Raw genomic sequence first — 56341 nt, forward strand, 5'->3', positions numbered from 1 at the left:
CTGCACGACCCACCAATGTAAAAAAGCGCCCTAAAGGCGCTTTTTTGCTATCTGCGATAGACAAAGCCGACACGGGCCTTCATCTTGCTATCCGGCACAGACCATCAATTCACCAGCGCCGCAATCAGCTTCTCCAGCGCGGGCGTCGCCTGCTGTTGGTCATAGACGATATACAAATCTGCGGGTATGCGTTCTTCCAGCGGGCGAAACACCACCCCCGGCCACGTCATTTGCGCATAGCTATCAGCGATGAGCGTAATACCTATCCCCATACTGACCATCGCCAGAACCGTTTGCGGCTCCATCACTTCACGGATAATCATCGGTGAGAATCCGGCGCTCTGGCACACGCGCTGCAAAAACGTCCAGTCGGTATGTATTGAAGGCATGGTGACAAAATATTCGTTACGCAACGCCGCAAGCGGGATCGCCTTACGCGCGGCAAGCGGATGCTCTTCCGGCATGGCCACCAGAAAAGAGGATTCGTGCAATCGCAGGCTGGTAAATCCAGGAGAAGGCGCTGTCGCCATTCGCCAGACGCCGGCGTCCAGCTCGCGTCGTTCCAGCATCGCCATCTGCATGGCGGGCATGTTCTCGCGGAAAAGCACCTCTACGTTAGGGTTCTCTTTCAAAAAACGCCGCATCACCGGACGCATTTTTCCCCACATAGCCGTACCTATCACGCCCAACTCTACCCGTCCCGCCTCACCCCGCCCAATCTGTTCCACGCGCGCCAACGCCTGATTCGCGCTGGAAAGCAGACGACGGGACTCCTCCATCAGGATTTTTCCTGCGTGGGTCAACGCTACGCTGCGGGAGTGGCGAACAAACAGCAGCGTGCCAAGCTGCTGCTCCAGGTCTTTAATGTGAATGCTGAGCGGAGGTTGCGACATGTTCAGACGGGCCGCCGCACGACCAAAATGCAGCTCTTCGGCAACAGCCAGAAAATAGCGCAATAACTTCAGATCGATACGATGCGTGCGTTCCATGGGTCATGCGCTCCTGAGGCATAAAGATAATGCGCAAAGTTACCACACTGCATCAGAAAAAATGAAACGGCGGAACATGTGCCCGCCGCGGAAGAGGATTAATGCGTCAGCGCTTTTTTCATTAACTTCTCAGGTTCATGTTTATATTTGAAGAACGCGGCAAAAATAACCGCCAGCAGCAATGAATAGGCCGCGAACACCAGCCAGATGGTCTGCCACTCTTTTACGCCATCAACAGAGAAGTAATCCACGGCCATGCCGCTGAGAACCGAACCTACCCATGCGCCAACACCGTTCACCATGGTCATAAACAACCCCTGCGCGCTGGCGCGAATATGCGCCCCCGCCTCTTGCTCTACGAACACCGATCCTGAAATATTAAAAAAGTCGAATGCGCAGCCGTAAACGATCATCGACATCAGCAGAAGAACAAAACCGAACGGAGACGGATCGCCAAAGGCAAAAAAGCCAAAGCGCAGCGTCCACGCCAGCATACTCATCAGCATGACCGTTTTAATGCCAAAGCGTTTCAGAAAGAATGGAATGGTGAGAATAAAGGCGACTTCCGCCATCTGCGAAACCGAAAGCAAAATAGAGGGATAGCGTACGACAAAGCTGTCGGCAAACGCCGGGTTGCGGGCGAAATCATGCAGAAAGGGGTTACCGAAGACGTTGGTTATTTGCAGTACCGCCCCGAGCATCATCGCGAAGAAAAAGAAAATGGCCATCCGCGGATTTTTAAACAATACGAATGCATCCAGTCCCAGCCTCGTGGCCAATGTGGCGCCAGGTTTCTTCTCGGTCACAGCAATTTTCGGTAGCGTAAGCGCATAAATCGCCAGTAATAACGACGCGGCAGAGGCGATATACAGCTGCGCGCTGCTCAGCTCCAGCCCCATCAGGCTCACCGTCCACATGGCGACAATAAAACCAAGAGTGCCAAATACGCGAACAGGAGGAAACGCGGTCGCCGGATCCTGGCCGGACTGTGCCAGACATGAATAGGAGATGCTATTAGACAACGAGATAGTCGGCATATAGGCCATCGCGTTAATCAGCATTACCCAGAACATCGTCTCCGGATCGGTGACGGTCGTTGCATAAAGAAGCACGCCCGCGCAGACCAGGTGGCAGAGCATATAGGCCCGTTCTGCACGTAGCCATTTATCGGCAACGATCCCCATAATGGCGGGCATGATAATGGCCGCCAGCCCTTTGGAACTATAGACAATGCCGACATTTGCCCCGGTGAAATGCAGTGTGTTTATCATGTAAGAACCCAGGGTGACCAGCCAGCTACCCCAGATAAAATATTGCAAAAACGACATGAGTTTTAAGCGAGAGGCGATACCCATTTTTCCGTTCCTTGCCATTAAAGTAAGACCCCGCAAGCGGGGTCAATATTTATTATTTTTTCAGGCCAGTTTGCGTAAGAAGCCGCAGATCAGGTTAATAAAGTTCTGCCGGGAGAGTTCGGCCGCCGCCAGGGTTTGCGCGTGAGATAGTTTCACATCGCCGAGGCCCTCAGCCAGATTGGTAATGGCTGAGACGGCCACCACTTTCAGCTCGCAATGGCGGGCAGCGATGACTTCCGGCACGACGGACATCCCCACCACATCGCCGCCGATAATCTGCATCATGCGAATCTCCGCCGCCGTTTCAAAATTCGGCCCGGGGTAAGAGACAAATACACCTTCAGTCAGCGGAAACCCCTCCTCCTCCGCTACGCGCTGCAGAACGGCGCGGTAATCCGCGTCATAGGCGTTGGCCAGGGAGAAGAAGCGTTCGCCGAAGCGCTCATCATTCAGGCCCACCATTGGCGTACCCGGCATCGTGTTAATATGATCGCTGAGCGCCACCAGACTTCCCGGCCCCACTTCCGGACGTAAAGAACCGGCCGCGTTAGTACAAAACAGCAGTTCACACCCCAGCAGCTTTAGCGTCCGGATGGCATCAGTCATCACCGTCATGCCCCGACCTTCATAGAAGTGCCCACGCCCTTTCATGCAGGCAACGGGTACGCCGGCCAGATTTCCAAGCACCAGTTCGCCGGCATGGCCGTGCACGGTACTCACCGGAAAGCCGGGCAGCTTCTCGTAAGATATCGCCACCGCATCTTCAATTTGTTCCGCCAGCGCCCCGAGACCCGACCCCAGGATAAAGGCCACCCGCGGCGTAAAATCCGGCTTATATCCGCGAATAATATCGGCGCTATACCAGGGATTCTGTGAGAAAAGCGTGTCGCTCATAAGCTGTCCTTAAAAACTGAAAGATCGATAAAGTGATTGGCTACCATGCTGTTATAACGATGCTACGCAATCGATTACCAATACAGTTTTCCCGGACGTTTGATATTAAAAAGCTATTGATTTCATTTCTGATACAAGGGGTCGTTTTCGCGTAAGGCGGTCAGCTGGCCAGCCTGCTGCCGCACCACCTCCCACAGCGCCTCTGCGGCTGTCGATAGCGAGCGGTTTTTACGCCGCGCCAGCATCAGCTGGCGTTCCACCACCGGGGTGAGCCGCTTCACCTGCAGATGACTTCCCTGAGGGAGCGGCAGCGCTAACGCAGGTAGGATGCTGATGCCTATCCCCGACTCAACCATCGGGAATAGCGTGGCCGGATGACCGATTTCCTGCACGATATTTGCGGTAACGGCGAATCCCGCGAGCGCGGCGTCAATCAGCGGCCGGCTACCCGAAGCATAATCCTGCAAAACCAGCCGCTGGTCATGCAGCGCATGCCAGCTCACCGCATCCCTTTTAGCGAAAGGGTGATCGCAACGGCAAAGCAGCAGGAAAGGTTCAGCGAGAACCGCCTCACACTGCAAATCGGTCGCGGCGCCAGGGTCGATAACAATGCCAAAATCAACTTCTCCCTGACGGATGCTCTCCAGCACCCACTGCTGGGGGCGATCGTGCAGAACGAAATCTATCTCCGGATAGCGATGGTTGCTATAGGCGATGCACTGCGGGATCAGATGGGCGGAAATGGTCTGGCTGGCCGCCACCCGCACGGTTCCCATAAGCTGCTGCCCGACGCGCCCGGCCTCACGCAACGTGCCGTTTAACTCATCCAGCAGGCGCTCAAGCCGGGCCGCCAGCTGCTGTCCGGCTTCCGTGAGCACCACTTCGCGCGTCGTTCGGTCAAGCAGGCGTACGCCGGTCTGATGTTCCAGCTCTTTCACGCTGTGGCTTACCGCTGACTGACTCAGGCCAATACTCTCCCCTGCCCGGCTAAAGCTTTTGACGCGAGCAACGGTCACAAAAACCTTCAACTGACGTAGCGAATAATTCATCTCTTTTTTTCATGAATAGATGCAATAAATCGATTTTATTTCTCAAACTAAAGAAAGCACAATAGCGACATCGATTTTCAGGAGCGTTTATGAAATTTTTCCGCATTCTTGATCCATTCACCCTGACATTAGTCACCGTCGTCCTGCTGGCCTCCTTTTTTCCTGCGCGCGGCGGATTTGTCCCCTTCTTTGAACATTTAACCACCGCCGCCATCGCGCTGCTTTTCTTTATGCACGGCGCCAAGCTCTCCCGTGAGGCGATCGTTGCCGGGGGCAGCCACTGGCGTTTACATCTCTGGGTCATGTGCAGCACGTTTATCGTTTTTCCCGTACTTGGCGTGCTATTCGCCTGGTGGGCGCCCGTTAACGTCGATCCGGCGCTCTATACCGGGTTTATTTATCTCTGCATTCTTCCCGCCACCGTCCAGTCAGCCATTGCGTTTACCTCTCTGGCGGGCGGCAACGTGGCGGCTGCGGTATGCTCGGCTTCGGCCTCAAGCCTGCTGGGGATCTTCATTTCGCCGCTGCTGGTCGGCCTGTTGATGAACCTGCACGGTGCGGGGGGGAGTCTGGAGCAGGTTGGCAAAATCATGCTGCAGCTGCTGCTGCCGTTTGTGCTGGGACATCTCTCTCGTCCGTGGATTGGCAACTGGGTGGCAAAACATAAAAAGTGGATCTCGAAAACCGACCAGACCTCCATCCTGCTGGTGGTCTATTCGGCGTTCAGCGAGGCGGTTGTTAACGGTATCTGGCACAAAGTCGGCGTCGGTTCGCTGCTGTTTATCGTTATTGTCAGCATGGTGCTGCTGGCGATTGTGATTGCGATTAACGTCTTTGTGGCGCGCAGGTGCGGGTTTAATAAAGCGGATGAAATTACGATTGTCTTTTGCGGGTCGAAAAAGAGCCTGGCGAACGGCATTCCGATGGCCAACATTCTCTTCCCGACCTCTATCCTGGGGATAATGGTTCTGCCGCTGATGATCTTCCATCAGATTCAGCTTATGGTCTGTGCGGTGCTGGCGCGGCGCTATAAGCGCCAGGCCGAAGCGTTACAGGCGCAGGAGAAAAGCCGCGCCTCCGAAGCCTAACGCGGGCGCTTAAGGGGCTCGACCAGGCTGGTCAGCCCCTCCGTTTTAATCAATAGCGTTAATGCCATCAGCTCGCCAAGATGCCCGGCGGGAAATTGATCCTTACGGGCAAACCACAGCAAATACTCTTCCGGCACATCGATTAAGCGCCGCCCTTTGTATTTACCAAACGGCATTTCCGTGTTGGCAATCTCAATAAGCTGATCTTTATCCACGCGACTCTCCGAGCAAACGCAGCATTTCGTCTTCATCGATCACCGCAATTCCCAGCTCCTGCGCTTTGGCAAGCTTAGAGCCCGCCGCCTCCCCGGCGATGACCAGGTCGGTCTTCTTCGACACGCTGCCCGCCACCTTCGCCCCCAGCGCAACCAGCCGGGCTTTCGCATCGTCACGGGAGAGCTGACTCAGGCTACCGGTCAGAACCACCGTTTTGCCGGCAAAGGGGCTATCAATCTCTTCCGCATTGACCACGACCGGCGCCGGCCAGCGGACGCCTTCTTTACGCAGCTGAGCAATCACTTCGCGGTTGCTCTCTTCGGCAAAGAAATTACGCACGTGCGTGGCAACCACAATCCCGACATCGGGCACTTTTTGCAGATCGTCAATTGAAGCCTGCTCCAGCGCCTCAATGGTGCCAAAATGGGCCGCTAAACCGGCTGCCGTCGCCTCACCGACTTCGCGGATCCCCAGCGCATAAAGGAAACGGGCAAAGGTGGTCTCTTTGGACTTCTCCAGGGCATCCACCACGTTCTGCGCTGATTTGGGCCCCATGCGATCGAGCCCGGTGAGTTTACCCGGCGTCAGTTGGAAGAGATCGGCCGGCGTATGCACGTACTCTTTTTCAACCAGCTGATCGATGATTTTATCGCCCATACCGTCAACGTCCAGGGCGCGACGGGAGACAAAATGCTTGAGCGCTTCTTTACGCTGGGCGCCGCAGATCAGGCCGCCGGTACAGCGCGTCACCACTTCGCCTTCCACGCGTTCAACGTCGGAATGACATACCGGACAATGGGTGGGGAACACGATCTCACGCGTCTCCTCCGGGCGTTCTGAGAGCACGACGTTTACGACCTGAGGGATAACATCGCCGGCGCGGCGAATGACCACCTTATCGCCGATACGCAGTCCCAGACGCTCGATTTCATCAGCATTATGCAGCGTCGCGTTGCTGACCAGGACCCCGGCGACGTGTACCGGCTCCAGACGCGCAACCGGCGTGATGGCGCCAGTGCGCCCGACCTGAAACTCAACGTCGCGCACGAAAGTCATCTGCTCCTGCGCCGGAAACTTAAACGCCACCGCCCAGCGCGGCGCGCGGGCTACGAAGCCAAGCTGTTCCTGCAGCGCCAGCGAATCGACCTTGATGACCACGCCGTCGATATCAAACCCCAGCTTCGGCCGATCCTCTTCAACCTGGCGATAGTAAGTAAGCACTTCCTCTGGCGTATGGCAGAGCTTTACACGCTCGCTGACCGGCAGCCCCCAGGACTTAAACTGCTGCAAGCGCGCCGAGTGGCTGGCAGGCAGCTCGCCGCCTTCCAGCACGCCCACGCCGTAGCAAAAGAAAGTGAGTGGACGCTTCGCGGTAATCCGCGGATCGAGCTGGCGTAAAGACCCCGCCGCCGCGTTACGCGGGTTAGCAAAGACTTTACCTCCGGTTCGCCGCGCCTCTTCATTAATTTTTTCAAACCCTGCCTGCGGCAGGAACACCTCTCCGCGCACCTCAAGCCGCTGCGGAATATTGTCACCGCGTAGCTTCAGGGGAATCGCGCGAATGGTACGCACGTTGGAGGTAATATCTTCGCCGGTCGTTCCATCGCCGCGGGTCGCAGCCTGCACCAGCAGGCCGTTTTCATACAGGATACTGACCGCCAGGCCATCCAGCTTGAGCTCACAGCAGTAAGTCAGGTTATCGGTATTTTTCAGGCGATCCTGTACCCGCTTGTTGAACGCGAGGAAGCTCTCCTCATCAAAAACGTTGTCCAGCGACAGCATCGGGACTTCATGGCGAATCTGGCTAAAAGAGGCTAACGGTGCGGCACCGACGCGCTGGGTGGGCGAGTCCGGGGTGATCAGCTCAGGGTACTGAGCTTCCAGCTCGCGCAGTTCGCGCATTAACCGATCGTATTCCGCATCAGGGATTTCCGGCGTATCCATGACGTGGTAGAGATATTCATGATGGCGAAGCGTGGTTCGCAGTTCAGTCAGTTTTTGTTCGTTCGATTCCATATCACACCATCAATGATAAAAAACCCCCGACGGGCGGGGGTTCAGGATAAGTAGATGAAACGCAAGAAGATGAATCAGGCGTTAGCCTCTTTCACTTCACGAATTCGGTCTTGATATTCACGCAATTTTTGCGGCGTCATCATACGACGCTGGTCATCCAGCACTACGCCACCGACTTCATCGGCAATGTACTGCGCGGACTGCAGCATCAGCTTAAAGTTTTGCAGTTCATCGCCAAAGGACGGAACCTGCATAAAGATAGTCACCCCGGGCGTCATCATATCCGCCATGCTGTCAGGATTGAAGGTGCCAGGCTTAACCATATTGGCCAGACTGAAGAGCACCTGACCGCTGCCGTCCGGGCTGAGGTGGCGATGGAAGATATTCATATCGCCAAATTTGAAGCCCGCCTGCTGGATGCTATTGATGAGTAGCTCGCCGTTGAGCTGCGAACCGTGATGCGCAGCGACGTTCATCACGATGACCGTCTCCTTACGCTCTTTAGGCTGCGGCGCGGCCTGCTGCGGCTCAGGGGCCTGAGGTTCCGGCGCCGGCTGCGGCTCTGGAGCGGCGGCAGGTTGTTGAACCGGCTGCTGCACATGCTGAACGGGCTGCTGCGCATGCTGAACGGGTTGCTGCACATGCGGAACGGGCTGCGGCTGTACCGGCTGCTGAGGCGGCACGGCGCGCTGCGGCTGCTGGACCGGGGCCTGGGCGTGAACGGGCTGATGTTGCGGCGGCTGCGGTGCACGAACAGGCTCTTCCGGGCGCACAGGTGGCTGTTGCGCCTGACGCTCATAAGGAGGCTGATACTGGTGCTGCGGCTGACGAGGTGCTTCATGCTCCCCATGAACGCCATTCGGCGCATGACTGGTCCGATGAACCCGGACTTCACCAACGCCTTCAACATCGTCATCAAAGTCGTCGCCTTCCGACGCTTCATCGTCGCGAGACTTCATACGTTTCAGTGGGCGATCGCGAAACATCGAGGAGCGTTCTTTACGGCTGGTCCAGAAACCGTGCACCAGTAAAGCGATTATGGCGATCGCGCCAACAATGATTAATATCAGACGCAAATCCTGCATCATTATATTCTCTGTTGTTCTAACACCTTGCCACCACGGCAAACATTTACTCACTAAGAGTATTTGCCGATTACATCAAGTGCAAGTGCGTCGGGGGCTTTCACTACATAAAGATGAACTAAATCGTGCTTTTTGCTGTTTTTTCGAACATTTCCTAACTGGTTATTGTCTGCTAACCCGATAAAATAGCCCGGCATTCAGCCTGGATGTCAAAAAAGGAGCATTACCTGACTATGGTTTCATCATCCGTAACGACCCCGCGTAGTGGCGTCTACTATTTTTCGCAGGGTTGGAAGCTGATCGGGCTGCCGGGGATCCGTCGATACGTATTCCTCCCTTTACTCGTCAACATTATTCTGATGGGCGGCGCATTCTGGTGGCTGTTCACGCGTCTGGACAGCTGGATCCCTTCGTTGATGAGCCATGTTCCTGAATGGCTGCAATGGCTTAACTATCTGCTATGGCCCATGGTGGTCATTTCTATTCTGCTTGTCTTCGGCTACTTCTTCTCGACAATCGCCAACTGGATTGCCGCGCCCTTTAGCGGCCTGCTGGCCGAGCAGCTTGAAGCGCGCCTGACGGGCGCGACGCCGCCGGATGTCGGGGTTTTCGGCATCCTGAAAGATGTTCCGCGCATCATGAAGCGCGAGTGGCAGAAGTTTGCCTGGTACCTGCCGCGGGCCATCGTCCTTTTGCTTCTCTACTTTATCCCCGGTATCGGCCAGACCGTCGCCCCCGTGCTGTGGTTCCTGTTCAGCGCCTGGATGCTGGCGATTCAGTACTGCGATTACCCTTTTGATAACCATAAGGTGCCGTTTAAAACGATGCGTCAGGCGCTGCGCACGCGCAAAGTGACCAATATGCAGTTTGGCGCCCTGACCAGCCTGTTTACCATGATCCCGGTGCTAAACCTGGTCATCCTGCCCGTCGCGATTTGCGGCGCGACGGCGATGTGGGTCGATTGCTACCGTGACAAACACGCCATGTGGAAGTAGCGCTATCGCTTTCGGAGCGGCTTATGCCGCTCCTTATTACTTCTGGCTTGCCATTATTTCTCTTCTGAATATAGATATGCTAAATCCTTACTTCCGCATATTCTTTAAGCGGGTATGCTGAAGCCGTACTCCCAAATTTCATACAGTTAAGGACGGGCCATGAGTAAGATTTTTGAAGATAACTCCCTGACTATCGGCCATACGCCGCTGGTACGACTGAACCGCATCGGTAACGGACGCATCCTGGCAAAGGTAGAATCTCGTAACCCGAGCTTTAGCGTAAAATGCCGTATCGGTGCCAATATGATTTGGGATGCCGAAAAACGCGGCGTGCTGAAGCCCGGCGTTGAGCTGGTGGAACCGACCAGCGGTAATACCGGTATCGCGCTGGCGTACGTGGCTGCGGCGCGCGGTTATAAACTGACGCTGACGATGCCGGAGACCATGAGCATCGAACGCCGCAAGCTGCTGAAGGCCCTGGGCGCTAACCTGGTGCTGACCGAAGGCGCCAAGGGGATGAAAGGCGCCATCCAGAAAGCCGAAGAAATTGTCGCCAGCGACCCGGAAAAATTCCTCCTGCTCCAGCAGTTCAGCAACCCGGCCAACCCGGAAATTCATGAAAAAACCACCGGCCCGGAAATCTGGGAAGATACCGATGGTCAAATCGACGTCTTCATCTCCGGCGTCGGTACTGGCGGTACGCTGACCGGCGTGAGCCGCTATATCAAAGGCACCAAAGGTAAAAAAGATCTGATTACCGTTGCCGTTGAACCTACCGACTCCCCGGTTATCGCCCAGGCGCTGGCAGGCGAAGAGCTGAAGCCAGGCCCGCACAAAATCCAGGGTATTGGCGCAGGCTTTATCCCAGGCAACCTGGATTTGAAGCTGGTGGATAAAGTAGTGGCTATTACCAATGAAGAAGCCATTTCCACCGCCCGTCGCCTGATGGAAGAGGAAGGCATTCTGGCCGGCATCTCTTCCGGCGCTGCCGTTGCCGCTGCGCTGAAGCTGCAGGAGGATGAAGCCTTTACCAACAAGAATATTGTGGTTATCCTACCCTCTTCAGGTGAGCGCTATTTAAGCACCGCATTGTTTGCCGATCTCTTCACCGAGAAAGAACTGCAACAGTAATGCCAGCTTGTTAATATCGTGTAAAAAAGCACCTTTTCAGGTGCTTTTTTGTGGCGCACATCAAACTTTTACCCCTCCTGGCATTGATTCACTTCGTTGGGTCTGGTATTTAACCAGCACATTTATTTCGATGCGCGAAATTATTCCGATTTGGATTTCCATAAGCTGAATCGATTTTATGATTTGGTTCAAGTCTTCCTTTAGCGGCATAATGTTTAATGACGTGGTAGACGTTAACGGCCTGAAGGTTTCCACAGCGATTTTCCGCTGATGGTGCCGGAGCCGGATACGTGATGCCGGCGCTAACGATACAGGCTAAAGTTTGGCCGTTAGGCTAAACTTTAGGTCCACAACACTAAACCTATAAGTTGGGGAAATATAATGTTCCAGCAAGAAGTTACTATTACCGCTCCGAACGGTCTGCACACCCGCCCTGCTGCTCAGTTTGTTAAAGAAGCAAAAGGCTTCACTTCTGAGATCACTGTAACCTCCAACGGCAAAAGCGCCAGCGCCAAAAGCCTGTTCAAACTGCAGACTCTGGGCCTGACCCAGGGTACCGTTGTCACTCTCTCTGCCGAAGGCGAAGACGAGCAAAAAGCAGTTGAGCATCTGGTAAAACTGATGGCTGAACTCGAGTAAGTTCACGGGTTCTTTTTAATATCAGTCACAAGTAAGGTAGGGTTATGATTTCAGGCATTTTAGCATCCCCGGGTATCGCTTTCGGCAAGGCACTTCTGCTGAAAGAAGATGAAATTGTCATCGACCGGAAGAAAATTTCTGCCGATAAGGTTGATCAGGAAGTTGAACGTTTTCTGAATGGCCGCACCAAGGCCTCCGCCCAGCTGGAGGTCATCAAAACCAAAGCTGGTGAAACCTTCGGTGAAGAAAAAGAAGCCATCTTCGAAGGGCACATCATGCTGCTGGAAGATGAGGAGCTTGAGCAGGAAATCATAGCCCTGATTAAAGATAAGCATATGACTGCCGATGCGGCAGCCAATGAAGTTATCGAAGGTCAGGCTACTGCCCTGGAAGAACTGGATGACGAATACCTGAAAGAGCGTGCCGCTGACGTACGCGACATCGGTAAGCGCCTGCTGCGCAACATCCTCGGTCTGGCCATCATCGATCTGAGCGCGATTCAGGATGAAGTTATCCTGGTAGCCGCTGACCTCACCCCGTCTGAAACCGCACAGCTGAACCTGAACAAGGTGCTGGGTTTCATCACCGACGCGGGCGGCCGTACTTCCCACACCTCCATCATGGCGCGTTCCCTTGAACTGCCGGCCATCGTGGGCACCGGTAGCGTGACTACCCAGGTGAAAAACGGCGATTATCTGGTTCTCGACGCGGTGAATAATCAGGTTCTGGTTAACCCGAGCGATCAACAAATCGAAGAACTGCGCAACCTGCAGGCTCAGGTCGCTGAAGAGAAAGCGGAACTGGCTAAGCTGAAAGACCTGCCGGCCATTACGCTGGACGGCCATCAGGTTGAAGTCTGCGCCAACATCGGTACCGTACGCGACGTTGAAGGTGCCGAACGTAACGGCGCGGAAGGCGTTGGTTTGTATCGTACAGAATTCCTGTTCATGGACCGCGACTCGCTGCCGACTGAAGAAGAACAGTTCGCAGCATACAAAGCCGTTGCCGAAGCGTGCGGCTCGCAGGCGGTTATCGTTCGCACCATGGACATCGGCGGCGACAAAGAGCTGCCGTACATGAACTTCCCGAAAGAAGAGAACCCGTTCCTCGGCTGGCGCGCAGTGCGCATCGCCATGGATCGCAAAGAGATTCTGCGCGACCAGGTTCGTGCCATCCTGCGCGCTTCCGCTTTCGGTAAACTGCGCATCATGTTCCCGATGATCATCTCTGTTGAAGAAGTGCGTGCACTGAAGAAAGAGATCGAAATCTACAAACAGGAACTGCGCGACGAAGGTAAAGCTTTTGATGAGGCAATTGAGATTGGCGTGATGGTGGAAACCCCAGCCGCTGCGACAATTGCGCGTCACTTAGCCAAAGAAGTTGATTTCTTTAGTATCGGTACCAATGATTTAACGCAGTATACTCTGGCAGTTGACCGTGGTAATGATATGATTTCACATCTTTACCAGCCAATGTCCCCGTCCGTGCTGACGCTGATTAAGCAAGTTATTGATGCTTCTCATGCTGAAGGCAAATGGACTGGCATGTGCGGTGAGCTTGCGGGCGATGAACGTGCTACACTTCTGTTGCTGGGTATGGGTCTGGACGAGTTCTCTATGAGCGCCATTTCCATCCCGCGCATCAAGAAGATTATCCGTAACACGAACTTCGAAGATGCGAAAGTATTAGCAGAGCAGGCTCTTGCTCAACCGACAACGGACGAGTTAATGACGCTGGTTAACAAGTTCATTGAAGAAAAAACAATCTGCTAATTCACGAGATGCGCGGCCCAAATTACTGCTTAGGAGAAGATCATGGGTTTGTTCGATAAATTGAAATCTCTGGTTTCTGATGATAAAAAAGACACCGGAACTATTGAGATTGTTGCCCCGCTCTCTGGCGAGATCGTCAACATTGAAGACGTGCCGGATGTAGTTTTTGCGGAAAAAATTGTGGGTGATGGCATTGCTATCAAACCTACTGGCAACAAAATGGTTGCGCCGGTAGATGGTACCATCGGTAAAATTTTTGAAACCAACCATGCTTTTTCAATCGAATCTGATAGCGGCATTGAACTGTTCGTTCACTTCGGTATTGATACCGTTGAGCTGAAAGGCGAAGGCTTCAAACGTATCGCCGAAGAAGGCCAGCGTGTGAAAGTCGGCGACCCGGTTATCGAATTCGATCTGCCGCTGCTGGAAGAGAAAGCCAAGTCTACCCTGACTCCGGTTGTTATCTCCAACATGGACGAGATCAAAGAGCTGATCAAACTGTCCGGTAGCGTAACCGTGGGTGAAACACCGGTTATCCGCATCAAGAAGTAATTCTTGCCGCAGAAGAATGGCGCCTCTCGGGCGCCATTTTTTTATCTCGCCGCTTTAAACGGCCGATAGCACTTCTCCCGCGAAAGTATTTTCATCCCTTCCGGGCCGCTTTCCAGAATCCGCTTCTCGCTGTCAGAAACCTGTAAATCACACTGATATCCGCCAACGGCGCCAAATAAAGATCCCACTTCGCAGACATCCTCAAGGGCTTCGCTGCCGGTGGTCTCAAAATGGCCGACGACTCTTCCCTGCTGACGCACCACTAAACGATAGCTCTTCATTCTCCCTCCCTATGCGGCGGAAGAATGAGCTCATCGCAGCCCTGTTCATTGGTCCAGGTCATAACCGCCAGCACCCGCTGCGCGGCAGCGTGGGCGGCCTCGCCCAGCGGCATTCCACATACCAGGCCGCTCGCCAGTTCGGCGCAAAAAAGGTCGCCCGTTCCCTTCAGATCGGTTTCAACGCGCGGATGTTCAACTACCTCGACCGACTGCGCGCTAACCACCAGCACGTTGATCGTAGCGCTATTCTCTCCCGGCGCGCTGGTGATAACGACCCATTTCAGTGAATCAGAGAGCAGACTACGGGCGGCAATAATCGCCTCCTGCTGATTATGGCAAGGCAGACCGCTTAGCGTTTCCAGCTCAAACAGATTGGGCGTGATCCCCTGCGCCAGCGGGAGCAAATGCGTACGATAGGCTTCAGGGATCTCGGCCTTGACGTAGATGCCGCTATCCACATCGCCAATGACGGGATCAACGAGAATACACAGTTCTGGATGCTGCTCGCGAATGCGCAGCAGCCATTGCGCCAGACGCTTAATCTGCACGGCGCTGCCCATATAGCCGGTCGTTACCGCCCGCAGCTCGCGCAGGGCGTCACGCTCCTCCAGCGCCTTTAAATAGCCGGCAAACCACTCTTCCGGGATAACGCCGCCATAGTAAGTATCATAGTGCGGCGTATTGCTGAACAGCACCGTCGGCACCGCGATGACCCGCAGGCCGTGCTGCTTTATCGCCGGTATCGCAATACTGTTGCCTACGCTGCCGTAGACCACCTGCGACTGCACGGCCACAATATCGACCTGAAGCGCCCGACTTTTATCGTTGAAGAGCACCGATTGTATTTCATCTTGCTGGCCCATCCTTTCTCCCCCCGCTGGACAGCGGGTCATACTCTGATTATCATTCGTCCTATGCTAAAATTCATTTTGTCATAGGTCAATAATGATCGTTGGAAAAACTGCCAGTGAGATCTTCGATAGCATCCGCCATCTGGTACAAAGCGGCGCACTCAAGCCTGGCGATGTTTTGCCGCCGGTCCGCGAGCTGGCGGGCAAGCTGTCGGTTAACCGCAATACCGTCGCTGCCGCCTATAAGCGACTGGTGACCTCTGGCCTGGCTATCAGCCAGGGGCGTAATGGTACCGCCATTAAAACCCATAATACCCTGCCCGCCCTTGAAGGTGGCGATCCCTCTTCGCCGCTGAAGGATATCTCCAGCGGCAATCCCGACCCCGCTCGCCTGGCAAACCTCAAGCACTATCTCGGCGCAATTGCGCCAGCGCCTCGCCTGTACGGCGATGCGGCGGTTGAACCACGGCTGGCCGCGTGGGCCAGCCGCTGGGTTAACAACGATGTGAACCTGGATGCCGATATTAACCTTGCCAGCGGCGCTGTCGATGCGCTTGAGCGCCTGCTGTGCGCCCTGCTGCTGCCCGGCGATAGCGTGGCCATCGAAGACCCCTGCTTTCTCAGCAGCATCAATATGCTGCGCTACGCCGGTTTTAGCCCTTCGCCGGTACCGGTCGACGGGGAAGGCATGCAGCCTGAAGCCCTTGAAGAGGCGCTGAGCAACGGCGCCCGGGCGGTCATTATTACCCCGCGCGCGCACAATCCGACCGGCTGTAGCCTCAGCGAATCCCGCGCCCGGGCAATACGCGAAATACTGGCCCGCTATCCGCAGGTTCTGGTGATTGTTGACGACCATTTCGCGCTGCTCTCCGCCACGCCCTGGTACTCCCCTATCGCCGCGGAAAGTCAGCGTTGGGCGCTGGTACGCTCCCTGTCAAAAACCCTGGGACCAGATTTGCGTCTGGCCATCGTCGCCAGCGACGCTGACACGTCGGCGGCGCTGCGACTGAGGCTTAATTCCGGTAGCCAATGGGTCAGCCATCTGTTGCAGGATCTGGTCATCGCCTGCCTTAACGACAACACCTTTATGGCCTCTCTGGCGGAAACCCGGCGCCACTATCGTCAGCAGCATGAAAAGCTGATTGCCGCCCTCGCCAGCCGCGGAATCACCCATCTGACGCCGGGAGACGGCCTTAATTTTTGGTTCCCGCTGGAAGAGCCGAGCCAGCCGGTAGCGCTCCGTCTGGCGCACGCCGGCTGGCTGGTTCGCGAAGGCGAAACGTTCGGCATTCGCGCCCCTTCGCACGGGCTGAGGCTGTCGCTTGCGACGCTCAGCGACAATGAAATGAATAAGCTCGCCAATGACTTATACCAGATATTACAACAACAGTGACGGGAGTTAACGCTATGCAGATCCACTTTATCGTCCATGAAGTCTTTGAAGCGCCGGGAGCTTACCTGCACTGGGCGCAGGCGCGCGGCTACGGTATCAGCTGGTCGCGGGTATACGCGGGGGACAGGCTACCGGAAAACGCCAACGCTTTTGATATGCTGGTTGTGCTCGGCGGTCCGCAGTCGCCGCGCACGACATTATCTGAGTGCCCCTGGTTTGATAGCCACGCCGAGCAGCGTTTGATTGCGCAGGCCATTGCCGCAGGACGGATCGTGGTAGGGATATGCCTGGGCTCGCAGCTTATCGGTGAAGCGCTGGGCGCGCCGGTCATGCAAAGTCCGGAAAAAGAGGTGGGTCACTATCCCATCACGCTCACCACCGCGGGCCTGCAGGATGACAAACTGGCCCATTTTGGCCCCTCGCTGGTCGTCGGCCACTGGCATAACGATATGCCAGGCCTGACCCCGGAGGCGGAAGTGATGGCCTCCAGCGAAGGCTGCCCGCGGCAAATTGTGAAATACAGCGACCGGGTTTATGGCTTCCAGTGCCACATGGAGTTTGATGCTGAGGTCATTGAGCTGCTGATCGCCCATTCGCAGCAGGAGCTTAGCGCCGCCAGAGGCAGGCGTTTCATTCGTAGTGAACAGGAGATGCGTGCCTGCGATTATCGCGAAATGAATGAGAAGCTGTGGGCGTTTCTTGATAAGCTGACGGCAAAGTAAGCAAAAGGCTTTTATTAAAGCCCGACAGTCTAAGGATCGCCAGAAATGCCCAATCCCAACCCACAGCTTAAAGCCGCCATCGAAGCCTGCGATCGCGCTATCTCCCAGGAGGATTACGCGACACTGATGGAGTATTACGCTGATGACGCCGCGCTGGTCGTCAAGCCAGGCATGGTAGTGCGGGGCAAAGAAAATATCCGCAACGCGTTTATCGCCATTGCCGACTATTTCCAGCACCGGCTGGTGGTGACGCAGGGAAAAATGGAGATTATCGAAGGCGGCGGCAATGCGCTGGTGATTATGGAAACCCGGCTGGATATCCCGACGGCGGAAGCCGGGATAACACAGGTCACGCGGCGCGCAACCTATGTCTTTCGTCAGCAGGGTGAACGCTGGCTCTGCACCGTGGATAACTCCTACGGTACGGACCTGCTCGACGCGCCCGAGGTTTAAATTCCCGCGCCCTGGGTAAAGTGCTCTTCGCCAAATACGCCGGTAGAAAGGTAGCGATCGCCGCGATCGCAAACGATCGCCACCACTACCGCGCCAGGATTTTCACCCGCCACACGTAGCGCGCCCGCCACCGCGCCGCCGGAACTGACGCCGCAGAAAATTCCCTCCTTCACCGCCAGCATCCGCATGGTGTTTTCGGCATCCTGTTGATGGATATCGAGCACCGCGTCCACCAGCTGCGCGTTAAAAATGCCCGGCATATATTCGGCAGGCCAGCGGCGAATTCCGGGAATACTGCTCCCCTCTTCCGGCTGCAGCCCCACGATGCTCACCGCTTTATCCTGCTCGCGCAGAAAACGCGATACGCCGGTAATGGTGCCGGTGGTACCCATGCTGGAGACAAAATGGGTGATCCGCCCGTCGGTCTGCTGCCAGATTTCCGGCCCGGTAGTGGTGTAGTGCGCGTACGGGTTGTCCGGGTTGTTGAACTGATCGAGCAGCTTGCCTTCGCCGCGCTGCGCCATGGCTAACGCTAAGTCACGCGCGCCTTCCATTCCCTGCTCTTTGGTGACCAGAATCAGCTCCGCACCGTAGGCGCGCATGGCGGCACGGCGCTCCTGACTCATGTTGTCCGGCATCAGCAGCTTCATCTGATAGCCTTTAAGCGCGGCGATCATCGCCAGCGCAATGCCGGTGTTGCCGCTGGTCGCTTCAATCAGCACATCACCGGGTTTAATCTCTCCGCGCTTTTCGGCCTCGACAATCATCGACAGGGCCGCCCTGTCTTTCACCGACCCCGCCGGATTGTTGCCTTCAAGTTTGACCCAGATTTCGCTGCCGTTGTCCGGCCCCATGCGCTGCAGTTTGACCAGAGGCGTGTTGCCGATTGTTTGTTCTAATGTATTCACGGTTTTGCCCAATAAAAAGCCCGGTAAGCATTACGCCACCGGGCGAAAAACATACGCGATAACCTATCAGGCTGACTCCGCCAGAGCAATATCCTCGCGCGTCTCAATGCGTTCCTTCCCGTGATAAATACGGGCATGCTGCAGACCGACAAACAGGCGCTCTCCCCGGTGCGGCGGGACGTCGTCGCGCATGACCACGGTCAGCGGCTCGGTATACCAGCCCAGCGGTTGTACCACCAATTGCGTGTAGTGACCTTTAGGGCTAGCTTCCAGCACCTGCACCGGCAGCGGTGAATCGAGGCTGGTTCGGCGGCTCACGTCAACTTCCCACGGACGCAGGAACAGATCGACCGGCCCCTGATGCGCGGAGGTATAGCCCAGCGGCCAGCGGTGCGCGCCCACGTGGAATTGTCCGCCGCGAATGGTGCCCTGCAGACGGTTCACCTCGCCCATAAATTCCAGCACAAAGCGGGTCGCCGGTTCGCGCCAGAGCTGCTCCGGCTCGTCAACCTGCTCAATGTTCCCCTGGCTCATCACTACCACGCGGTCGGCAACTTCCATCGCCTCTTCCTGATCGTGGGTGACGAAGACGCTGGTGAACTTCAGCTCTTCATGCAGCTGACGCAGCCAGCGACGCAGCTCTTTACGCACCTGGGCGTCCAGCGCGCCGAAGGGTTCATCCAGCAGCAGTATCTGCGGTTCAACGGCTAACGCACGCGCCAGCGCCACGCGCTGCTTCTGCCCGCCGGAGAGCTGCGCCGGAAAGCGATCCGCCAGATGCGCAAGCTGTACCATCTCCAGCAGTTTGGTCACTTTCGCTTTGATGGCCGCCGCATTCGGGCGCTCGCGGCGCGGCAGTACGGTCAGGCCAAACGCAATATTGTCGAACACGGTCATATGGCGGAACAGCGCGTAATGCTGGAATACAAAGCCCACCTTGCGATCGCGGGCATGCAGACGGCTCACGTCGGTGCCGTGAAAGCGGATGTGCCCGCTGGTCTGATGCTCAAGCCCGGCGATAATACGCAGCAGCGTGGTTTTACCGGAGCCAGACGGCCCGAGCAGCGCCACCATTTGTCCGGAAGGGATATCCAGCGAGATATCATTCAGCACCTGGGTGCGACCAAAAGACTTCTTAATATTGGCAATCTCAATGCTCATGATTTCCCTCCTGATGCTGACGTTTTTCCTGATTTTCTAAACGCCACTGCACCACACTCTTCAAAAACAGGGTCAAAATAGCCATCAGCGTCAGCAACGCGGCGGCAGTAAACGAACCGATGGTGTTGTAGTCCTGCTGCAGCAGCTCAATCTGTAACGGCAGCGACAGGGTTTCACCGCGAATAGAGCCGGAGACGACGGAAACGGCACCAAACTCGCCAATCGCGCGGGCGTTGGTCAGCACCACGCCGTAAAGCAGCGCCCAGCGGATATTCGGCAGCGTCACGCGGCGGAACATCTGCCAGCCTGACGCGCCCAGCAGCACCGCCGCTTCGTCTTCGTTGCTCCCCTGGCTTAACATCACCGGCACCAGCTCGCGCACCACAAACGGGCAGGTCACAAAGACCGTCACCAGCACCATGCCCGGCCAGGCGAACATGATCTGCAGGTTGTGCTCATCCAGCCAGCCGCCCAGCGGCCCGTTGGAGCCGTAAAAGAGCAGATACACCAGGCCCGCTACCACCGGCGACACGGCAAAAGGAATATCCAGCAGGGTCAGCAGCAGCTGACGTCCCGGGAAGTTAAAGCGCGTCACCAGCCACGCCAGCAGCGTGCCGAACACCAGGTTCACCGGCACGGTGATCAATGCAATCAGCACGGTCAGCCAGATGGCGTGCAGCATATCCGGGTTCGCCAGGTTTTCCAGCGCGGGCATCAGCCCCTTGCTGAAGGCCTGAACGAAGATATACACCGTCGGCACGACGAGAATAAACGCGGAAACCAGCACGCCCGCACCGATCAGAAACCATTTACCCCAGTTGATGCGGGGCGCATCGTATCGCTTCAATTGCGTAACTTCCGCCATCAGTGACCTACCACACGTCGACCAAAGCGACTTTGCAGAGTGTTAATCGAGTACAGCAGCAGCAGCGAGGCCGCGAGGATCACCGAAGCAATCGCGCTCGCCGCCGGGTAATCAAACTCCTGCAAACGAATAAAAATCATCAGCGAGGTCACTTCCGTTTTCCACGCAATGTTGCCGGCGATAAAAATCACCGCGCCGAACTCACCGAGGCTGCGGGTAAAGGACAGCGCAACGCCCGCCATCAGCGCCGGGGAGAGCTCCGGCAGCACCACCTTGCGAAAGCTCTGCCAGCGCGTGGCGCCCAGGGTTTCCGCCGCCTCTTCATATTCCGGACCCAACTCTTCCAGCACCGGCTGCACGGTACGCACCACAAACGGGATGCTGGTAAAGGCCATGGCCACCGCGATACCGAGCCAGGTATAGGTGACTTTAATATCAAATTTCGCCAGCCACTCGCCGTACAACCCGTTCACGGAGAAGAGCGAGGCGAGGGTTAAGCCGGCAACGGCCGTCGGCAGCGCAAACGGCAAATCCATCAGCGCATCAAGCAGCGTGCGGCCCGGGAAGCGGTAGCGGGTTAAGATCCACGCCATCAGCAGGCCGAACACGCCGTTAAAAATGGAGGCGACAAACGCCGACAGCAGCGTCACTTTATAGGCCGCCACCACCTGCGGGTTGGTCACCACGTCCCAGTACTGCGCCCAGCTCATCTGGGCAAGCTGCATCACCAGCGCGCTGAGCGGCAACAACAGGATAAGGCAGACGAACAGCAGGCTGGTCCCGAGGCTTAAGGTAAAGCCCGGCAGCACGCGTTTAGTCGATACTGCAAACATTACTTACGCCCCGCCGCCAGCAGTTTGTCCAGCTCACCGCCGCTGGCAAAATGGGTTTTCATCACATCAGGCCAGGAGCCAAATTTATCTTCCACGCGGAACAGTTCGGTCTGCGGGAATTTATCTTTCAGTTTGTTCATCACGTCCGGGTTATTCACGCGGTAGTAGTAATCGGTAATGATGGTCTGCGCCTGTGGGCTGTACAGGTAGTTGAGATAGGCTTTTGCCGCTTTCTCGGTACCGTTGGCCTGGACGTTTTTATCCACCCACGCCACCGGGAACTCGGCCAGGATGTTGGTTTTCGGGATAACCACCTCAAAGCCCTGCGCTTCATACTGTTTGCGGATGTTGTTCACTTCCGATTCGAAGCTGATCAGCACATCGCCCAGACCGCGCTCGGCGAAGGTCGTGGTAGCCCCGCGACCGCCGGTATCAAACACTTCGACGTTTTTCAGGAACTGGGTCATGAACTGCTCGGTTTTCGCTTTATCGCCGCCGTCAGCCTTGTCCGCCGCGCCCCACGCCGCTAAATAAGTGTAACGCGCGTTGCCGGAGGTTTTTGGGTTCGGGAAAATCAGCTTCACGTCGGAACGCACTAAGTCATTCCAGTCGTGGATATTCTTCGGGTTACCTTTACGCACCAGGAAGCCCATGGTGGAGTAAAACGGCGAGCTGTTATTCGGCAGACGGCTTTGCCAGTCGGCGGGGATCAGCTTGCCTTTGTCGTGCAGAATCTGGACATCGGTCACCTGATTGTAGGTCACCACGTCAGCCTTCAGCCCTTGCAGAATCGCCAGCGCCTGTTTTGATGACCCGGCATGAGATTGTTTTATCGTCAGCTTATCGCCGCCGTTATCTTTCGCCCACTGCTGTTCGAACTGCGGGTTAAGGGCGGCAAACAGCTCGCGGGAAACATCGTAGGAACTGTTCAGCAATTCCGTCGCCTGCGCCTGTGCGACCAGCAGCACAGAAGCAGCCAGCGCCAGATATCCTTTTTTTAGTGATTTAACGGCCATTGCGCACCCTTATCAATATGATGATTTTCTGCTGATCATCATATTTATAACGGCTATGAAAGGAGTAACGGTTTTATATACCGTTTGGCGATTTGGAAGTCGAAAAGAGAATAAGGGAATGGCAAAGCTTATCTGAATCACGCATGCAGAACCGGAAAACGTTCGACGCCTGCCGGCCGCGCCGAACGGTCCCCTCTCCCTGCGGGGGAGAGGGTCAGGAGAAGATCTTACAGCGCCAGCAGTCTATCCAGCGAAGGCGCGAAGTAGTATCCGCCGGTCACCGGTTTGGTAAAACGCAGCATCGCGTCGCGCTTACCGTCGGTATCGCCGAACATGCTCAGCAGCTGCTGTTCAATATTGTGCAGACGCGCGCAGTAGGCGCAAAAGTAGAGGCCGTGGGTGCCGCTGGCGGTACCGTACGGCAGGCTCTGACGCACAATCTTCAGCCCTTTACCTTCTTCTTTCAGATCCACGCGGCTCAGGTGAGAGGTATCCGGACGATCGTCGCCGTCAATCTCTTCGTTGGCTTCTTTGGTACGGCCGATCATCATCTCCTGATCGGGAACGCTCATGCGATTAAGCTGCTTGAGGTTGTGCTCCCAGCGCTGCACAAATACGTAGCTGCCGCCCGCATCGACGCCATCCTGAATCACCGCCACTTCACGGCGGGTCTCTTCCCCCGCCGGGTTTTCAGTACCGTCGACAAAGCCGCTCAGATCGCGCTCTTCAATCCAGCGAAAGCCGTGAATCTCTTCTTTAACATCAATCGCTGCGCCAAAAGCGGACAGGGCCGCCTGAGCGACAGAAAAATTCAGCTCATGCTGCGCGGACAGAATGTGGATTAGCACATCATACTGGGTGGCCGGGGCCAGACCTTTGCCATAGGACGGGAAGTCTTTTAGCTCTTCAGCCCCGACGCCACCGCTTAGCTGACGCCAGACGTTATGGCCAAAAGCGACCACCGCCCCCAGCTTCGCTTCCGGGTATTTCGCCTGAAAGGTGGCTAACTTATCGGCAAACACCTTGCTGGCTTCGCGCAGGGCGTCAACATCGCCTTTGACATTTGCTTCAATCCAAATCGCCGCACGGCAATGTTCCGGCAAAATGCCGCTCTGAACCTGAGACATCGCTCCTCCTGAAATAGTACAACCACAACGCTGTGGCTTTTTAAGGCGCTATTGTACCCGCTTTTTCAGGACCTCGAATCACTTCAGATCAAATTAGCGACGCCAGATAATCTTGCTCACCTTCCAGTTTTTCAGCGTGTCGTCGGAGGGCATTAGCTCATCAGGGCCGCTCCAGTTGCCGGTGAAGGCATAGCTAATATGCTGGCTACCCTCGGCCTTGCACTCCACCACGGCACCGTTATCGTTGCTGCCTTTCTGGCAGTTACCAAACGCTTTGCTGTAGATATCGCTGAACGGGGTACCGATTTTCACGCCGCTGGCGGCTTTGATATTGCTATCGCGCACGTCGATGCGGCTAATAGTCCCGCTCTCGCCGTTGATGGTCAGCGCGACCTTGTCATCTTTTAACGCTTCGAAATAGCGCACAATATTGCCGTTAGCCGTTTTCATGCCGCTGCGCAGGCGGTAGCTGCTGCCGAGCGCGTCGCCGATCGCCTGCTCGCTCAGCGCCGTTGACGCCGTCAGGTTGCCTACGCCCTGTTCGCTCACCTCCATAGAGGAACCAAACCAGTTCCACGGATAAGCCGCCGACCAGTTCACCGAGCTCATCGTTGAGCAGCCGGTTAAAGCCAGCGGTAGTGCGCAGAGAAGTAAACGTAGCGATTTCATGACTGAATGTCCTTTCTGATGTATTCAACGCAAGTTGGAGTGCGCGATCGGCAAAAAGTGCCGTTAAACCTGTTCTTCGCGAAAACAGGCTTTCAGCCGACGGCTGCTTAACAGCCACCAGAGCGCGTAAAGATCCGCCGCCAGCAGGCCGATGGTCACCGCCGAAGGCGACTCGCCGCTCATCCACAACAGCGGTTGCCAGACCAACAGCAAGAGCTGGGAAAGCACCAGCAGCCAGCGCATCATGGGCCAGAGCCGGGGGAAGCGCTGACGATGCCCGCTAATGATAAACGCCAGCACCGCCGGAATGCCGGGGAGCAATCCCAGCCAAAAATTATCGTGGTCCGGATAAAACAGATTCAGCAGCGCGTCGCCCTGCTGGCGTGACGCGCCGGCCATCAGAAATAGCACCCACGTCCGCGCCTGAAGCAGCAGCACGCACCAAAAGAGAAACGGCAAACGCAGGCGGCCGTGGGTATCGAAATCGGCGGGGATAAACTCAGTATTCTTCATCTTCAATTAAGCGCTTGCCGAGGCACAGCACGTCTGAATGCTCATAGCCAAGGCGTTCGTACATCCCCTGCACCACATCATTATCTTCGCGAACCATAATATTTATTTTCGGACAGCCGCGGGCGATCAGCTTTTTCTCCAGCCGATTAAGTAGCGCATTAGCAATACCGCGACCGCGATATTCAGGATGCACGCCAAGATAATAGGCAGACCCGCGATGCCCGTCATAACCGCCCATCACCGTGCCAACCACTTCACCGTTAACTTCGGCGACCAGAAACAGGCTGGCATCGTGGTTCAGCTTACGTTCAATATCCATTTCCGGATCGTTCCATGGGCGAAGGAGATCGCAACGCTCCCACAGGGTGATGACCTCTTCGAAATCTTGCTGGCGAAAAACGCGTATCTCCATGGTATTCCCCACCATTGACGGTTAAAAACAGAGATTATGGCGTGATTGTGCCCGATAGCCAATATCAGGCGCAATGAGCCGCAAAAAATGGCATACTATGACTTTGTCATGTATTGAAATGAAAAGTAAAACAATTCTTATTTTGAATGGTCGTATCAGAAAAGACGATACGATATAACATTGGTTACCACTTGTTTGCAATTCAGGCCGAATGAGCACTTTTAAACCATTAAAAATACTTGCTTCGCGCCGCCAGGTGCTGAAAGCCGGGCTGGCAGCAATCACGCTTTCAGGGATCGCCTCACAGGCCAGCGCGAAAGAACAACAGCCATTGAAAACATCCAATGGGCACAGCAAACCCGCAGCGAAGAAAAAAGGCGCCAAACGCGTCGTGATGCTCGACCCGGGCCATGGCGGTATTGATACCGGCGCTATCGGCCATAACGGTTCAAAAGAGAAGCACGTCGTGCTGGCGATCGCTAAAAACGTGCGCAGCATTCTGCGCAGCAACGGCATCGATGCGCGCCTGACGCGCAGCGGCGATACATTTATTCCGCTCTATGACCGGGTGGAGATCGCCCACCAGCACGGCGCCGATCTTTTTATGTCAATTCACGCCGATGGTTTCACCAACCCGAGCGCGGCCGGCGCCTCCGTTTTCGCCCTTTCCAACCGCGGCGCCAGTAGCGCCATGGCAAAGTATCTCTCGGACCGTGAAAACCGAGCGGATGAAGTGGCCGGCAAGAAAACGACGGATAAAGACCACCTATTGCAGCAAGTGCTGTTCGACCTGGTACAAACTGATACCATCAAAAACAGCCTGACGCTCGGTTCGCATATCCTGAAAAAGATCAAGCCGGTGCATAAGCTGCACAGCCGCAATACCGAGCAGGCGGCGTTTGTGGTGCTGAAATCGCCGTCGATTCCGTCGGTGCTGGTAGAAACCTCGTTTATTACCAATCCGAACGAAGAAAAACTGCTCGGCACCACCGCGTTCCGGCAGAAAATCGCCACAGCGATTGCCAACGGCATCATCAGCTATTTCCACTGGTTCGATAACCAGAAAGCCCACTCGAAGAGACGTTAATGAGACCCGATGCGCACCAGGTAAAAGCTTTCCTTCTCCAGCTCCAGGACGCTATCTGCCAAAAGCTCAGCGCCGTTGACGGCAGCGAATTCATCGAAGATAGCTGGCTGCGGGAAGGCGGCGGCGGCGGACGCAGCCGGGTGCTGCGCGATGGCGGTATCTTTGAGCAGGCTGGCGTTAACTTTTCGCACGTGCACGGCGAGGCGATGCCGGCCTCCGCAACCGCGCACCGCCCTGAGCTGGCGGGCCGCAGCTTTGAAGCGATGGGCGTCTCGCTGGTCGTGCACCCGCGCAGCCCCTATATCCCCACCAGCCACGCCAACGTGCGCTTCTTTATCGCGGAAAAACCGGGCGCCGAGCCGGTATGGTGGTTCGGCGGCGGCTTCGATTTAACCCCCTACTACGGCTTTGAAGAAGATGCCGTTCACTGGCATCGCACCGCCCGCGACCTGTGCCAGCCCTTCGGCGAAGAGGTTTATCCGCGCTATAAAAAGTGGTGCGACGACTACTTCTTCCTCAAGCATCGTAACGAACAGCGCGGCATCGGCGGCCTGTTTTTCGATGATTTGAATACCCCGAACTTTGACCATTGTTTCGACTTTATGCAGGCGGTGGGCAATGGCTTCACCGATGCGTATCTGCCCATTGTCGAGCGACGTAAAGAGAGGGTCTGGGGCGAGCGCGAGCGCGCTTTTCAGCTCTACCGCCGCGGGCGCTACGTGGAGTTCAACCTGGTGTGGGATCGCGGTACCCTGTTCGGCCTGCAAACCGGCGGCCGCACCGAATCCATTCTGATGTCGATGCCGCCGCTGGTGCGCTGGGAATACGACTACCAGCCGGAAGCAGGCAGCCCGGAAGCGGCGCTGAGCGCGTTTATTCAGGTGCGCGATTGGGTTTAACGTTGCCTGATAGTGCGGTTCGCAGGCCAGATACGGCGCTGTTTTGCCTGATGGCGCTACGCTTATCAGGCCTGCGATGACGGCGCGAATCGCCATCCGCTAAATAGATCGTCATCACGCCCACTGCCGCATCCGCTGATGCAGCGTCAGCGACGGTTTCTCGGCGAACAGCTGCTGATAATCGGTAGCGAACTGGCCCAGGTGCCAGAATCCCCACTGCATCGCCGCATCCTTAACCGTCGTGCTCTGCGACCACGGGCTAATCAGCTCCCGGCGCACCGCGTTTAAACGAATGCGCTTCAGCCAGGCGTTCGGCCCGATCCCCAGAATGGCGTGAAAGGCGTTTTGCAGCGTACGGCGGCTGACGTGCAGCTGCTGACATAAATCGAGAACCGTCAGCGGCTCCGACATATTCTCCAGCACGTACTCCCGCGCCCGGGAAAGCAGACGCCGATAGCTCTGGTGGCTAATGCTCTCGGCGGTAATCATCGGCTGCGCCTCCTCCAGCATCGCCCCCATCGCCAGCAGGAGATTATCGCCCAACACCTTACGCACAGCGGGCTGATGAAGGTTCTCCGGATTCTCGCTAAACGTCGCCAGCGCCTGCTGCACAAAGCCCCACAGCGCCGCCTTGTGCTCCTCTTTGACCTCCAGCGCCGACTGGTTACGCAGCATATGCAGCACCCGCTCCGGGTGATGCAGGAAGCTGGCCTGGCGGGAAATGACATCCTCCGAGATCACTACGCCCAGAATGGTGTAATCATCCGGCGTGCTGAGCTCAAACTCGGTGCCGCCGGGTCGGGTGGCGATTTCGGCGCTGCCGAGGCACTGTGAGCCAATAAACCCCTGCTCGCCGCGGGTTGCCGGAATACCGAACCAGAAGGAGTTCGGCCACACCAGGCAGGACTGGCGCAGCGCCAGGCCGGTATATTCGCGAAAGACCTGAATATCATCGAGCAGGATTTCGGTAAATTCACCGTGAAATTTCCCCGGATGCAGCTGATCGTAAATCTGCTGCCAGGCGGTAATCGTCAGGGCATGTTCATAGACATCGGTGGTCCGCCGCTGATGGACGTTGTCCACCTCGACCATCGGCGTCAGTTTAACGTCTTCGGGTAATGCTTCATGATAAAGATGGTGCAGGTTGGCCGGTTTTTTCTTTTTCATGATCTGATAAACCGGGCGCGCTTTCGCGTTCCCGGCACCTCCGACTGGTTAATTTTTTAAGCGATAGCGACTACTGCGTTTACGCAACGCTCCGGTAGAAAAGAGCTGCTCCAGCGCCTTCCTGGCCTCTTCAAGCGACCAGCCGAAATGGGCGGCCACCTCCCCTGCCGTCATTCCCTGACGCGTCGAAGAGAGCAGCGTCAGCAAGGGTTCTGAGGATTCCACGACCACCGGCGGCTCCGGCGTTTGCGGCAGCCGTTGAAGACCGGCGATCAGCCGCTGGGTATCCTCTTCCGGGCGTCCAATCTCCCGACGGCTGATAACGCGCCCCGTACGCTGCGCCGCAGCGCTGCCGGCATCCAGCGCCGCCCGGCACGCCGCCAGGTCGCCTTCCACCACCAGCGTCAGCCTGCCGGGGTCAAGAACCTCATGGCTGAGCAGCCGCACGTTGGCCGCCTTCAGCATCGCATCCGCCGCGTCAACGGCGGCCACCATGCCGTCCACTTCCAGTAATCCCAGGGCGTTGATCATCGCTTCCCCCTTACGCGCGCTGGATTGGATGACGGGCAATATCCAGAACGGCATCGGTAAAGGCGTTACAGGCGGCTTTACAGGCGGCCTGGCTTCCCGTCAAAAAGGCGGCGGAATAGTTGGTTTCCGACGGCGGCGGCACGTAGGTCACCAGCTGCACGTCGGCCGATTTCATTGCCGCATCGATACCGAAGGTCGCCTCCAGCGGCGGCGCCACCAGATAAGCGATCGGATCGCCCAGCGCAATGCCGGAGGTAGACGAGAGATAAGAGCCGGTACGCGACACCACGTGCGCCAGAAACGCCGTATCTTCGGCATCGTTGGCCCACTGGAACGCGGCCCCAGTTTCGATATGCGCCACCATCGCATCCAGACCGGCGCGCACTTCCGCCGGGTTCGGGCCGCCCAGCATAATCAGCACTTCACCTGCGGTTGGCGAAGGGCCGTGGGCCGCGCCGGCGTAAAGAGAACGACCGTAGACCACTTCCACCATCGCCTGTTTTGTCGCTTCGTCAGCGGCAATATAAGTCACATCATCCGAATCCGCCGTGATGAGTCCGAGGCTACGTATATGTGGCGGTAATTTAAGCTCGCGGGCAAAGCCGTCATTCACTGAGGCAATCACGCGCATGGCCGTCACCGAAGGGCGAATTAAATCTAATGCAGGCATGATGCCTCCTTACCGAGTCATGTTGATGCCGGAAGCCTTCTGCTCCAGCATGCGTTTGGCCAAATCGACAATCACCGCCGCGGCTTCTACCGGGGGCGTGCCGCCCTGGTGAATATTGGAAATACAGGTCCTGTCCGCTTCGACGGTGGTCGCCACGCGCGGCGAATACACGGCGTAACAGGAGAGGCTTTCCGACTGCCCCAGCCCCGGACGTTCGCCTACCAGCAGGATGACCACCTTCGCGCCGAGAATTTCGCCAATCTGATCTTCAATTTTGACCCGCCCGTAGCGGACGAAGAACGGCGTACCGACCTTCAGTCCGGCCTGCTTCAGGCCCGACAGCAGCGGCGGCAGGATCTCTTCATAGTTGACGGTAATCGCGTCGGTAGAGAGGCCATCGGATACCACCACCTGAACGTCAGGATTCGCCACGCACTGCGCCTTCAGCGCCTCAATAGCCTCCGGACTCAGCCGACGGCCCATATCCGGGCGCGTCAGGTAGAGGTTTTTGTCGCTAATTTCGGAGCGCAACTCCAGCAATCCCTGGGTTTTCACCCACTCCTCCGGTACCTCTTTCAGCACCGTATCCTTGGAGCGCGAGTGGTCGGCGAGGAAGCGCAGCAGCGCGAGGGTGCGCGGACGCGGACCGGCGCGGCCGGTACACACGCGCGCCGCGGTGCTGCGCTTCAGTTCGGCCAGCACTTCCGCACGATGCGGCTGCTGCACGCCAATCCAGCCTTTCGCCTCTGGCGAACCTAAATCCAGCACGCAGCTCTCCGCCGCGACCTCGCACCGGCTGGCGCACTTCGTCACCGTCGCCTCAGGCGCTGCTGCTGCCGTCTGCGGTTGTCCCATTGACGCCATCACGCTACGTACAATTTCTTCAATCTGCTTTTGATCCATTATGTGTCATCCCCGCGTCATCAAAAGAACAGTGACGGATCGCCCGCCCGTTGGGTCAGACGACCGTTTGCCATAATGCCCATGGTTTCCAGCCAGCGTTCGAACTCCGGCGACGGCCGTAGATTCAGCAGCTGACGGACGGTAGCGGTATCGTGAAACGCGGTGGTCTGATAGTTGAGCATGATGTCGTCGCCGAGCGGCATGCCCATGATGTAGTTGCAGCCGGCGGTGGCGAGCAGAATCATCAGGTTTTCATTGAGGTTCTGGTCGGCGTCGGCATGGTTGGTGTAGCAGCAGTCGCAGCCCATCGAGATGCCGCTCAGCTTGCCCATAAAGTGATCTTCGAGACCGGCGCGAATAATCTGCCGATCGTTATAGAGGTACTCCGGCCCGATAAAGCCCACCACGGTATTGACGAGGAACGGATCGTAGTGCCGCGCCAGGCCATAGTTGCGCGCCTCCATCGTCACCTGGTCGGCGCCGAAGTTCGCGCCGGCCGACAGCGCCGAGCCCTGCCCGGTTTCAAAGTACAGGCAGTTCTCCCCGGCGATACGGTTAAACTCGGCGCCGACCGCCCGCGCTTCATCGAGCATCGCCAGCTCCACGCCGAACTCTTTTAGCCCCTTTTCGCTGCCGCAGATGCTCTGGAAAATAAGCCCCCCCGGGGCGCCGCGACGGATCGCTTCAATCTGGGTGGTGACGTGCGCCAGCACGCAGCCCTGGGTCGGGATATTAAACTTGTCGATAACGCCGTAGACGGTATCGAGGACGCGGGTCAGGTTCTCCACGTCATCGGTTACCGGGTTAACGCCGATCACCGCATCGCCCGCGCCGAACGAGAGCCCTTCGTAGATTTGCGCGGCAATGCTCTGCACGTCATCGCGGGTATCGTTCGGCTGCAGGCGGCAGCTAAAGGTGCCCGGCAGGCCGATGGTGGTGTTGGCTTTTTTAATCACCGGCATTTTCTTCGCGCCGTAGATCAGGTCGGCGTTGGAGCAGACCTTCGCCACCGCCGCCACCACTTCTGAGGTCAGCCCTTTGCGCACAAACGCGATGTCATCGCTGGTGACCTCATCGTTAAGCACGTATTCGCGCAGGTCGCTGATAGTCCAGTTTTTAATCCGCTGATAGGCGGTTTCGTTGACGTCATCCTGAATCAGGCGCGTCACGCAGTCCTCTTCATAAGGAATCACCGGATTGTTACGAATATCGGCGACCGTCATATCGGAGAGCACCTGCTTCGCCGCCACGCGCTGCTGCGAACTTTCCGCCGCCACCCCCGCCAGCACATCCCCCGAACGCAGTTCGTTGGCTTTAGCCAGCACCTCTTTTACATCCTTAAACTGATAAACATTGCCGAACAATGTGGTCTTTAGTTTCATAAGTCGTTCCCTCAGGAAGGAAATGCGAGTGATTTCACCGTCACCGGCACAACCGATCCGCCAAAAAGAGGCGTACCAATGTCGATATAGTCCCCCGCCCGTACGCTCACCTCATCGATGACCGCCAGCGGGAGTTGTTGCAGCTGCGGGCGCAGCAGCATGCCCAGCGCTTTGCCAAAGTCCTGCTCGGCCACCACCAGCAGGGGATGCGGGTTGGGAAAGCGCGCGACAAAAGCCAGCAGCGCGTCAATCACCACCAGCAGGGCGGCGTAGCGCACCGGCAACGAAGCAGGAAGCGCCAGCACGTAAGCATCCGATCCCGGATCCAGATCGAGCTGCATCAGCGCCTGCTGCCAGGCGCTCAGCAGATCGGCTTCATCAAGCGGGATCGCCACCGGCAGATTGCGCAGCGGGAGCTGAACCCCCTCCAGCCAGATGGTGCTGCCGGAAAGCGAGAGCGTGTGCGCGCCGGCGCCAATCACCGTGGCGCGTACGGTTTGCGCCGGGAACTGCACGTTCATCTCCCGCAGCCGCGGATGCTCATGCAGCGCCGTGGCCAACAGTGGCCCAATATCAGAAAAACAGAACGGATCCGCGGGCTGGTTGCGGTAGCACTCGCCCACTCCGCCGGAAAGGGTTATCACCTCGGGTACCGCGCCTGCGGGCAGCAGGCCGGTTTGCATCAGCCGTTGCGCCAGCGGAGAGAGCGTGCCGTCGATAACTTCGACGATCAGCTCCGCCATCCGCCGCGCTACCTGCGCTAACTGCGAAGCACTCAACGCGCGCGCATCGGCGCCTGCGCCAAAAACCTCATCGACGATCATTTGTCCCGGCTGATGGGCATAAACCACCCGCCCCTGGCCGTCGGTCTCCAGCAGGCGCCCGCCAACGTTCAGGCAGGCGGTGGCGCTGATTTTTCCCGCTTCAAACAGCGCGTAGTTTGAAGTACCACCGCCGATATCAATGTTCAGCACCCGGCACATCCGCTGTTCAGAAAGGGTTTGCGCCCCGGCGCCGTGACCGGCAATCACCGATTCCAGATGCGGCCCGGCGCTAGCCACCACAAAGTCGCCGAGCGACTGCGAGAGCGCCATCACCGCCGGGCGGGCGTTACGGGTTTTCGCGCTTTCGCCGGTGATAATGATCGCCCCGGAGTCCACCGATTCGGGGGCAACCCCGGCGGCCTGGTACTGCGCCAGAATCAGCGCCTTGAGTTCGGCCTCCTTCAGACCGCCCTGCTTATCAACCGGGGTAAAGAAGACCGGGCTTTGCCAGCTAATTTCGCGTTTGATGAATTCGTAGCGCGGCACCTGCGACACCGCCGCACGGTTAACCAGCTCAAGGCGGGAGAAGATCACCTGAGTGGTGGTGGTGCCAATATCGATACCGACGCTCAGCAGCTGGCGAGTTTTCACGATTGCGCCTCCGCTTCGGTTTTCGCCGCCGCCGGCGCGCTTTCATCTTTCGGCACCAGCAGCATCGCTACGCCAATGGCGGTGACGCCGCCGATCAGCTTGCCGACGATCATCGGGAAGATCATGGCGTTCATGTTGGCGGCGGCGAAGCCTAAGTGATCCCCCAGCGCGAAAGCGGCGGAGACGGAGAACGCGCAGTTGATGACTTTGCCGCGGGTATCCATCTGCTTCATCATGCCGAACATCGGGATGTTGTTGGCCAGCGTCGCCACCATACCGCCGGCAGCCATATTGTTGATTTTCAGCAGATTACCGACGCGCATCAGCGGCTTTTCAAACCAGCGGGTCAGCAGCAGCACCATCGGATAAGCGCCGAGCAGCACGCAGGAGATCGAGCCAATAACTTCAATGGCGCGCATCACCTCGCCGGGCTGGTCGCCGGGAGCCATAAAGATCGGGTCGAGCCCCGGGATCAGATCCCAGCCGAGCAGGAACTTGATGACCGCCGCGGCCAGGCCGATGGTGATCAGCGCCACCAGAAATTTGGCGAAGATCTGGAAGCCGTTGATCATTTTTTCCGGAATAAACTTCAGCCCCAGCGCCACCAGCACCGCGACGATAAGCACCGGGATCATATTCATCAGGATCAGCGCGAAGGTGAACTCCACCGGCTGTCCGTTAATCTCCACGCCGGAGTACATGGCCACCAGGCCGCCGGCGATGCAGCCGATTGGAATCGTGACGATCCCGGCCAGCACGCCCAGCGCCAGGTAGCGGCGGTCGGAGGGCTCGATGATGCCGAGCGCGACCGGAATGGAGAACACCAGCGTCGGCCCCATCATCGCCCCGAGGATCAGGCCGGAATAGAGCCACGCCGCCACGTCGCCGCCCGCCAGCTCTTTAGCGAGGAAGAAGCCGCCCATATCGCAGGCCAGCAGCGTTCCGGCGAACATCGACGGGTTGGCGCCGAGCATTTCATACAGCGGAATTATCACCGGCCCGAGCAGGTGCGCCAGTACCGGCGCCAGCGCGGTCATCCCGACCATCGCCAGGCCCAGCGCGCCCATCGCCATAAACCCCTCTTCGAACTGGCCGCCGGATCCTTCGATGCTTTTGCCAAACTTGCCGAGAAAGCGCGCCGAGCCGCCAAACTGCGACAGGATCCTGTCCACGGCGGCAATCAGCATAAAGAACATCATGATGTACATGATGATTTCGTTAATTCCCATAGCCTTTACTCCCTGTCATTTATGATTTGTAGATACTGTGAACGCCGGGGCATTAACCGCGCTCCGGGGGCTTTCCCGGGTCGCGGCGTGAACGCCTTACCCGGGCTACGGAATAGCAGACGGCTGCGATCCTGTAGCCCGGCTAAGCGCAGCGCGAGCCGGGACAGCCACACGCCTCCGGGAAAATGGCCGCATCAGCGCGCCGCCGCGTACAGATCGATAATCTGCTCCCGGGTGGCGGTGCGTGGATTGGTGCGCAGACAAATGTCCTCCTGCGCCGCCTGCGCCCATGCGCTGAAATGTTCGGGCTTCGCCCCGGCGTCAGAGAGTCGTTTGCTCAGGCCGACTTCGGCGATCAGCGCCTCTACGGCGGCGATTGCCTCGTGGTCGTCGGTTTTTTTAGCGGTCAGCGCCCGGCCGATCTGGCTGAAACGCTCGCGGCATACCATGCGGTTAAACTGCATTACCGTCGGCAGCAGCATGGCGTTGGCCTGCCCGTGTGGAATATGCAGCGCCGCGCCGGGCTGATGCGCCATCGCATGACACAAGCCAAGACCCGCGCTGGAAAAGGCCATTCCCGCCATACAGGAAGCCAGCAGCATGCTTTCGCGGGCGGCGAGGTCGTGGCCGTAGCCCACGGCCTTCGGCAGCGCCTGGCCGATCATCGCTATCGCGCCAAGCGCCAGGCTATCGGTAAAGGGCGTCGCGTTGAGCGCGCTGTACGCCTCAACGGCGTGAGTCAGCGCGTCAATCCCGGTCATCGCCGTCACCGGCGGCGGAACGCCTTCGGTCAGGGCGGCGTCGAGAATCGCCACGTCCGGCATGAGCGAGGCGTGGGCCAGCACCTGCTTGCGCCCGCTGACCGCATCGATAATCACCGTCACGTTGGTGGTTTCCGAGCCGGTTCCGGCGGTGGTCGGCACCGCAATGAGCGGCAGACGCGGGCGCAGTACGCTGCTTTCCGTCATCGCGCTGAGCGTCTGCTCCGGGTTGGTGACCAACAGCGCGACCGCTTTCGCCGCGTCAAGCACCGAACCGCCGCCAAAGGCCACCACGCCGTCGCACTTCGATTCGCGCAGCTGCGCCACCGCCGCGCAGACGTCGGTAATGCACGGCTCTCCCGGCGGACAGGGCCAGACGGTCATCGCCACCCCCTTCATCGCCAGGCTGCGCGCAAGCCCGGCGGTCATTCCCGCCTGATGCAGGAAACTGTCGACCATCACCAGCAGATGGCTTACGCCTCGCGCTTGCGCTTCCTGACCGCAGGCGCTCAGCGCGCCGAGGCCGCACAGCGTCACCGGCGGCACGCTGAAGGTTTTCACCCGCTGCAGATTCAGGGTATCGAATGCCTGAAAGAGCGCCGTCTGCAGTTCAGCTTGCATAGATTCCCTCCGCTTTCTCTCTCCCGCTGTTGGCTATCGCCAGCGGGGTCATAAACAGGCTGTGCTGCGGTAAATGCACCCGTAATTCCGGGAAGCGCTTGCGAAACAGCGCGTCCACGCCCGGCTGCATACAGGAGCCGCCCGCCAGCCATAAATCAGCAATGCCCTGGCCTTCGATATGGTGAGCAACAATCTCAGCCATCTTTTCGTATACCGGCTTCACCACCGGCCAGATCTCCTGGGCGTTGCTGCGCTTGTACTGCTCCGCCTCTTCCAGCGGCATGCGGCGGTTACCGGCAAGGGTCAGGGAGATATGGTGACCGCCGGTCGCTTCATCGGCGGAGTACGTCACCTCGCCCCTTTTGACGATAGCGATCCCGGTGGTGCCGCCGCCGATATCCACCACGCCCGCGTTGTCGAGCTGTAGCAGATCCGCCACCGCGGTCGGTTCATCCAGCACGTGGCTAACTTCCAGCCCGGCAGATTCGAGTACGTTGATCGAAATACGCGGGTCGGTGCCCGGCGGAAACGAGGTCGCCGCGTGGCTGAAGCGACAGCCAAGCTGCTGTTCGAGCGTATCGAGATGGCGGCGCACGATGGTGACGGCGCCGAAGAAATCCCAGACGATGCCGTCACGCACGACGTCAGCCCAGTCCAGACATACCGCCACCGGCTGCCCTTCGCTGTCGACAACCATCGACACCACGTCGCAGGTGCCTAAATCCACGCCCAGCCACAGCGGTGATTCACTGGCGGCAGGCGTCTGATTACACAGGGCGGCCGCTTTTTGCAGTCTGGGGGTGAGCCAACGTTGTTCGTCGTGTGCCATGAGTCATCCCTTATACAATTCGGAAGGCATCCACCAGCACGCAGCGCCGCAGGCGAACGAAGGTGCGCGCACTGGTCACCCCCTCCCCGGTTGGCGTGGTGATGGTCATGGTGGTCCAGCCCTCTCCGCCCAGCCCGAGCCCGGCGATGCACGGCCCGTTTTTAACGAAAATGCTGGTATCAATGGCGTTCGCCATCTGATTCATGTTGTCGATATTGCGCGAGTGCATCGCCGCCGTGTGGTGGCAGCCGCCCTCCAGCTGCACCGCCAGCGCGATAGCGTCATCGACACTGGCCACCCGTACGACAGGGAGCACCGGCATCATCAGTTCCGTCACGGCAAATGGATGGCTGGCCGGGGTTTCCACGAACAGCAGGCGCGTCTGCGGCGGCACGTTCAGGCCTATGGCGGCGGCAATCTTGCTCGCGTCACGTCCCACCCAGTCACGGCTGACCGTACCTTTGCCGCGCTCATCGATATTCTTCAGCAGCACCGGCTGAAGCTGCTCGGCCTGGGCCGCGCTGAGCTTCACCGCCTGCTGGCCTTCCATCAGGCGCATCAGCTCGTCGGCGACGCTATCGACCACAATCAGCACCTTTTCGTCGGCGCAGATGATGTTGTTATCAAACGAGGCGCCTTTGACGATGGACCGCGCGGCGCGCGCCAGGTCGGCCGTTTCGTCGACCACTACCGGCGGGTTACCGGCGCCGGCGGCAATCAGACGTTTATTGGTATGCTTGCGCGCGGACTCCACCACCGCTTCACCGCCGGTGACCACCAGCAGGCCAATACCGGGGTACTTAAACAGCCGCTGGGCCGTTTCGATGTCCGGGTTCGCCACGGTGACCAGCAGATTGGCCGGACCGCCCGCGGCAATCACCGCCTGGTTGAGCAGCATAATCGCCCGCTGGGAAACCCTTTTCGCCGCCGGATGCGGGGCGAACACCACGCTATTGCCCGCGGCAATCAGGCTGATGGCGTTATTAATTACCGTCGCCGCCGGGTTGGTGGAGGGGGTGACCGAGGCCACCACGCCCCAGGGCGCGTTTTCAATCAGCGTCAGGCCGTTATCGCCGGTGAGCACCTGCGGAGAGAGGCACTCCACGCCCGGCGTGCCGCGCGCCTGGGCCACGTTTTTGGCAAATTTATCTTCAACGCGACCCATGCCGGTTTCGCTGACGGCAAGCTCCGCTAATTCTCTGGCGTGTTTTTCGCCCGCCTCACGGATGGCGTGAATCGCCAGCTGACGCATCGCCACGCTTTTCAGCCCCTGCTGGGCCACCTTTGCCGCCGCGACGGCGTCATCCAGGGAGGCAAAGACGCCCATCTCATGAACGGCGTCGTCCGGCTGGCTGCTGGCCGTCATTTTCAGCAGTACCGCTTTCACCACCTGTTCAATATCCTGTTGATTCATGATGTTCAGTCCTATTTATGGAAAATCACCTGACCGCCGGCCACCGCTTCATCGACGATACCGATGACGCACAAATCCACAGGAGACGCCTCGCTGCGGTGTGCCTGTCGCGCCGAGCTTCCGCTCACCAGCAGCACCCATTCGCCGGGCCCCGCGCCGATGCTGTCGATGGCGACGGCGCACTGCCCGTCGGGCTTGCCCGCGGCATCAATCATCTCCACCATCAGCAGCTTGTCGTGCGCCAGCCCCTGATGGCGGACGGTGCAGACAATCTGTCCCGTGACGACTGCCAGTTTCATACCGCCTCCCTGAATTGCGTGGTAAGTCGTGGGCCGGATAAGCGCAGCGCCATCAGGCAATGGCGCGCGTTAATGCCGGAAGGCAACGCTGGCGCGTCTTATCCGGCCCGACCATCAGATATTGCTGTCGCCTTTGAAACTGATGGGGAATACCTCCTCCAGATCGCCGTGCGGACGCGGAATCACGTGCACCGATACCAGCTCGCCGATGCGCTGCGCCGCAGCGGCGCCGGCATCGGTAGCGGCTTTGCAGGCCGCCACGTCGCCGCGCACCATCGCGGTCACCAGACCGCCGCCAATCTGCTTCACGCCAACCAGCTTCACGCGCGCGGCTTTCACCATCGCATCAGAGGCCTCAATCAGCGCAACCAGGCCCCGGGTTTCAATCATTCCTAATGCTTCCATTGTGTTTTCCTCTTACTTAAGGGGGTCCAGAACGGGACCGTTCATTCAACCTGCGTGGGTAAGCGGCACTCGCCGCTTACGTCACTCCGGCGCGGCACGGCTGCCACTAACGCCAGTTCGATAATTTCCTGCACGCTACAGCCTCGGGAGAGGTCGTGGAGCGGTGCGGCCAGCCCCTGAATCAGCGGCCCGACCGCACGATAGCCGCCCAGGCGCTGGGCGATTTTGTAGCCGATGTTGCCGGCTTCCAGCGACGGAAAAACCATCACGTTGGCCCGCCCCTGCAGCGGACTGGCGGGCGCTTTTTGCGCGGCGACCTCCGGCACGAAGGCGGCGTCAAACTGCAGTTCGCCATCCACCATCAGCTGCGGAGCGCGCTGACGCACGATCTCTGTGGCCTGCTGTACGTTGGCGACGTTGGGATGACGGGCGCTGCCGCTGCTGGAAAACGACAGCATCGCCACCCGCGGCTCCTCGCCGGTAATGGTCTGCCATGTCTCCGCGCTGGCGATGGCGATATCCGCCAGCTGCGCCGCCGTCGGCTGCGGCACCACGCTACAGTCGGCAAATCCCAGCGCCGGTCCGACGTACTGCGGCAGCATCAGAAAGATCGACGACAGCGTTTTGCAGCCCGGCTGAAGGCCAATAATGCGTAATCCGGCGCGCAGCACGTTCGCCGTCGAGGAGAGATTGCCGGCAATACACACGTCGGCCTTCCCGGCGCTGACCATGGCGGCGGCGAACATCAGCGGGTCGTTGAGTTTTTCCTCCGCGTCCGGCGGCGTTTTTTCTCCGGCGCGGGCAAGCCAGCTCCGGGCAAACGCTTCGCGCATTTGCCGGTTGCTGTGCGGGTCGACGATCTGCATACCGTCCATCGGCAGGCGGTGGCTGAGGGCGAACTGGCGCAGGGCAAAAGGGCTGGCGATCAAAATCGGCTTTGCCAGCCCCTGCTGCTGGAGGTAGTGCGCCGCTTTGAGGACGCGGATATCCAGCGCGTCCGCAAACACCACCCGGGCGGGCGAACGCAAAGCCAGTTGACGGGCGCGTTGAATAATCATTGCTCCCCTCCCAGACGCTGTTGGATCTGACTGACGGTTAGCGGATGTTTCGCCACGCTTAAAATCATCATCACGTAGACGGTGCTGGAGAGGCGGTTGATCGCCTGCAGAATGTCCGGACGTAAGACCTCAAAACTGCGGGTAATAAAGACCTGCGCGGCGACCGTTTCCGTTTCGCGTATTTTGCTGCGCAGCAGATTGAGCAGCGCGGCATCGCGGCCGTGGCCGGCTTCCGGCACCAGATGATCGTGGTCGAGATAGCGCAGCGGCTGGTGGGAAAGGCGATGCAGTTCATCCTCGTTCAGCCCGACGATAGACTGCGCCGCCAGCGGTTCACCCACGGCGTCGGCGCGCATAATATTGCCCAGGCGCGAGCGGATATCCGCCAGCCAGGGCTGCCAGGGCTCCGCCAGTTCGATTTGCAGCCATACCGCCAGGGCGATGGTGGCGTCGAGGGCGGCGCGAAAGCCCAGCCGCGGATCGCTTTTGGCGACCATTTTTTCCGCCGTCAGATGGGTCAGGGTGTCCGGTTTTTTGTCTACCGGCTGGCGGCACAGTTCGCAGCAGGCCTGCGGATGCGTACCGCTGCTGGTTAAACCGTGTACCGGCTGCGGCTGCTGCGCGTCGTCATCGACAAACAGGCTGCCCTGCTCGTCGAGAAACTTAATGCGCAGACGGCGGCTTTCCAGCAGCTCCCGGGCCGAAGGCGTCAGACGGGCGTCGGCGGGCAGATGAATTTCTGCTCCTTCGCTGAGCGTATGGTTCGCTCTGAGCCAGGCTTCGGTAATAAAATCTTTCATAGCGATTGCCAGTTCGCAGGCCAGGCGACGTACAGGAAGCGCACGGTCGACGGCGTGCCGAATTCTATGCTCGAACCTTTCGGGATAAACATCACGTCCCCGGCTTTGGCCACCATGGTTTCGCCTTCATGGCGCACGTGGAGTTCGCCCTCCAGCACCATGTCGACCTCGTCATAGTTCAGCGTCCAGTGGAAGAAGGCGTTTTCCCACTGCATAAACCCGGCGGCCATGCTGCTGCCGTCCTGCTCGGTAACCAAATCCGTTAAGCCGACGCGGTGCGGTTCGGCGCCGTCGAAGCGGCCGAATTTCACGCTGCTGCCGTCAATGACCTTTACGCCGCCTTTACCGGTGACCGCCTTAAAGCTGGGCTGCATCGCGTCCATCCCCAGCGACTGCTTCTCCTTCATCACTTTTTCCATCAGCTGCGCCACCAGGCTTTCGGTAAACTGCCCTTCCGGCAGCTGCGCGATAATGGTTTCGCGAATGCGCTGGCTTTCGGTTTTTTCCTCTGCCGCCGGGACTGCCGGCTCTGGCGCAGATTCATCGCACTCCTGGATGGCGACGCCCAGCAGCTCCGCGACTTCGCGGGCTTCCGGGGTGATGATGCTGGCGCGCAGCACAACCGATATTTCCTCTTCGCCTCGCGCGTGGGCCGCACGAATATCGTTAGCTGTGATAAGTTTCTTCACCTGCCCCTTCCTCCTTTTGGCTGAGCTCACTCAGGTAATTCACCAGATGCTCTACGCTTTGCGGGTCGTGAGCGTTGAGTTCGAAAATCGGCTCCTGAAACCCCATCCCGTGCAGCAGTTGCCGCACCGCGGCGACGTCGGCGTCCGGCATATCCGTTTTGCTGATCGCGGCGATATGTCGTTTATTCGCGCCAATATCCAGTAGCCCGGCGGGTAAGCGACTTTCGGTATCATTTGCCGCGTGGACATAAATCAACGTATCAACATCCTGCAGCGTGGTAATTAATGCGTGGTACCAGCGCGGATGGCTGAAATATTCCCCCGGGGTGTCAATATCGCCTTTCTCGTTAAATTCCACGGCCTGCGTTTTTCTCGCGAGGGAATAATTTCCCTGCAACGCATTAAATAGCGTTGTTTTTCCCGCGCCCACCGTACCGACAAATGCAATACGTTTCATTGCCGCCTCTAATTAGCTTTTGGTTAACTCGCAGAGGGTGTAATTTAATAATCGGCCAAGCCCGCTCACCGTCTGCAGCAGCGCCTCTTCTACCGCGCCGACCGAGCCGTAAATCACCAGCGCGCCGCTAAACCGGTCGAGAAAACCGATATGCACATCGGCGGCCTTCATCGCTAAATCACCGGCGATCATGGCGGTTTCTCCAGGGGTTAAGGTCATAATGCCGATAGCGCCGGATTCGGGAACGCCGATCTTTTTCGCCAGTTCTGCCCCAGGGTGCGCAATCAGATGCGCCAGCGTCACCTGCTTGCCGGGTACAAATTCCTGAATGATGCGTTCTTTATCCATGGCTCACCGCTCCGCTAAAACTTGCGCTTATCGTGACAAGTTTCCGCTGGAGTAAATAACAAAATTCGGCAAGTTGATTTGAAAGGTGAGATAGATCACTTATAAACAGAAATAAAAAAGTGCGGGAGAATTCCCGCGCCTGAAATAATTAAATGAAAATTACAGCGGCTGAGTTTGCGCTTCAACAACCGCCAGCGCGACCATATTCACGATACGCCGTACCGAAGCAATTGGCGTCAGGATATGCACCGGCTTCGCGACGCCCATCAGCACCGGTCCGACGGTGACGCCTTCAGAGCTGGAGACGCGAAGTAAGTTGTAACTAATACGCGCTGCTTCCATATTCGGCATCACCAGAATATTGGCCGAACCTTTCAGCGGGCTGTCCGGCATCCGCTCATTACGAATGCTTTCCACCAGCGCGGCATCGCCGTGCATTTCGCCATCGATCATCAACTCCGGCGCCTGCGCCTTCACCAGCTCCAGCGCCTGGCGCATTTTGCTGGCGGACGGGCAGTCCGAGGAACCAAAGTTCGAGTGCGACAGCAGCGCCACCCGCGGTTCAATCCCGAATCGACGAACGGTTTCTGCCGCCATCAGGGTGATCTCGGCAATTTGCTCCGGCGAGGGATCGTGGTTGACGTAGGTGTCGGCGATAAAGGTGTTGCCGCTCGGCAGCAGCAGCGCGTTCATCGCCCCGGCCGCATGAACCCCTTCGCGGTAGCCAAACAGCGGCTGAATGACGCTGTAGTGCTCGTGATAGTCACCGATGGTGCCGCAGATCATCGCATCGGCTTCGCCGCGCTGCACCATGATCGCGCCAATGACCGTAGTGTTGCTGATCACCGCCCGCTGCGCCTGCTCCTGGGTGATCCCGCGGCGCTTCATCAGGGTGTAATATTCATTCCAGTACTCTTTGAAGCGCGGATCGGATTCGTTATTGACGATCTCAAAATCAACCCCGGCTTTGATCTGCAGTCCCAGCTTCTGGATGCGCATCTCAATGACGCCGGGACGACCGATCAGAATCGGTTTCGCCAGCCCAAGGGAGACCAGCTCCTGAGTCGCGTGCAGTACGCGGGTATCTTCGCCTTCCGCCAGTACCACCCGCTTCGGCTCTTTGCGCGCCTGCGAGAAAATCGGCTTCATAAACAGGTTCGTTTTGTAGACGAACTCGCTGAGCTTCTCGATGTACGCATCAAAATCGGCGATCGGGCGGGTCGCGACGCCGGAGTCTATCGCCGCTTTCGCCACTGCCGGAGCAATCTTGACGATCAGCCGCGGGTCGAACGGCTTCGGAATGATATATTCCGCGCCGAAGCTCAGATCCTGATCGCCGTAGGCGGAGGCCACCACTTCGCTCTGTTCAGCGTGCGCCAGCTCGGCAATCGCGTGCACCGCCGCCAGCTTCATCTCTTCGTTAATCGCCGTTGCGCCGACGTCCAGCGCGCCGCGGAAGATGAACGGGAAGCACAGCACGTTGTTCACCTGGTTCGGATAGTCGGAGCGGCCGGTACAGATAATGGCGTCGGAGCGCACCTCTTTCGCCAGCGGCGGCAGAATCTCCGGCTCCGGGTTAGCCAGCGCCAGAATCATCGGCGCGCGGGCCATTTTCTTCACCATCTCCTGAGTCAGCACTTTCGGGCCCGAGCAGCCGAGGAAAATGTCCGCCCCGTCAATCACGTCATCCAGCGTGCGTTTGCCGCTGTCTTCGACCGCATAGGCCGCTTTCGTCTCCGCCATATTCGGCTCGCGGCCCTTATAGATAACGCCTTTCGAGTCGCAGACCACGATGTTGTGTTTCTGCATCCCCAGCGCCACCAGCAGGTTCATACAGGCAATCGCCGCCGCGCCCGCGCCGGAGACCACCATCCGCACGTCGGAGATGTTTTTCTCCACCACCCGCAGACCGTTAAGAATCGCCGCGGTACTGATAATCGCCGTCCCGTGCTGATCGTCATGGAAAACCGGAATATTCATGCGCTCGCGCAGCTTTTGCTCGATGTAGAAGCACTCCGGCGCTTTAATATCTTCAAGGTTGATACCGCCGAAGGTCGGCTCCAGCGCCGCGACGACGTTGATAAATTTGTCCGGGTCCAGTTCATCGACTTCAATATCGAACACATCGATACCGGCGAATTTTTTAAACAGAACGCCTTTGCCTTCCATCACCGGCTTACCGGCCAGCGCGCCGATATTGCCCAGCCCCAGAACGGCCGTGCCGTTGGAGACCACCGCTACAAGGTTGCCGCGCGCGGTATATTTATAGGCTGCCAGCGGATCCTTCTCGATTTCCAGGCAGGGCGCGGCGACGCCCGGCGAGTAGGCCAGGGCCAGATCGCGTTGGGTAGCCAGCGGTTTGGTCGGGGAGACCTGGATTTTTCCGGGGACCGGGAATTCGTGGAAATCAAGGGCGCTTTGTTTTAACTGCTCATCCATTTTATCGTTCCTTTCACGTATCGATCGTAGGGGGTGAAACGTTATCGCGTACCTGGTGTTCACCCTAAAGGGCCACCTAGTATCTCGCCTGACGGCTTCGTAAACTTTGAACACCGCCAAACTCTCGCCATAACAAAGTTATATTTGTTATCGATTTATATTGTTTATGTAACTTAGTTTCAGAAGCAATGATAGCCCCGTCTGCTATGCTTTTTAGTTATGCAACTCATCACCCTCTCTATCCTAATCCAATAAAAACTCATGTAACCTATTGTTTCAGGAGCACATTATGTCCCGTAGAGAACTAGCCAACGCCATCCGCGCCCTGAGTATGGATGCAGTCCAGAAAGCCAACTCCGGCCACCCCGGCGCGCCAATGGGTATGGCCGATATCGCCGAGGTGCTATGGAACGATTTCCTCAAGCACAATCCTGAAAACCCGCAATGGTACGATCGCGACCGCTTTATTCTCTCCAACGGCCACGCGTCGATGCTGCTTTACAGCCTGCTGCATCTGACGGGCTATGACCTGCCCATCGAAGAGATAAAAAACTTCCGTCAGCTGCATTCAAAAACCCCGGGCCACCCGGAGATTGGCTATACGCCGGGAGTGGAAACCACCACCGGTCCGCTGGGGCAAGGACTGGCGAATGCCGTGGGCCTGGCTATCGCCGAGCGCACGCTGGCGGCCCAGTTTAATCAGCCAGATCATGAGATCGTCGATCACTTCACCTACGTGTTTATGGGCGATGGCTGCCTGATGGAGGGGATTTCTCACGAAGTGTGCTCTCTGGCGGGGACGTTAGGACTGGGCAAGCTGATCGGCTTCTACGACCACAACGGCATTTCCATTGATGGCGAAACCAAAGGCTGGTTTACCGATGACACGGCAAAACGCTTTGAGGCCTATCACTGGCATGTGGTGCATGAAATTGACGGCCACGACCCCGAAGCCGTGAAGAAAGCGATTCTGGAAGCCCAGAGCGTGAAGGACAAACCCTCGCTGATTATCTGCCGTACGGTGATAGGCTTTGGTTCGCCGAATAAAGCAGGGAAAGAAGAGGCACACGGCGCGGCGCTGGGAGAACAGGAAGTGGCGCTGGCGCGCCAGCAGCTGGGCTGGCATCACCCGGCGTTTGAGATCCCGAAAGAGATCTACCGGGCCTGGGACGCGCGTGAAAAGGGACAAAAGGCGCAGAAAAGCTGGGAGGAGAAGTTTGCCGCCTATCAGCAGGCTCATCCGCAGCTGGCGGCGGAGTTTACGCGGCGCATGAGCGGCGGACTGCCTGAGTCGTGGGATGAAACGACGCGGAAGTATATTGCCGATCTGCAGGCTAACCCGGCGAAAATCGCCACCCGCAAGGCTTCGCAAAATGCCCTCGATGCCTACGGCCCGCATCTGCCGGAACTGCTGGGCGGCTCCGCTGACCTCGCGCCCAGCAACCTGACCATCTGGAAAGGATCGACTTCGCTGAAAGAGGATCCGGCGGGTAACTATATCCACTACGGCGTACGCGAGTTCGGGATGACGGCCATCGCCAACGGCATCGCGCATCACGGCGGGTTTGTCCCCTATACCGCCACCTTCCTGATGTTCGTCGAATATGCCCGCAACGCGGCGCGTATGGCGGCGCTGATGAAAGCGCGGCAAATCATGGTCTATACCCACGACTCCATCGGTCTCGGCGAAGATGGTCCGACGCACCAGGCGGTAGAACAGCTGGCCAGCCTGCGCCTGACGCCAAACTTCAGCACCTGGCGACCGTGCGATCAGGTGGAGGCCGCGGTGGCGTGGAAGCTGGCGGTCGAACGTCACAGCGGGCCGACGGCGCTGATCCTCTCAAGGCAAAATCTGGCGCAAATGGCGCGCACGCCGGAGCAGGTACAGAATATCGCCCGCGGCGGCTACGTGCTGAAGGACGCTGGCGGCAAGCCGGACCTGATCCTGATAGCTACCGGTTCGGAAGTCGAGATCACCGTGCTGGCGGCGGAGAAGCTGCTGGCCAAAGGGGTGAACGTGCGCGTGGTTTCCCTGCCATCGACCGACGTGTTTGATGCCCAGGAGGAAGCCTACCGGGAATCGGTCCTGCCGTCGGACGTCAGCGCCCGCGTCGCGGTTGAGGCCGGCATCGCCGACTACTGGTATAAGTATGTGGGGCTAAAAGGCAAAATCGTCGGCATGACCGGCTACGGTGAATCGGCCCCCGCGGATAAGCTCTTCCCTTACTTCGGCTTTACCGTTGAGCATATCGTTACCGTGGGGGACGAGGTACTGAACGGGTAACCCAGAGCGTGGGCCAGGCGTCTGGCCCCTGCCAGTTATCGCACTGCGGCTGCCGCGCGTAGCGTACCAGGCTAAACCGCTGGCCGTCATAGCGCCAGCGCGTTTGCGTCCCGCAGTCGCCGGGCGCGCGCCCTTTATCCAGCGTCACCAGTTCCTGGCGTCGATCGTCGTAGCGGGCGTTTACCAGTTCGACATCGCGCGGCCCGTCGCCGGGGGGCTGGAAAGGCAGAGTGAACCGTACCGGATGAGCAATATACGGCCGCTGGCGCGACACCAGCCAGGCCAGCCAAATGGTGTTGTAGGCGCCCGCTTCGCAGCTGGTCATCAGCAGCACCCTATCGTCGGTCAGCGCGGCAACCCGCACCTCGCGGCGAAACGGATCCAGCGAACAGGCGCTGCTGTTCATGCGCTCGTTGCCATAATCCATGAGATCGTTAAGTTCATCGCGGCTGAGGGGGGACTCCGCCACGTCGATTCTCGCCACCGAGCGCAGCGCCGGGGCGGGCGGAACGCTGAGCGGCGGCTCTTCCCCCTTCCCTACCCACGCGGTTTCGCTCCCCACGCGCTTCTGCCGGCTATCGATAAACAGCAGGGCGGCTTTCAGCCCCTGTAAAGAGATGGCCTGCAGGCCATTTTCGAGGGTTATCGCCTTTGCTGCCTGCACCTGCTGCAGAAAGGCATCAATGGTGACGCTATCGTCGGTTTCAAGCAGTTTGTCGGCGATCTGCCAATGTTTATCGCCCAGAGACAGGGGTTTACCATCGAGGCGAAGGCGCGGCGCAATCGGCGCCAGCGCCGCGACCGGATTGCCCACGCCGCCGAGTTCAATGCGCAGGCTGGCGCTGGTAGCCGCCCCGGCGCTGCGGGTGAGGGTCATGACCAGGCCGTGATGCAGCCCGACGTTGCGGGCCACGCAGAAGTTCTGATTGTTGCAGGTTACCTGCCAGTCATTGAAGAGCTGTTGTGCCGGCGCCGCCCGCACCAGCGACGTCGGCAGTAAACCGAAAAGCAGAAACAAAATAACCCGATGCAACATGAGCGGCACAACCCCGGAGAAAACGCCATACACAGCGGCTATGTTCACCAGCGGCGAGGTTTTACTCAATCGGATTTATCAGAGATCCCCGTTCATCAGCCCGGAGGTTTGCAAATATTGCAGCAGGATCACCGCTTTGCCATCGCGGATCTCCCCGTTCGCCATCATCTCCAGCGCCCGATGATAAGGGAGCTCCAGCACCTCAATATCTTCATCATCAACGCCGCCGCCATCGTTGGCCCGCTGAGTATCGTTATATTCGGCAATAAAGAAATAGATAAGCTCGGTGACGCCGCCGGGCGACATAAACAGTTCAAACAGTTTGCGCACTTCACCCACTTCGAAACCGGTCTCTTCAATGGCTTCTTTGCGCACGCACTCCTCCGGCTCATCGCTGTCCAACAGCCCGGCGCAGGTTTCAATCAGCATCCCGTCTTCGTTGCCGTTTATCCAGGTCGCGATGCGGAACTGGCGAACCAGCACGACGGTCTGCTTATGGCGGTTATACAGCAAGATGGTAGCGCCGTTGCCGCGATCGTAGACTTCGCGTCTATGGCGAACCACGCTGCCGTCGCTGCGCGTCAGTTCATAGGTCATGTTGCGCAAAAGGAACCAGTTTTCGGAGAGGATTTTATCTTTGATAATGTTGATATTGAGTGACATACGAGCCCCACAGCGTGAAATGACGATTCCATACTACGCTGTGAAGCCCGCTTTGTCGTCAGTGAAGCGGAATCGATTTAACCTCGAGGAAGTCCATTATCCCCTGCGCCGCGTGGCGGCCTTCCGCCATGGCGGTCACCACCAGATCGGCGCCACGCACCGCATCGCCGCCGGCAAACACTTTGCGATGGGTGGTCTGGTAGCGGTAGCGGCTTTCCACATTGGCCTTGATTCGACCCCGGCTATCGAGCTTAACGCCCACCGATTCCAGCCACGGCATACCGTGCGGATGGAAACCAAAAGCCATGATCACCGCGTCGGCGGGCATGACAAACTCGCTTCCGGGGATTGGCGACGGGCTGCGGCGCCCCTGAGCGTCCGGCGCGCCCAGCCGGGTACGCAGAAAGCGTACGCCGTTGACGTGTCCCTTTTCGTTCAGCTCCAGGGTGACCGGCTGGACGTTAAATTCAAACTGCGCCCCCTCTTCGCGCGCGTTTTTCACCTCTTTCTTCGAACCAGGCATATTGGCTTCATCGCGACGATAGGCGCAGGTAACCTGCTTCGCGCCGTGGCGCAGCGCGGTACGCACGCAGTCCATCGCCGTATCGCCGCCGCCGAGCACCACGACGTTCAGCCCTTCGGTGTTGACGTAAGGCTCTTCCGGCAGCTCAAGCAGCCCCATCACCTGTTTGGTGTTGGCTATCAGGAACGGCAGCGCGTCATATACGCCGGGCGCGTCTTCATTCGGCAGATCCGCTTTCATCGAGCGATAGGTTCCGGCGCCAATAAATACCGCGTCATAGTCATCAAGCAGCGTCGTCAGCGGGATATCTTTGCCTATCTCGCAGTTCAGCTCAAAGCGCACGCCCATCTGGGTAAAGATTTCCCGCCGCCGGGCAAGCAGAGATTTATCCAGCTTAAAGGCCGGAATACCAAAGGTCAGCAGACCGCCAATTTCCGGATGACGGTCAAAGACCACCGGACTCACGCCGTTACGCACCAGACGGTCGGCGCAGGCGAGCCCGGCAGGACCCGCGCCGATAATCGCCACCCGCTTGCCGCTTTCAACGACCTGAGAAAGATCCGGCCGCCAGCCGTTGGCCAGCGCCTGGTCGGAGATATAGCGTTCAATGTTGCCGATAGTCACCGAACCGTGCTCATCGCGCAGCGTGCAGGCCCCTTCGCACAGGCGATCCTGCGGGCAGACGCGGCCGGTAATTTCCGGCAGGCAGTTGGTCTGGTGAGAAAGCTCCACGGCGGCGGAAATATCCCCCTCTTTCACGCGTTCAATCCACTGCGGAATATGGTTATGCAGCGGACAGGTCCATTCACAAATGCTGTGCTCGCCGCACGTCAGGCAGCGCTCCGCCTCGCGGTTGGCCTGCCCGGCGCTGAACGGCAGATAAATTTCGCTAAAATTGGCCTTACGCGCCTCGGCGGATAGCTTGTCGGGCTCGCCGCGCGGCGGCGTCGCGGCCATCTGCGCGACTTTGCCCGCGGAGCAAGGCGCCATCGCCGCGCCGGGGTGGCCAAGACGCGCCGCGCGCTGACGCCGCTGTTTCGCCAGATTCACCAGCGTGCTGTCCGTTGCCAGTACCAGCGCTTCGGCCGGGCAGTTTTGTACGCAGGCGGGCCCCTCTTCGCGACCGCTGCACAAATCGCATTTATGCGCCGTCGCTTTGACCCTCTCCTCCTGTACCGGCGTCAGGACGATTTGCATCACGCCAAACGGGCAGGCAACCATACAGGATTTACAGCCGATGCATTTCTCCTGATTAACCTGGACGCTGTCGTTAAGCTGGCTGATGGCGCCATTGGGACAACTGCGGGCGCACGGCGCCCCTTCACAATGGTGGCAGGTTACGGCGTTACGTTTTTGCTCGTTTTTGATAACCGTAATGCGCGGCAAAAAACGCTGCGGGGTCAAAACATGCTGCTCATCGTTGTGCGCCATGACGCAGGCAACTTCACAAGCCTTGCATCCGATGCACTTATGACTATCGCTTAAAATAAAGTGGTTCATGACATCCTTCAGTCTTCGTGGTGAATAACCCCTCAATTCGCATGCTTATCTATTACCCGACAAAACGGTGCCGGAACAATGTGCATTTGCACATGTTGCCGATTTTTTGGTAATAACCCGAGGTGGATCAATTTTTTTGACTTAAATGAAATCACGTTTTATTTAGCTAAGTAATAATGCGCTACGTATGCGCCACCGCGGCGGCGCGCCGAAAGGAAGGAGCAGATAGAGGAAGAAAGAGAGTTCTTTACGCTGCCATAAAAGGCACACGATAAATTACACTATCTCCTTATTTTCTCCACGATTGCCTGAGGGCTTGCCGCTAGAGTGTCACAGGCTGTGCAATAACAAAAAAATGTGCAAAATGAGGTCCTAATTCTGATGGCGAATTTTTTTATCGATCGCCCCATTTTTGCGTGGGTACTGGCAATACTTTTATGCCTGACCGGTACGCTCGCAATTTTGTCGCTTCCCGTTGAGCAATATCCCGACCTTGCCCCGCCTAACGTACGGATCACAGCGAACTATCCGGGCGCTTCGGCACAGACGCTGGAAAATACGGTCACCCAGGTTATCGAGCAAAATATGACCGGCCTCGATAACCTGATGTATATGTCATCCCAGAGCAGCGGCACCGGCCAGGCCACCGTGACGCTGAGCTTTACCGCCGGGACCGATCCGGATGAAGCGGTCCAGCAGGTGCAGAACCAGCTACAGTCGGCGATGCGCAAACTGCCGCAGGCCGTCCAGAACCAGGGCGTAACGGTGCGTAAAACCGGGGATACTAATATCCTGACGATCGCCTTCGTCTCTACCGACGGCAGTATGGATAAACAGGATATCGCCGACTACGTCGCCAGTAATATTCAGGACCCGCTCAGCCGGGTCAACGGCGTCGGAGATATTGACGCCTATGGTTCGCAGTATTCGATGCGCATCTGGCTCGATCCGGCCAAACTCAACAGCTTTCAGATGACGGCGAAAGACGTCACTGATGCCATCTCTTCGCAGAACGCGCAGATCGCCGTCGGCCAGCTGGGCGGCACGCCGTCGGTGGATAAACAGGCGCTCAACGCGACGATTAATTCACAATCGCTGTTACAAACGCCGGAACAGTTCCGTGATATTACCCTGCGGGTTAATCAGGACGGTTCGGAAGTTACCCTTGGCGACGTCGCCACCGTCGAGATGGGGGCGGAAAAATACGATTACCTCAGCCGCTACAACCGCCAGGCGGCGTCCGGGCTGGGGGTTAAGCTGGCCTCTGGCGCAAACGAAATGGCGACCGCTGAACGCGTCATCAGCCGTCTGAACGAGCTGTCGCAATATTTCCCGCACGGCCTGGAATATAAAGTCGCTTACGAAACCACCTCATTCGTTAAGGCGTCGATTACCGACGTTGTGAAAACGCTGCTTGAAGCCATCGCGCTGGTCTTTCTCGTGATGTATCTGTTCCTGCAGAACTTCCGCGCCACGCTGATCCCGACCATCGCCGTTCCGGTGGTGCTGATGGGAACCTTTGCCGTCCTTTACGCCTGCGGCTACAGCATCAACACCTTAACCATGTTCGCGGTGGTGCTGGCGATAGGCCTGCTGGTGGACGATGCCATCGTGGTGGTAGAGAACGTCGAGCGTATCATGAGCGAGGAGGGCCTCTCGCCGCGTGAAGCGACGCGAAAATCAATGGGGCAGATTCAGGGCGCGCTGGTCGGTATCGCCATGGTGCTATCGGCGGTATTTGTGCCGATGGCCTTCTTCGGCGGCACCACCGGCGCGATCTACCGCCAGTTCTCGATTACCATCGTCTCGGCGATGGTGCTGTCGGTGCTGGTGGCGATGATCCTCACCCCGGCGCTGTGCGCCACATTGCTTAAACCCGTTCATAAAGGCGAAACCCACGGGCAGCGGGGCTTTTTTGGCTGGTTTAACCGCACGTTTAACCGTAACGCCAGCCGCTACGAAACCGCGGTCGGCAAAATTCTTCATCGTTCGCTGCGCTGGATAATGATCTACGTCCTGCTGCTGGGCGGGATGGTCTTTCTGTTTCTGCATCTGCCCACGTCATTCCTGCCGCTGGAAGACCGCGGCATGTTTACCACTTCGGTGCAGTTGCCGAGCGGCTCAACCCAACAGCAAACCCTGAAGGTGGTGCAGCAGGCGGAAGACTACTTCCTGAACAATGAGAAGCAAAACGTTGAATCGGTGTTCGCGACCATCGGCTCCGGCCCCGGCGGCAACGGCCAGAACGTGGCGCGTATGTTCGTACGCCTGAAGGACTGGGACGAACGCGATCCCACAACCGGTTCATCTTTTGCCATCATCGAACGCGCAACCAAAGCGTTTAACAAAATTAAAGAAGCGCGCGTCTTTGCCAGCAGTCCGCCGGCCATCAGCGGTCTGGGCAGCTCCGCCGGTTTCGATATGGAGCTGGAGGATCACGCGGGCAACGGACACGAAGCGCTGATGGCCGCCCGCGATACCCTGCTGGAGCTAGCCGGCAAAAATAACCAGCTCACCCGCGTCCGCCACAACGGCCTCGACGATAGTCCGCAGCTTCAGGTGGACATCGATCAGCGTAAAGCGCAGGCGCTGGGCGTCTCTATCGACGATATCAACGACACCCTGCAGACCGCGTGGGGGTCAAGCTACGTTAACGACTTTATGGATCGCGGCCGCGTGAAGAAGGTCTACGTTCAGGCGGCCGCGCCGTATCGCATGCTGCCGGACGATATCAACCTGTGGTACGTGCGCAACAGCAGCGGTACGATGGTGCCCTTCTCCGCCTTCACGACCTCGCGCTGGGAGACCGGCTCGCCGCGTCTGGAGCGCTACAACGGCTACTCGGCGGTAGAGATCGTCGGTGAAGCCGCGCCGGGCGTCAGTACCGGTACCGCCATGACGATTATGGAAGAGCTGGCCCAGCAGTTGCCGAACGGCTTTGGTCTCGAATGGACGGCGATGTCTTATCAGGAGCGGCTCTCCGGGGCGCAGGCGCCGGCGCTGTACGCCATTTCGCTGCTGGTGGTGTTCCTGTGCCTGGCGGCGCTGTATGAAAGCTGGTCGGTGCCGTTCTCGGTGATGCTGGTGGTGCCGCTGGGGGTTATCGGCGCGCTGCTGGCAACCTGGATGCGCGGCCTGGAAAACGATGTCTATTTCCAGGTGGGCCTGCTGACGGTTATCGGCCTGTCGGCGAAGAACGCCATTCTTATTGTCGAATTTGCCAATGAGCTGAATCAGAAAGGCGAAGATCTGCTTACCGCCACGCTCTCCGCCTGCCGCCAGCGTCTGCGGCCGATCCTGATGACCTCGCTGGCGTTTATCTTCGGCGTACTGCCGATGGCCACCAGCACCGGGGCGGGCTCCGGCAGCCAGCATGCCGTCGGCACCGGGGTGATGGGCGGGATGATTTCCGCCACGGTGCTGGCTATCTTCTTCGTGCCGCTGTTCTTTGTGCTGGTACGCCGCCGCTTCCCGCTCAAGGAACGGCCGCAATAATCGGGACGCGCCCTGACGATATTTTCGCCAGGGCCAAATAACAGAAAAGGCGACCGGACAGGTCGCCTTTTTCATGTGGTCGCTTCAACTGCATTATTATTCTGCCTGTGAAATCGCCATGCTTTTATTGCGGAAAACTATTTACGAAGCATGCCTTCGATAAAGTCTTTCCAGTTCCCCAGTTCGTGTTCAATCATAATAGCCTCTCTTATTATTATGGGTGATTTTATGCAAATTCATTGATGGTTAAAAGCCTGTTTGCGCTATCGTACTGATAACTTTCATTACCCCCTGCGGAACGTTCTCTTTCATTCGTAAGTACTATGAGCCGATTTTGCGCATTTTAATGTGACCAACAGCAACATTTAGCAACATTTGTTCATCAGCCTGAATCACCGGAATCCGCCTCGAGGCCAGGAAACGCCGTCAGGGGCGTTTAAAAAACAGCCAAAATGTAACAATGAATATATCCCGACGGGAAAAAACGATATTTATTAAAGCATTTCACGTATTATTTATTCAGGGCTTATATATTCGGAACATTCTTAGCCAATCGTTTAATTCAACGGAAAAGGTTTAATCATGCTTACCATGTACGGGATAAAAAACTGCGACACCATAAAAAAGGCTCGCCGCTGGCTGGAGACGCAGCAGATAGAATATCGCTTTCATGATTATCGTGTCGATGGTCTGGATCGCACTTTATTAGATACCTTTATCGCTGAACTCGGCTGGGAAGCCCTGCTTAACACCCGGGGGACGACGTGGCGCAAGCTGGATGAAACGGTCCGCGCCGGTATCAATAACGCCGACGCTGCGGCAAAACTGATGCTGGAAATGCCGGCAATCATTAAACGCCCATTGCTCTGCGCGCCCGGTCAGCCTATGCTGCTGGGTTTCAGTGAATCAAGTTATCAGCAGTTTAACGAGGTGTAGTCTATGTCTTGCCCGGTCATTGAGCTGGCTCAGCAGCTTATTCGCCGCCCTTCCCTCAGCCCCGATGATGCGGGATGCCAGGCGTTAATGATTGAACGCCTGCGTGCGATTGGCTTTACCGTTGAACCGATGGATTTCGGGGATACCCAAAACTTCTGGGCCTGGCGCGGGCGCGGGGAAACGCTGGCGTTTGCCGGCCATACCGATGTCGTCCCGTCGGGGGACGCCGATCGCTGGATTAATCCCCCCTTTGAACCCACCATTCGCGACGGCATGCTGTTTGGCCGCGGCGCCGCGGATATGAAAGGCTCGCTCGCGGCAATGGTCGTCGCCGCCGAACGTTTTGTCGCTCAGTATCCAAATCATAAAGGTCGTCTGGCCTTCCTGATCACTTCTGATGAAGAAGCCAGCGCCAAAAACGGCACCGTTAAGGTTGTTGAAGCGCTGATGGCGCGCAACGAGCGCCTGGATTATTGCCTGGTCGGCGAACCGTCCAGCACCGAAGTCGTCGGCGATGTAGTGAAAAACGGCCGTCGCGGCTCTCTGACCTGCAACCTGACCATTCACGGCGTACAGGGGCACGTGGCCTACCCGCATCTCGCCGATAACCCGGTGCACCGCGCCGCGCCGATGCTGGCGGAGCTGGTGAATATCGAATGGGATAAGGGCAACGAGTTCTTTCCGCCGACCAGTATGCAAATCGCTAACGTGCAGTCCGGCACCGGCAGCAACAACGTAATTCCCGGCGATATGTTCGTCCAGTTCAACTTCCGCTTTAGCACCGAGCTGACCGACGAAATGATTAAAGCGCGCGTCGTGGCGCTGCTGGAGAAGTACGCGCTGCGCTACAGCGTCGACTGGTGGCTCTCAGGCCAGCCGTTCCTGACCAGCCGCGGTAAGCTGGTTGATGCGGTGGTTAACGCCATTGAGCACTATAATGAAATAAAACCGCAGCTGCTGACCAACGGCGGCACCTCCGACGGGCGCTTTATCGCGCGTATGGGCGCGCAGGTGGTTGAACTGGGGCCGGTGAACGCCACCATTCATAAAATAAACGAGTGTGTGAATGCCGCCGACCTCCAGCTGCTGGCGCGGATGTACCAACGCATCATGGAACAGCTGGTCGCCTGACGGCATCAATAGAGAAGAGGTAAGCGCATGGATTGGCTAACGAAATACTGGTGGGTTCTGGTGTTGGTATTTTTGGTGGGCGTGATGATCAACGTGATTAAAGATCTGACCCGCGTTGACCACAAAAAATTTCTCAACAATAAACCGGATCTGCCCCCGCATCGCGACTTCAACGACAAGTGGGACGACGATGACGACTGGCCGAAGAACGACCCGTCGAAGAAGAAGTAACATCTTACTGCGGATTGCCATAAAGCAATCGCCCGGCGAGTTCGACGCGGGTCAAGTAGCCCGGACTGATGCGCATCATCGCCTCCGGGAAAATATCCTACTCTGCGCTCTTTTCCCGGGGGCGGCGCTTAACGCGCCTTGCCCGGGCTACGGG

General features: G+C 57.9%; 55 protein-coding genes and 1 pseudogene. 16 read left to right on the forward strand and 40 right to left on the reverse strand.

All coding sequences use genetic code 11. The annotated features are described in order from the left end of the window. Positions 1-104: 104 nt before the first annotated feature. The 4 genes from ABLU96_RS20125 to ABLU96_RS20140 form a co-directional block, all read right to left on the reverse strand. Positions 105-989: a LysR family transcriptional regulator gene (locus ABLU96_RS20125; RefSeq protein WP_014230307.1), complete on the reverse strand. Its 885-nt coding sequence runs from the start codon at positions 987-989 to the stop codon at positions 105-107. Positions 990-1087: 98 nt separating this feature from the next. After that, positions 1088-2344, reverse strand: a complete 1257-nt coding sequence (locus ABLU96_RS20130) for a nucleoside permease (RefSeq protein WP_014230308.1) — start codon at positions 2342-2344, stop codon at positions 1088-1090. A gap of 60 nt (positions 2345-2404) precedes the next feature. Next, positions 2405-3238, reverse strand: coding sequence for a xanthosine phosphorylase (gene xapA, locus ABLU96_RS20135; RefSeq protein ID WP_014230309.1), 834 nt, complete (start codon positions 3236-3238; stop codon positions 2405-2407). 122 nt (positions 3239-3360) lie between these two features. After that, complete coding sequence (locus ABLU96_RS20140) at positions 3361-4287, reverse strand: LysR family transcriptional regulator (RefSeq protein ID WP_064404399.1); 927 nt, start codon at positions 4285-4287, stop codon at positions 3361-3363. Between the two features lie 89 nt (positions 4288-4376). Here ABLU96_RS20140 and ABLU96_RS20145 point away from each other — a divergent pair, with 89 nt between their 5' ends. Continuing rightward, positions 4377-5375: a bile acid:sodium symporter family protein gene (locus tag ABLU96_RS20145; RefSeq protein ID WP_004852990.1), complete on the forward strand. Its 999-nt coding sequence runs from the start codon at positions 4377-4379 to the stop codon at positions 5373-5375. On the opposite strand, the gene ABLU96_RS20150 is transcribed toward ABLU96_RS20145, so the two are convergent. The 3 genes from ABLU96_RS20150 to zipA all read right to left on the reverse strand — a co-directional run bounded on the left by ABLU96_RS20150 (position 5372) and on the right by zipA (position 8695). Beyond that, the gene (locus tag ABLU96_RS20150; RefSeq protein ID WP_004123346.1) at positions 5372-5590 is read right to left on the reverse strand and encodes a DUF3820 family protein; all 219 of its coding nucleotides are present in this window, start codon (positions 5588-5590) and stop codon (positions 5372-5374) included. The two genes, ABLU96_RS20145 and ABLU96_RS20150, sit on opposite strands and share 4 nt — an antisense overlap. Continuing rightward, a complete protein-coding gene (gene ligA / locus ABLU96_RS20155) occupies positions 5583-7607 on the reverse strand; it encodes an NAD-dependent DNA ligase LigA (protein ID WP_014230312.1) in 2025 nt (674 codons plus the stop codon). The genes ABLU96_RS20150 and ligA overlap by 8 nt, the downstream gene beginning before the upstream one ends. A 74-nt stretch (positions 7608-7681) precedes the next feature. Continuing rightward, the gene (gene zipA, locus ABLU96_RS20160; protein WP_014230313.1) at positions 7682-8695 is read right to left on the reverse strand and encodes a cell division protein ZipA; all 1014 of its coding nucleotides are present in this window, start codon (positions 8693-8695) and stop codon (positions 7682-7684) included. Positions 8696-8925: 230 nt separating this feature from the next. Between zipA and cysZ the strand changes: the two genes are divergently transcribed. The 5 genes from cysZ to crr all read left to right on the forward strand — a co-directional run bounded on the left by cysZ (position 8926) and on the right by crr (position 13781). Then, the gene (cysZ, locus tag ABLU96_RS20165; RefSeq protein ID WP_009654873.1) at positions 8926-9687 is read left to right on the forward strand and encodes a sulfate transporter CysZ; all 762 of its coding nucleotides are present in this window, start codon (positions 8926-8928) and stop codon (positions 9685-9687) included. 159 nt (positions 9688-9846) lie between these two features. After that, positions 9847-10818 carry a cysteine synthase A gene (cysK, locus tag ABLU96_RS20170; RefSeq protein ID WP_046878226.1) on the forward strand — a complete coding sequence of 324 codons (972 nt, stop codon included), beginning with the start codon at positions 9847-9849 and terminating at the stop codon, positions 10816-10818. A 381-nt stretch (positions 10819-11199) separates the two neighbouring features. Next, the gene (gene ptsH / locus ABLU96_RS20175) at positions 11200-11457 is read left to right on the forward strand and encodes a phosphocarrier protein Hpr (protein WP_002913505.1); all 258 of its coding nucleotides are present in this window, start codon (positions 11200-11202) and stop codon (positions 11455-11457) included. A 44-nt stretch (positions 11458-11501) separates the two neighbouring features. Beyond that, a complete protein-coding gene (ptsI, locus tag ABLU96_RS20180; protein WP_004852999.1) occupies positions 11502-13229 on the forward strand; it encodes a phosphoenolpyruvate-protein phosphotransferase PtsI in 1728 nt (575 codons plus the stop codon). A gap of 42 nt (positions 13230-13271) precedes the next feature. After that, on the forward strand, positions 13272-13781 hold the full coding sequence (gene crr, locus ABLU96_RS20185; protein WP_000522253.1) for a PTS glucose transporter subunit IIA: 510 nt from the start codon (positions 13272-13274) through the stop codon (positions 13779-13781). 41 nt (positions 13782-13822) lie between these two features. On the opposite strand, the gene ABLU96_RS20190 is transcribed toward crr, so the two are convergent. Both ABLU96_RS20190 and pdxK read right to left on the reverse strand, forming a co-directional pair. After that, positions 13823-14062: a hypothetical protein gene (locus ABLU96_RS20190; protein WP_004104337.1), complete on the reverse strand. Its 240-nt coding sequence runs from the start codon at positions 14060-14062 to the stop codon at positions 13823-13825. Beyond that, entirely contained in the window at positions 14059-14925 is an 867-nt protein-coding gene (pdxK, locus tag ABLU96_RS20195; RefSeq protein WP_014230316.1) for a pyridoxine/pyridoxal/pyridoxamine kinase, read from the reverse strand. The genes ABLU96_RS20190 and pdxK overlap by 4 nt, the downstream gene beginning before the upstream one ends. Before the next feature lie 82 nt (positions 14926-15007). On the opposite strand from pdxK, the gene ptsJ reads away from it, so the two are divergent. From ptsJ to ABLU96_RS20210, 3 genes are read left to right on the forward strand one after another with little or no spacing between them, the layout of a single operon-like run. Beyond that, on the forward strand, positions 15008-16306 hold the full coding sequence (gene ptsJ / locus ABLU96_RS20200; RefSeq protein ID WP_064404398.1) for a transcriptional regulator PtsJ: 1299 nt from the start codon (positions 15008-15010) through the stop codon (positions 16304-16306). A gap of 14 nt (positions 16307-16320) precedes the next feature. After that, a complete protein-coding gene (locus ABLU96_RS20205; protein ID WP_048260624.1) occupies positions 16321-17028 on the forward strand; it encodes a type 1 glutamine amidotransferase in 708 nt (235 codons plus the stop codon). A 45-nt stretch (positions 17029-17073) separates the two neighbouring features. Next, positions 17074-17481, forward strand: a complete 408-nt coding sequence (locus ABLU96_RS20210) for a nuclear transport factor 2 family protein (protein WP_014230318.1) — start codon at positions 17074-17076, stop codon at positions 17479-17481. Here ABLU96_RS20210 and cysM read toward each other — a convergent pair. The 9 genes from cysM to ABLU96_RS20255 all read right to left on the reverse strand — a co-directional run bounded on the left by cysM (position 17478) and on the right by ABLU96_RS20255 (position 24985). Next, positions 17478-18389, reverse strand: coding sequence for a cysteine synthase CysM (cysM, locus tag ABLU96_RS20215; protein ID WP_014230319.1), 912 nt, complete (start codon positions 18387-18389; stop codon positions 17478-17480). The genes ABLU96_RS20210 and cysM overlap by 4 nt on opposite strands. Before the next feature lie 66 nt (positions 18390-18455). Further along, positions 18456-19550 carry a sulfate/thiosulfate ABC transporter ATP-binding protein CysA gene (gene cysA, locus ABLU96_RS20220; protein WP_004853015.1) on the reverse strand — a complete coding sequence of 365 codons (1095 nt, stop codon included), beginning with the start codon at positions 19548-19550 and terminating at the stop codon, positions 18456-18458. After that, positions 19540-20415 carry a sulfate/thiosulfate ABC transporter permease CysW gene (gene cysW, locus ABLU96_RS20225; RefSeq protein WP_004853017.1) on the reverse strand — a complete coding sequence of 292 codons (876 nt, stop codon included), beginning with the start codon at positions 20413-20415 and terminating at the stop codon, positions 19540-19542. Before cysW ends, cysA begins: the two co-directional genes overlap by 11 nt. After that, positions 20415-21248 carry a sulfate/thiosulfate ABC transporter permease CysT gene (gene cysT, locus ABLU96_RS20230; protein ID WP_004123378.1) on the reverse strand — a complete coding sequence of 278 codons (834 nt, stop codon included), beginning with the start codon at positions 21246-21248 and terminating at the stop codon, positions 20415-20417. The genes cysW and cysT overlap by 1 nt, the downstream gene beginning before the upstream one ends. Further along, positions 21248-22264, reverse strand: coding sequence for a thiosulfate/sulfate ABC transporter substrate-binding protein CysP (gene cysP / locus ABLU96_RS20235; protein WP_014230322.1), 1017 nt, complete (start codon positions 22262-22264; stop codon positions 21248-21250). Before cysP ends, cysT begins: the two co-directional genes overlap by 1 nt. 227 nt (positions 22265-22491) lie before the next feature. Then, entirely contained in the window at positions 22492-23391 is a 900-nt protein-coding gene (locus ABLU96_RS20240; RefSeq protein ID WP_009654897.1) for a Dyp-type peroxidase, read from the reverse strand. Between the two features lie 93 nt (positions 23392-23484). Continuing rightward, positions 23485-24060, reverse strand: a complete 576-nt coding sequence (locus ABLU96_RS20245) for an RpoE-regulated lipoprotein (RefSeq protein ID WP_014230324.1) — start codon at positions 24058-24060, stop codon at positions 23485-23487. Between the two features lie 63 nt (positions 24061-24123). Beyond that, positions 24124-24573, reverse strand: a complete 450-nt coding sequence (locus ABLU96_RS20250; RefSeq protein WP_004853030.1) for a DUF2919 domain-containing protein — start codon at positions 24571-24573, stop codon at positions 24124-24126. After that, positions 24560-24985 (reverse strand): GNAT family acetyltransferase, encoded by a 426-nt coding sequence (locus tag ABLU96_RS20255; RefSeq protein WP_004853033.1) that lies wholly within the window; start codon positions 24983-24985, stop codon positions 24560-24562. Before ABLU96_RS20255 ends, ABLU96_RS20250 begins: the two co-directional genes overlap by 14 nt. Before the next feature lie 211 nt (positions 24986-25196). Here ABLU96_RS20255 and amiA point away from each other — a divergent pair, with 211 nt between their 5' ends. Further along, entirely contained in the window at positions 25197-26072 is an 876-nt protein-coding gene (gene amiA / locus ABLU96_RS20260) for an N-acetylmuramoyl-L-alanine amidase AmiA (RefSeq protein ID WP_004870750.1), read from the forward strand. Beyond that, a complete protein-coding gene (gene hemF, locus ABLU96_RS20265) occupies positions 26072-26971 on the forward strand; it encodes an oxygen-dependent coproporphyrinogen oxidase (protein WP_064404396.1) in 900 nt (299 codons plus the stop codon). The genes amiA and hemF overlap by 1 nt, the downstream gene beginning before the upstream one ends. A 114-nt stretch (positions 26972-27085) precedes the next feature. Here hemF and eutR read toward each other — a convergent pair whose 3' ends face one another. The 18 genes from eutR to maeB all read right to left on the reverse strand — a co-directional run bounded on the left by eutR (position 27086) and on the right by maeB (position 44388). Further along, positions 27086-28138, reverse strand: a complete 1053-nt coding sequence (gene eutR, locus ABLU96_RS20270) for an HTH-type transcriptional regulator EutR (protein WP_025106630.1) — start codon at positions 28136-28138, stop codon at positions 27086-27088. 48 nt (positions 28139-28186) lie between these two features. Beyond that, on the reverse strand, positions 28187-28669 hold the full coding sequence (eutK, locus tag ABLU96_RS20275) for an ethanolamine utilization microcompartment protein EutK (protein ID WP_064404394.1): 483 nt from the start codon (positions 28667-28669) through the stop codon (positions 28187-28189). A gap of 10 nt (positions 28670-28679) precedes the next feature. Further along, entirely contained in the window at positions 28680-29339 is a 660-nt protein-coding gene (gene eutL / locus ABLU96_RS20280; protein ID WP_004853042.1) for an ethanolamine utilization microcompartment protein EutL, read from the reverse strand. Between the two features lie 9 nt (positions 29340-29348). Then, entirely contained in the window at positions 29349-30242 is an 894-nt protein-coding gene (gene eutC, locus ABLU96_RS20285) for an ethanolamine ammonia-lyase subunit EutC (protein WP_014230328.1), read from the reverse strand. 20 nt (positions 30243-30262) lie between these two features. Further along, entirely contained in the window at positions 30263-31624 is a 1362-nt protein-coding gene (gene eutB / locus ABLU96_RS20290; RefSeq protein WP_004104373.1) for an ethanolamine ammonia-lyase subunit alpha, read from the reverse strand. Positions 31625-31635: 11 nt separating this feature from the next. Then, positions 31636-33039 (reverse strand): ethanolamine ammonia-lyase reactivating factor EutA, encoded by a 1404-nt coding sequence (gene eutA, locus ABLU96_RS20295; RefSeq protein WP_025106628.1) that lies wholly within the window; start codon positions 33037-33039, stop codon positions 31636-31638. After that, the gene (eutH, locus tag ABLU96_RS20300; RefSeq protein WP_025106627.1) at positions 33036-34268 is read right to left on the reverse strand and encodes an ethanolamine utilization protein EutH; all 1233 of its coding nucleotides are present in this window, start codon (positions 34266-34268) and stop codon (positions 33036-33038) included. Before eutH ends, eutA begins: the two co-directional genes overlap by 4 nt. Before the next feature lie 194 nt (positions 34269-34462). Further along, positions 34463-35650 carry an ethanolamine utilization ethanol dehydrogenase EutG gene (gene eutG / locus ABLU96_RS20305; RefSeq protein ID WP_064404391.1) on the reverse strand — a complete coding sequence of 396 codons (1188 nt, stop codon included), beginning with the start codon at positions 35648-35650 and terminating at the stop codon, positions 34463-34465. Beyond that, the gene (eutJ, locus tag ABLU96_RS20310; protein ID WP_025106625.1) at positions 35640-36479 is read right to left on the reverse strand and encodes an ethanolamine utilization protein EutJ; all 840 of its coding nucleotides are present in this window, start codon (positions 36477-36479) and stop codon (positions 35640-35642) included. The genes eutG and eutJ overlap by 11 nt, the downstream gene beginning before the upstream one ends. A gap of 10 nt (positions 36480-36489) precedes the next feature. Beyond that, positions 36490-37893, reverse strand: a complete 1404-nt coding sequence (locus tag ABLU96_RS20315) for an aldehyde dehydrogenase family protein (protein WP_004853056.1) — start codon at positions 37891-37893, stop codon at positions 36490-36492. Between the two features lie 11 nt (positions 37894-37904). Further along, complete coding sequence (eutN, locus tag ABLU96_RS20320; protein ID WP_004853058.1) at positions 37905-38192, reverse strand: ethanolamine utilization microcompartment protein EutN; 288 nt, start codon at positions 38190-38192, stop codon at positions 37905-37907. 114 nt (positions 38193-38306) lie between these two features. After that, on the reverse strand, positions 38307-38597 hold the full coding sequence (eutM, locus tag ABLU96_RS20325; protein WP_000387720.1) for an ethanolamine utilization microcompartment protein EutM: 291 nt from the start codon (positions 38595-38597) through the stop codon (positions 38307-38309). A 41-nt stretch (positions 38598-38638) separates the two neighbouring features. After that, positions 38639-39655, reverse strand: coding sequence for a phosphate acetyltransferase (gene pta, locus ABLU96_RS20330; RefSeq protein WP_064404389.1), 1017 nt, complete (start codon positions 39653-39655; stop codon positions 38639-38641). Beyond that, positions 39652-40455 carry an ethanolamine utilization cob(I)yrinic acid a,c-diamide adenosyltransferase EutT gene (eutT, locus tag ABLU96_RS20335; protein WP_025106623.1) on the reverse strand — a complete coding sequence of 268 codons (804 nt, stop codon included), beginning with the start codon at positions 40453-40455 and terminating at the stop codon, positions 39652-39654. Before eutT ends, pta begins: the two co-directional genes overlap by 4 nt. Beyond that, entirely contained in the window at positions 40452-41144 is a 693-nt protein-coding gene (gene eutQ / locus ABLU96_RS20340) for an ethanolamine utilization acetate kinase EutQ (RefSeq protein ID WP_064404387.1), read from the reverse strand. Before eutQ ends, eutT begins: the two co-directional genes overlap by 4 nt. Then, positions 41122-41601, reverse strand: a complete 480-nt coding sequence (gene eutP / locus ABLU96_RS20345; protein ID WP_025106622.1) for an ethanolamine utilization acetate kinase EutP — start codon at positions 41599-41601, stop codon at positions 41122-41124. Before eutP ends, eutQ begins: the two co-directional genes overlap by 23 nt. A 12-nt stretch (positions 41602-41613) precedes the next feature. After that, a complete protein-coding gene (gene eutS / locus ABLU96_RS20350; protein WP_004123425.1) occupies positions 41614-41949 on the reverse strand; it encodes an ethanolamine utilization microcompartment protein EutS in 336 nt (111 codons plus the stop codon). 159 nt (positions 41950-42108) lie between these two features. Continuing rightward, positions 42109-44388 carry an NADP-dependent oxaloacetate-decarboxylating malate dehydrogenase gene (maeB, locus tag ABLU96_RS20355; RefSeq protein ID WP_064404385.1) on the reverse strand — a complete coding sequence of 760 codons (2280 nt, stop codon included), beginning with the start codon at positions 44386-44388 and terminating at the stop codon, positions 42109-42111. 289 nt (positions 44389-44677) lie between these two features. On the opposite strand from maeB, the gene tkt reads away from it, so the two are divergent. Beyond that, positions 44678-46672, forward strand: a complete 1995-nt coding sequence (gene tkt, locus ABLU96_RS20360) for a transketolase (RefSeq protein ID WP_014230336.1) — start codon at positions 44678-44680, stop codon at positions 46670-46672. Here the strand turns inward: tkt and ABLU96_RS20365 are convergent. From ABLU96_RS20365 to aegA, 3 genes and pseudogenes are all read right to left on the reverse strand, one after another. Beyond that, on the reverse strand, positions 46641-47708 hold the full coding sequence (locus ABLU96_RS20365) for a DUF1176 domain-containing protein (RefSeq protein ID WP_064404611.1): 1068 nt from the start codon (positions 47706-47708) through the stop codon (positions 46641-46643). The genes tkt and ABLU96_RS20365 overlap by 32 nt on opposite strands. A 65-nt stretch (positions 47709-47773) precedes the next feature. Then, positions 47774-48371, reverse strand: a pseudogene (gene nudK, locus ABLU96_RS20370) (GDP-mannose pyrophosphatase NudK). A gap of 58 nt (positions 48372-48429) precedes the next feature. Beyond that, positions 48430-50394 carry a formate-dependent uric acid utilization protein AegA gene (aegA, locus tag ABLU96_RS20375; RefSeq protein WP_025106618.1) on the reverse strand — a complete coding sequence of 655 codons (1965 nt, stop codon included), beginning with the start codon at positions 50392-50394 and terminating at the stop codon, positions 48430-48432. Between the two features lie 381 nt (positions 50395-50775). On the opposite strand from aegA, the gene acrD reads away from it, so the two are divergent. Next, positions 50776-53889, forward strand: coding sequence for a multidrug efflux RND transporter permease AcrD (gene acrD, locus ABLU96_RS20380; protein WP_025106617.1), 3114 nt, complete (start codon positions 50776-50778; stop codon positions 53887-53889). A gap of 137 nt (positions 53890-54026) precedes the next feature. Here acrD and ypfM read toward each other — a convergent pair whose 3' ends face one another. Continuing rightward, positions 54027-54086 (reverse strand): protein YpfM, encoded by a 60-nt coding sequence (gene ypfM / locus ABLU96_RS20385; protein ID WP_100181659.1) that lies wholly within the window; start codon positions 54084-54086, stop codon positions 54027-54029. A gap of 385 nt (positions 54087-54471) precedes the next feature. On the opposite strand from ypfM, the gene ABLU96_RS20390 reads away from it, so the two are divergent. The 3 genes from ABLU96_RS20390 to ABLU96_RS20400 are packed head-to-tail and all read left to right on the forward strand — an operon-like array spanning position 54472 to position 56187. Beyond that, positions 54472-54825, forward strand: coding sequence for an ArsC family reductase (locus ABLU96_RS20390; RefSeq protein WP_004853073.1), 354 nt, complete (start codon positions 54472-54474; stop codon positions 54823-54825). 3 nt (positions 54826-54828) lie between these two features. After that, the gene (gene dapE, locus ABLU96_RS20395; RefSeq protein ID WP_004853076.1) at positions 54829-55956 is read left to right on the forward strand and encodes a succinyl-diaminopimelate desuccinylase; all 1128 of its coding nucleotides are present in this window, start codon (positions 54829-54831) and stop codon (positions 55954-55956) included. Between the two features lie 27 nt (positions 55957-55983). Continuing rightward, positions 55984-56187, forward strand: a complete 204-nt coding sequence (locus tag ABLU96_RS20400) for a YpfN family protein (protein ID WP_004123464.1) — start codon at positions 55984-55986, stop codon at positions 56185-56187. Positions 56188-56341: the final 154 nt, after the last annotated feature.

This window comes from Klebsiella sp. CN_Kp106, assembly GCF_040064575.1.
Lineage (GTDB): Bacteria > Pseudomonadota > Gammaproteobacteria > Enterobacterales > Enterobacteriaceae > Klebsiella > Klebsiella michiganensis.

What these genes read in the sequence shown, in the direction of transcription:
- ABLU96_RS20125 (WP_014230307.1), bottom strand. Translation starts at nt 989, where the DNA reads ATGGAACGCACGCATCGTATCGATCTGAAGTTATTGCGCTATTTTCTG.
- ABLU96_RS20130 (WP_014230308.1), bottom strand. Translation starts at nt 2,344, where the DNA reads ATGGGTATCGCCTCTCGCTTAAAACTCATGTCGTTTTTGCAATATTTT.
- xapA (WP_014230309.1), bottom strand. Translation starts at nt 3,238, where the DNA reads ATGAGCGACACGCTTTTCTCACAGAATCCCTGGTATAGCGCCGATATT.
- ABLU96_RS20140 (WP_064404399.1), bottom strand. Translation starts at nt 4,287, where the DNA reads ATGAATTATTCGCTACGTCAGTTGAAGGTTTTTGTGACCGTTGCTCGC.
- ABLU96_RS20145 (WP_004852990.1), top strand. Translation starts at nt 4,377, where the DNA reads ATGAAATTTTTCCGCATTCTTGATCCATTCACCCTGACATTAGTCACC.
- ligA (WP_014230312.1), bottom strand. Translation starts at nt 7,607, where the DNA reads ATGGAATCGAACGAACAAAAACTGACTGAACTGCGAACCACGCTTCGC.
- zipA (WP_014230313.1), bottom strand. Translation starts at nt 8,695, where the DNA reads ATGATGCAGGATTTGCGTCTGATATTAATCATTGTTGGCGCGATCGCC.
- cysZ (WP_009654873.1), top strand. Translation starts at nt 8,926, where the DNA reads ATGGTTTCATCATCCGTAACGACCCCGCGTAGTGGCGTCTACTATTTT.
- cysK (WP_046878226.1), top strand. Translation starts at nt 9,847, where the DNA reads ATGAGTAAGATTTTTGAAGATAACTCCCTGACTATCGGCCATACGCCG.
- ptsH (WP_002913505.1), top strand. Translation starts at nt 11,200, where the DNA reads ATGTTCCAGCAAGAAGTTACTATTACCGCTCCGAACGGTCTGCACACC.
- ptsI (WP_004852999.1), top strand. Translation starts at nt 11,502, where the DNA reads ATGATTTCAGGCATTTTAGCATCCCCGGGTATCGCTTTCGGCAAGGCA.
- crr (WP_000522253.1), top strand. Translation starts at nt 13,272, where the DNA reads ATGGGTTTGTTCGATAAATTGAAATCTCTGGTTTCTGATGATAAAAAA.
- ABLU96_RS20190 (WP_004104337.1), bottom strand. Translation starts at nt 14,062, where the DNA reads ATGAAGAGCTATCGTTTAGTGGTGCGTCAGCAGGGAAGAGTCGTCGGC.
- pdxK (WP_014230316.1), bottom strand. Translation starts at nt 14,925, where the DNA reads ATGGGCCAGCAAGATGAAATACAATCGGTGCTCTTCAACGATAAAAGT.
- ptsJ (WP_064404398.1), top strand. Translation starts at nt 15,008, where the DNA reads ATGATCGTTGGAAAAACTGCCAGTGAGATCTTCGATAGCATCCGCCAT.
- ABLU96_RS20205 (WP_048260624.1), top strand. Translation starts at nt 16,321, where the DNA reads ATGCAGATCCACTTTATCGTCCATGAAGTCTTTGAAGCGCCGGGAGCT.
- ABLU96_RS20210 (WP_014230318.1), top strand. Translation starts at nt 17,074, where the DNA reads ATGCCCAATCCCAACCCACAGCTTAAAGCCGCCATCGAAGCCTGCGAT.
- cysA (WP_004853015.1), bottom strand. Translation starts at nt 19,550, where the DNA reads ATGAGCATTGAGATTGCCAATATTAAGAAGTCTTTTGGTCGCACCCAG.
- cysW (WP_004853017.1), bottom strand. Translation starts at nt 20,415, where the DNA reads ATGGCGGAAGTTACGCAATTGAAGCGATACGATGCGCCCCGCATCAAC.
- cysT (WP_004123378.1), bottom strand. Translation starts at nt 21,248, where the DNA reads ATGTTTGCAGTATCGACTAAACGCGTGCTGCCGGGCTTTACCTTAAGC.
- cysP (WP_014230322.1), bottom strand. Translation starts at nt 22,264, where the DNA reads ATGGCCGTTAAATCACTAAAAAAAGGATATCTGGCGCTGGCTGCTTCT.
- ABLU96_RS20240 (WP_009654897.1), bottom strand. Translation starts at nt 23,391, where the DNA reads ATGTCTCAGGTTCAGAGCGGCATTTTGCCGGAACATTGCCGTGCGGCG.
- ABLU96_RS20245 (WP_014230324.1), bottom strand. Translation starts at nt 24,060, where the DNA reads ATGAAATCGCTACGTTTACTTCTCTGCGCACTACCGCTGGCTTTAACC.
- ABLU96_RS20250 (WP_004853030.1), bottom strand. Translation starts at nt 24,573, where the DNA reads ATGAAGAATACTGAGTTTATCCCCGCCGATTTCGATACCCACGGCCGC.
- ABLU96_RS20255 (WP_004853033.1), bottom strand. Translation starts at nt 24,985, where the DNA reads ATGGAGATACGCGTTTTTCGCCAGCAAGATTTCGAAGAGGTCATCACC.
- amiA (WP_004870750.1), top strand. Translation starts at nt 25,197, where the DNA reads ATGAGCACTTTTAAACCATTAAAAATACTTGCTTCGCGCCGCCAGGTG.
- hemF (WP_064404396.1), top strand. Translation starts at nt 26,072, where the DNA reads ATGAGACCCGATGCGCACCAGGTAAAAGCTTTCCTTCTCCAGCTCCAG.
- eutR (WP_025106630.1), bottom strand. Translation starts at nt 28,138, where the DNA reads ATGAAAAAGAAAAAACCGGCCAACCTGCACCATCTTTATCATGAAGCA.
- eutK (WP_064404394.1), bottom strand. Translation starts at nt 28,669, where the DNA reads ATGATCAACGCCCTGGGATTACTGGAAGTGGACGGCATGGTGGCCGCC.
- eutL (WP_004853042.1), bottom strand. Translation starts at nt 29,339, where the DNA reads ATGCCTGCATTAGATTTAATTCGCCCTTCGGTGACGGCCATGCGCGTG.
- eutC (WP_014230328.1), bottom strand. Translation starts at nt 30,242, where the DNA reads ATGGATCAAAAGCAGATTGAAGAAATTGTACGTAGCGTGATGGCGTCA.
- eutB (WP_004104373.1), bottom strand. Translation starts at nt 31,624, where the DNA reads ATGAAACTAAAGACCACATTGTTCGGCAATGTTTATCAGTTTAAGGAT.
- eutH (WP_025106627.1), bottom strand. Translation starts at nt 34,268, where the DNA reads ATGGGAATTAACGAAATCATCATGTACATCATGATGTTCTTTATGCTG.
- eutG (WP_064404391.1), bottom strand. Translation starts at nt 35,650, where the DNA reads ATGCAAGCTGAACTGCAGACGGCGCTCTTTCAGGCATTCGATACCCTG.
- eutJ (WP_025106625.1), bottom strand. Translation starts at nt 36,479, where the DNA reads ATGGCACACGACGAACAACGTTGGCTCACCCCCAGACTGCAAAAAGCG.
- ABLU96_RS20315 (WP_004853056.1), bottom strand. Translation starts at nt 37,893, where the DNA reads ATGAATCAACAGGATATTGAACAGGTGGTGAAAGCGGTACTGCTGAAA.
- eutN (WP_004853058.1), bottom strand. Translation starts at nt 38,192, where the DNA reads ATGAAACTGGCAGTCGTCACGGGACAGATTGTCTGCACCGTCCGCCAT.
- eutM (WP_000387720.1), bottom strand. Translation starts at nt 38,597, where the DNA reads ATGGAAGCATTAGGAATGATTGAAACCCGGGGCCTGGTTGCGCTGATT.
- pta (WP_064404389.1), bottom strand. Translation starts at nt 39,655, where the DNA reads ATGATTATTCAACGCGCCCGTCAACTGGCTTTGCGTTCGCCCGCCCGG.
- eutT (WP_025106623.1), bottom strand. Translation starts at nt 40,455, where the DNA reads ATGAAAGATTTTATTACCGAAGCCTGGCTCAGAGCGAACCATACGCTC.
- eutP (WP_025106622.1), bottom strand. Translation starts at nt 41,601, where the DNA reads ATGAAACGTATTGCATTTGTCGGTACGGTGGGCGCGGGAAAAACAACG.
- eutS (WP_004123425.1), bottom strand. Translation starts at nt 41,949, where the DNA reads ATGGATAAAGAACGCATCATTCAGGAATTTGTACCCGGCAAGCAGGTG.
- maeB (WP_064404385.1), bottom strand. Translation starts at nt 44,388, where the DNA reads ATGGATGAGCAGTTAAAACAAAGCGCCCTTGATTTCCACGAATTCCCG.
- tkt (WP_014230336.1), top strand. Translation starts at nt 44,678, where the DNA reads ATGTCCCGTAGAGAACTAGCCAACGCCATCCGCGCCCTGAGTATGGAT.
- ABLU96_RS20365 (WP_064404611.1), bottom strand. Translation starts at nt 47,708, where the DNA reads ATGTTGCATCGGGTTATTTTGTTTCTGCTTTTCGGTTTACTGCCGACG.
- aegA (WP_025106618.1), bottom strand. Translation starts at nt 50,394, where the DNA reads ATGAACCACTTTATTTTAAGCGATAGTCATAAGTGCATCGGATGCAAG.
- acrD (WP_025106617.1), top strand. Translation starts at nt 50,776, where the DNA reads ATGGCGAATTTTTTTATCGATCGCCCCATTTTTGCGTGGGTACTGGCA.
- ABLU96_RS20390 (WP_004853073.1), top strand. Translation starts at nt 54,472, where the DNA reads ATGCTTACCATGTACGGGATAAAAAACTGCGACACCATAAAAAAGGCT.
- dapE (WP_004853076.1), top strand. Translation starts at nt 54,829, where the DNA reads ATGTCTTGCCCGGTCATTGAGCTGGCTCAGCAGCTTATTCGCCGCCCT.
- ABLU96_RS20400 (WP_004123464.1), top strand. Translation starts at nt 55,984, where the DNA reads ATGGATTGGCTAACGAAATACTGGTGGGTTCTGGTGTTGGTATTTTTG.